Origin of the sequence: Microcoleus sp. N9_A1 (assembly GCF_036701795.1) — a bacterium.
GTDB lineage: Bacteria > Cyanobacteriota > Cyanobacteriia > Cyanobacteriales > Microcoleaceae > Microcoleus.
The window spans coordinates 1-57,671 of record NZ_JAUBRI010000002.1 but is presented as its reverse complement, the minus strand read 5'-3'; the positions used below and the strand labels follow the sequence as shown (position 1 = coordinate 57,671).

Genomic DNA, 57,671 nt, shown 5'->3' with positions numbered 1-57,671 from the left:
TGCAATCCTTGAGAAAACTGACTAATCTTACCCTCAGTCGCAATAAAATCAGCGATATCCAATCATTGCAATCCTGAACCAACTTGACAATAATTTACCTAGATACCAATCAAATCAGTGATATTAAACCATTACAATCCTTGACTAACCTGAAAGAGATTTACCTCAACAACAATCAAATCAGCGATCTTAAACCATTGCAATCCTTGACCAAGGTATTCACCCTTAACCTGGACAACAATCAAATCAGCGATATCCAACCATTACAATCCTTGATTCAGCTAATTAATCTATACATGAGTAACAATAAAATTAGCGATATTAAACCATTACAATCTTTGACTGACCTAACGTCACTCAACCTAGAAAAAAATAAACTCACCGATATCAAACCCCTGCAATCTTTGACTGAGCTTCGTTATGTCTACCTCAGCGGAAATCCGATGTCTTCCCAAACTTGTCCTCTTCAGGAACGGTCTATATGTAATTGGGAACCCTTAAATTATCCTTAAATCCGAAAAGTTGACACTTCTGAAAGTTAGAGGGACAAAAATATGACATTTATAATTGGAGAAAAACACATGAATTTACAAAAATCGACCGCAGTTACTTGTAGTACACTCATCATCCTAGCATTATCTGGAAATGCACTTTCAGTTTTAGCAGCAGAAACGCAACCCGCAAACAAAACATTTGGTGATTGGTGTCGCGAAAAAGCTGCTTTGAGTCCCGAAGCTCAACATACTATTGAGGTGCTGTTGCAGCAAGCTGAAACTACTAATTGTGCTGAAGCTAATGAGACGCTTTCCACTATCGAGGAACTCCAACTAGACGAAAATCAAATCAGCGACATCAAACCATTGCAATCTTTGACTAAACTGACTCAGTTGTCCCTCAACAATAATAAAATTAGCGATATTAAACCCTTGCAATCGTTGACTAAATTGACTGTACTGAATCTCGGCGCGAATCAAATCAGCGATATCACACCATTGCAATCGTTGACTAATCTGACTAATCTCTTCATCAGTGTCAATCAAATCAGCGATATCAAACCATTGCAATCGTTGACTAACCTGACTGAGCTTTTTATCAGCCACAATCAAATCAGCGACATCAAACCATTACAATCTTTGACCAAACTGAATACGCTCTTCCTCATGAACAATACAATCACTGATATCAAACCATTACAATCCTTGACTAAACTGAATTGGCTCGCACTCGAAAACAATCAAATTAGCGACATCAAACCATTGCAATCCTTGACTAACCTGACTGCTCTCGATCTCAGCAACAATCAAATCAGTGACATCAAACCCTTACAATCTTTGACTAACTTGTATCAGGTCAAGCTCAACGGAAATGCAGTTCCCCTCCTAAGATTATCTACAAATGAACCTTCCCCGTCACTCGCAGAAAAGCAACCAGAAAATAGTGGAAAAACATTTGGTGATTGGTGTCGCGAAAAAGCTTCTTTAAGTCCAGAAGTTCAACATACTATTGATGTGCTGTTAAAGGAAGCTGATACTACTGAGTGCGATGCCGCTAATCAGATACTTTCAAGTCTCACGGAACTCGGCCTCGACAGCAATGAAATCAGCGACATTACACCGTTGCAATCTTTAACTAACCTGACTTCGCTCGGTCTCGGCTACAATCAAATTATTGACATCAAACCGCTAGAATCATTAACTAACCTGACTTCGCTCGGTCTCTTCAACAATCAAATCAGCGACATCAAACCCTTGCGATCATTAACTAACCTGACTTCACTCAGCATCACCAACAATAAAATTAGCGACATCAAACCCTTGCAATCCTTGACCAAACTGACCGAACTCGATCTCAGATACAATCAAATTAACGACATTAAACCCTTGGAATCCTTGACTAACTTGACTAAACTCAACCTCGGTACTAATCAAATTACCGACATCCAACCCTTGCAATCTTTAACTAACCTGACTTCACTCGAACTCAACAACAATAAAATCAGCGACATCAAACCATTGCAATCTTTGACTAACCTGAATTCGCTATTGCTCAATAATAATCAAGTCACAGACATCAAGCCCTTACAATCTTTGAGTAAACTGACTTGGATATTCCTCAGTTCCAATCAAATTAGCGACATCAAACCTTTGCAATCTTTGACTAATCTAATTGAACTCAACCTCAACGAAAATCCGATCGAGCCTAAAACTTGCCCTCTCCAGCCAGAATCTATCTGTAGTTGGGGACCAGTATTTGTCTTCTAAAAGTTGACTGTTCAGCAAAACAGCCAATTTTGATGACACTCACGTGGGGGTGGGCATCCTGCTCGCCCAGAACATACAAATATGACTTTTATGAACTTAATTAATGAATTTAATGAATTGACTTTAACCGCAATCTCTTGAATAATGATTGTAACTAACAAGTTTTAAGTAGAAATCATATAAGGATCAAAACTATGTTCCAAGATGACAGAAACAATTCCCCACCCAGATTGTTTATTATTGCTTTAGTCTTAATTGGGTTTGGCGCATTCAAGTTTTTTCCCGGTTTATTCGCATCCAAAAGTTCAGATATATCTACTTCTACACCTACATCGGGTGCGAGTCCAGATGCGATAGCAAATCGCATCAGTTTAGGGAATCAGCTATTGGTGACATCCCAAACCACACCAGATAAACAAGCAGGTATTGAAGCTTTTAAGAGCGGAGATTTCTCAACTGCGATTCAAAAATTTCAGGCTTCGCTAAAACAAACTCGCAACGATCCAGAAACAGTTATTTATTTGAATAATGCCACAGCTCGCATTAGTCCTGCCTTGTTAAAAATTGCTGTCAGCGTCCCCATTGGTAGCAACCCCAATGTCGCTCAAGAAATCCTCCGAGGTGTCGCTCAAGCTCAATCGGAAGTCAATAATAGCGGTGGCATCAATGGCGCAAAACTGCAAGTAGAAATTGTGAACGATGACAACAATCCAGCAATTGTTAAAGAAGTTGCAAACACATTGACAAAAGATCCAACAATATTAGCAGTAATTGGACACAATGCTAGCAACGCCTCTCTTGAAGCAGCTCCGATATATCAGCAAGAAAAACTGGTAATGGTGACACCGACTAGCTTGGCGAACAATCTCTCTGGATTTGGCAGTTACATTTTTCGGACTGTCCCGAATATTAGTATTATGGCGGCTCCCTTAGCAGAATATGCAGTCAAAACAGGCAAAACTAATATTGCTATTTGTTATGACTCCCAAGCACCGGATAATATATCATTTAAAGATGAATTTGTGGCTGCTCTAATTGCTGCTGGAGGCAAGTTAGTTCCGACTGTTTGCGATTTTTCAGTCCCTTCTTTTACTCCCGAAAGTGCGATCGCCGATGCAGTCAGTAAAGGCGCACAAGGATTGATGTTAGCACCCCACATCGATCGCATCGATCGCGCGATTTCTCTGGCTCGCACCAATCAAGGCAAATTGCCACTCTACGGCAGCACGACAATGTACACGTTTCAAACGTTAAAAGATGGGCAAAAGAGCGTTGACGGGCTTGTTTTGCCTGTTCCCTGGCATCCTGAAACCAATCCCGGTAGCACTTTCCCCAAGAATGCTGCTCAGTTGTGGGGAGGAGTAGTAAATTGGCGCACCGCAACGAGTTTTGATGCGACTCAAGCTGTCATCGCGGGATTGAAGCAAAGTAATACGCGGGAAGGGTTACAAGAAGCATTCAAAAGTCCTAGTTTCTCGACACCGGGAGCTAGCGAGAAAGTGAAGTTTTTGCCAACGGGCGATCGGGCTGGGAAGCCGATTTTAGTGCAAGTTAAACAAGGAGGAAGCACTGGCTATAACTTTGTCCCGCTGCGATAAGTTTGTTAAGTGCGATCGGGTTCATTCTTTGTGGAACAGGCAGGAAAGCCTGTTTCTAAGAATAGTGAAAATTGCCACAATTCAATTAATTTTTTGTAAAACAGGCCGGAAATCCTGTTGCTGACAAATTTTTATGATAAGCTGGAATCAGTCGATTAAAGGAGACCGTTGTGTATGATCGCGCAAGTTGAAACGAAAACCTACCAGGCTGAGGAATATCTAGAATTGGAAATCAATTCTGAAGAGCGACATGAATTTATCAATGGGGAGATAATTCTGATGGCGGGTGGCACACCGATTCACAACGAAATTACTAGCATCTTAAATTCTGTTTTGAGGGTAAGTCTCAAGGGTAAACCTTACAGTATTTTTTCATCCGATCAGCGGCTTTGGGTTCCGCAGTTTAACAACTATACTTACCCTGATGTGATGGTAGTAGCGCGCCCGATCGAGTTGCAATCTGGACGGACGGATACAATTACCAATCCTGTGCTGATTGCGGAAGTGCTTTCTAAAAGTACCAAAGCTTATGACCGCGATGAAAAGTTTGCGGCCTACCGTAGTATTCCGAGTTTTCAGGAGTATTTATTGATTGACCAATATCGACTACAAGTGCAGCAATATTCTAAAGCTGAAGCGAATAAGTGGATTTTTTCGGAATATAGCTGTGCGGGCGATCGAGTTTCATTAACTTCTATTTCTGTGGAAGTTGTGCTGGCAGATTTGTATGAAAATATTGACTTTGATGTTATACCTAATCCGGCTTAAATATCTAGGCGGATTAGGCTTGTCTAAGAGCGGTTTTAACCGCCCACTCTTATTAATCGATCGCCCGTGAATTCCTAGCTCTAACCAACAAGCCGTGTTTTGGAGCAAAAATCATCGCCAACACAAACAGCAGCGTTTGCAAAACAACAATACATCCGCCCGTCGCACCATCTATGTGATAGCTGATATAAGTTCCCATCACGCTAGAAAATACCCCAGTCGCCATCGCAATCAACATCATGTGGTCAAAATTATCGCTCAATAAATAGGCGGTTGCTCCCGGAGTCACCAACATTGCTACTACTAAAATAATCCCTACTGTCTGAAGTCCAGCCACTGCGGTGAGCGATAGCAAAGATAGCAGCACGTAATAGAGAAATGTGATATTTAAACCGATCGATCGCGCGTGAGTCGAATCAAAACAAAATAAAATTAAATCTTTGCGTAAAACTGCCAGCGTCACTAAGCTGATGACACTAATAATTACAGTTTGAACAATATCAGCATCGGAAATGCCTAAGACATTGCCAAATAAGATATGCGTCAAGTCGATCGAACTTCTGACTTTAGAAACTAACACTAAACCAAAGGCAAAAAATCCAGTAAACACTAAACCGATTACCGTATCTTCTTTGATGCGAGTTTTCGCTTTGATAAAGCCGATCGCAATTACGGAGCCCACACCAAACACAAACGCCCCCACCGCCAAAGGAATATTCAGCACATAAGCAATCACAACCCCCGGCATCACCGCATGGGAAACCGCGTCACCCATCAATGCCCATCCTTTCAAAGTCATATAGCATGAAAGCGCCGAACAAACAAGCCCGACTAAAGCGCTGATTAAAATCGCTTTTAGCATAAATTCATGCTGCAACGGTGCGGCAAACCACTGAATTAAATCCATTATTTTTTCTCCAAATCGACTTGAGTTAACTGAGATCGGACACCACAATCAATAATCCTATAGGGGCGGGTTCGCGATCGGGCATTAAACGTGCAAACCCACCACATAACACTTTGTTGACATTGCTACAATATCTCAGGTTGACCGACTTTTTGCAGAGGAAAAATCGCCAACGGAACCGCCAAAAGTTCGCGAAAGATTTTCCTCTGTAAACACATCAGAGGTATTGCCATAGGCGAGAATGCTGCGATTAATTAACACTACTTGGTCGCAAAAGGTAGTAATAGACTCTAAATCATGGGTAGAAACGAGAATTGTATGTCCTGTTTGACGCAGTTCCATCAACAAATCAATCATCATTTTCTCTGTTTTGATATCGACTCCGGCAAAGGGTTCATCCAGTAGCAAAACCGTTGCTTGTTGCGCCAGAGCCCGCGCAAAAAAGGTGCGTTTCTTTTGTCCGCCGGATAACTCTCCGATTTGCCGATCGCCCATCTGCCACATTTCCACCCTTTCCAAGCTTTCTCGCACCACTTGTTTGTCGATCGATCCAGGAATCCGCAACAGATTCATGTACCCATAGCGCCCCATCATCACCACATCGCGAACATTCACCGGAAAATTCCAATCTACCTCTTCCGACTGAGGCACATAGGCAACCAAATTGCGTTTTTGCACTTGACGAATCGGCAACCCATTAATTAAAACTCGTCCGGTGTTTGGCTTCACAAACCCCATGATGGCTTTAAACAACGTGGATTTTCCCGCACCATTCATCCCCGCCAAACCGCAAATCGTCCCTGCTTTGAGTTGCAGAGAGGCGCTGTGCAAGGCAACTTTGCCGTGATAGGCAACAGTGACATTTTCAATATCGATACTGATTCCATCCATCTAATTTTCTCCCTATTATCAATTACCTACAGAACTTACGCAGGGGGGTAAAAACCCAGTTTCTTGCGAGATACCTCGTTGCTAAAGCCAAGATTTTTGGAGAAACCGGGTTTTTGGGCTCACTGTTCTCCTTTATTTTCCCTGTAACCCTTTTATCAAAGTATTGACATTGTATTCAAGTAACTTAAGATAGGTTGATGCTGGGCCTTCCGCTGGAGAGAGGGAATCGACATAAAACACCCCGGCAAATTTGGCGCCTGTTTCCTTGGCTACCTGAAGCTGTCCTTCGTTGCTGATGGTGCTCTCGCAGAATACAGCAGGTATTTGGTTTGCTTTGACTGTATTAATCACCCGTTCGACTTGTCTCGGTGTGGATTGTTGTTCGGCGTTGACAGGCCAAATATAAACTTCTTTCAAACCGTAATCGTTGGCAAGGTAAGAAAAAGCGCCTTCACAACTTACTATGTAGCGTTTTTCCGGGGGAATGGCTGAAATAGCTTGTTTGAGTTTTTCGTCGATCGCCCGAATTTGTTCACTGTATTTTGCCGCATTTGCGTTGTATGCTGCAGCATTAGCCGGATCGATATTTCCTAAAGCCTTGCGAATATTATCAACATAAATTAAAGCATTTTTGGGCGACATCCAAGCATGGGGATTTGGTTGACCTTGATAGGCATCTTCAGAAATATTAACGGGTTGGACTCCCTCGCTCAAAGTAATGTGGGGAACCTTGGGAAAACTGTTATAAAATCGAGTTGCCCAGCGTTCTAAGTTCAACCCATTATCTAAAATTAAATCGGCTTTTTGCCCTCGTGTTAAGTCGCTGGGAGTGACTTCATAGCCGTGAATTTCCGCCCCTGGCTTGGTAATGGATTCAACAGTTGCCTTGTCACCGGCGACGTTCTGCGCCATGTCTGCCAGCACCGTGAAGGTGGTGAGAATGACTTTTTTATCTTTTCGGGTCAAATCGGTGGCGGTTGTGCCTGAAGCTGGATTTTGGTTGGTTTGAGGCTGGGTCGTCTGAGTGTTGCACCCGCTGAGACAAACTGCCAGTAGCAGCCCGAATCCTAGGAGATGATGTTTTTTCCTAGGGGGAGAGTCCGGGAGGGGGAGAGGGGGATTTAGGGTAATTTGACGGTTTTTCCGCATATCTTCAAAAATTCCAAGTGAAATTCGCTAGAGTTTGCAGCAGACGGTACGATCGACGATCGCTGATTTTCATAATCTTTTCATTTTTTAAATTTATCACAGAACCCGTAAAAATGAAAGAATTATGAAAAATGGGGTAAATGGGCGATCGCCCAACAGAATCAGTATTTTGTGAAATATCTAAAATAGTGCTAATATCTCGGCAGATCGATCGGCTCTGATGGAGAACAGCCATCAGACGCAAGGGGGAAAGTTCGGTGAAAATCCGGCGCTGTCCCGCAACTGTAATGAGATAATACTAGGATAGTTAAATCTCTGAGTCAGGATGCCCGCCGATTTGTTTACCTGTTGTTTTCATCTGCGAGGTATAGATGATGGTTAGTTTAGTATTTTTACAATTAATCTACTGTTGTTGTCGGTTTGTCGAGCGCGAATGACAAGGGAATTTTGGATTTTGTGGCAAAAGTTGGAAATTTATGCAGATCGCGTGTTATTAACATATATGCAAGCGCTGGGAAGAATTTCAACCCTCCCGGAAATCCTCAAATTTACCCAATTCTCCTCATGTCGAAGCAAACATCAATTTCTATTTCCAAAGTAACTCGCTACCAAAATGCAGCGCTGAATTACTATTTGGGGTTGACAGATTCGCCGTATCTTCATTACGGCTATTGGAAGACTCTGCCTGTGCCTGCTGACGAACTCACCATCGCGCGGCTGCGTTTTGCTCAGCAAGCTTACACAGATAAATTGTTAGATTTTATCCCCAAAGAAGTCAAGACTTTGCTGGATGTAGGATGCGGGATTGGTGGAAATGCGGCTTATTTGCTTGATCGAGGTTTTGCAGTGGAAGGGCTCGCACCCGATCCGTTCCAACAACAGCGTTTTCTTAAGTGTACAGGCGATCGGGCAGTTTTCCACCTCACTAAATTTGAAGACTTCCAAGCCACCCACTCCTACGATTTGGTTCTGTTTAGCGAAAGTAGCCAATATATGTCTGCTGTCGATATAGCTAAAGGTGCGGCGACTGTACTCAATCTTGGAGGCTACGTACTGCTTGCGGATATGATGCGATCTAATCCTAATTATACAGAAGGAATGTTTTCTAATTGTCATGTTGTCAAAGAGCTGGAAACTGCATTAATGCAAGCCGGGTTTAATTTAGTAAAAACTGAGGATATTTCCACTCATATTTTACCAACAATTGACCTATATGTCGATACTTTCCGCAGGTATGGACTGAACACAATGATTTATGTTGCGGATTTAATTTCGATCGCAGTTCCGCCAATTCATAAATTCCTGCGTTGGATATTTCGTCGCTGGTTTAAAAAATTGGTGGTTGAAGGATTGGAGGCGAGTCAACTTTTTGAGCAACATCTTTGTTATGAAATTAAACTTTGGCAGTTGACAGAAAAAGATGGACGTGGCTAATAATTAAGTCCGATCGAACTTTTTATTAAATGCTGTAATTGTCATCGCGCTTCGGGAAAGCAATCGCATAGTCTCGGCGATTGCTTCACTAAGAGTTCGCAATGACATATTAAGCTAAGCTGTTGCGGCATTTAAATTTGATTTTGGGCGGGCTAGAAGCCCACCCCACAAATACCAATTACCAAATACCAAATACCAATTACCAATTACCAATTATCAATTACTAATTATCAATTACTAATATATGTCTCAATCAATTCTCGAATTCGCTCGCACTTTCTACTCCTATCCCTGCGGTTCGCGAGTAGCAATTCAGGACTTAAGCCTCAAAGTCCCCGCCGGGAAGCGCTGCGGGCTGATTGGTCAAAACGGCTGCGGTAAAACCACCTTTTTCCTGCTAGCAAATGGTTTGTACCAACCGCAACAGGGAATTATTCGCTGGGAAGGTGAACCATTCCGCTACGATCGCAAATATCTCACGCAACTGCGCCAACAAATCGGACTCGTCTTTCAAAATCCCGAACATCAATTAGTTGCTTCGACGGTAGAAGAAGATATCTCCTACGGATTGTACAACTTAGGATTGCCCGAATCAGAAATTGGTCAAAAGGTGCAACAGGCGATCGACCAATTCAACTTAAGCGAACTCGCCCGCGAACCAATCCATAACCTCAGTTTAGGACAAAAAAAGCGCGTTTCGATCGCAGATATCATGGTTCTCAAGCCCAAACTGCTACTGTTAGATGAACCTACCGCCTATCTCGATCCGCGCCACACCCGACAACTGATCGGTTTGCTGCAACAAATTCACGCGGCCGGAACCACCATACTTTTAGCAAGTCACGACCTCGATTTCATCTACCGCTGGGCTGATTGGGTGTTTGTGATGGATCGCGGAAAACTGATTCTAGAAGGCACTCCCGAAGCCGTTTTTGCTCAGCGGGATGTCTTGGAACAATTGCAACTTGGTGTACCGCTGGCGATCGAGCTAATCGACCAAATCAAGGCGATGTTTCAAACAGATGATCGCTCAAAAACGCCTAATTTCGAGGAATTGCAACAACAAATTTTACAAGCACGTCGGCTGCTTTAACGGGACTTAGACAATTGATAATTGGCGTTGCTGATTCACGGTATGAATTCCCTTTTCGCTTGAAGTTACAAAATTCACCCTCCGAGGGTTTATAGCAATTGCGAAATCTTGAATTCATACCTGTATCCAGCAACGCCGCCCGTGGGGGTAAGTTCAGATTAGACATTACCAATTACCCAAAATTGATTGAGGAAAAAGCCGATCGCAGCACTGCCGATCGGCACAGTCAGATTGTCAATTCCCAGTTTAGAAACCGACTCCAAAGTAGCAGCAACCAAAGCCACAATTGCTGACACCGCCCAAGTTTGCCAAACATTGCCTTGAACGAAGAGCAAAATCAAACTGCTAACAGCAAAACTCACCAAATACATAGTTGCAGAACCTTCCCAACTCTTCTGGATTCCCCAAACTCGATAAATATATTTGCCGTATTTTTTGCCGATGACAGCGGCCAATCCGTCGCCCCAAGCCATCACTAAAATGCCCAAAGCTGCGTATTCCTGATGTTGTAGCGGCCAAAACCAAGCGACGAGAACGCTAATACTCACAGCATAGAAAAAAGTCCCGAAACTCTTGCGGTTGATACTGTTAAGACTGGGCAAAATCGGCAGTTGGTAGGAAATTAGGGCGATCGCACCTGCTAAAATTCCCGCCGAAATCCCCACCCAACCGGGTATTTCGAGCCACCATGCTAGCAAAATCACATTTCCAGTACCCATGTGCACCACCTTCCGCGATACTTCAGGATCGACAGAAGTAAAGCGATTTAACCCTTCAGCTACCAGTAAAATCAAACCCAGCCAGATACCCACGAGGGAAATTTGCAACCACACAGTCGGAATTTCAGATAATATAGACACGATATTTAGGAAAAACTGCGATCGGGCAATGTTTATAACTTTAGTGGAAATAGGAAACTTGATTATTAGACTTGAGTTGCACTCAATCGCAGACAAGATTAAATTATCTGCGTCTATCGGTGTTTGTAAGCTGTTCCACATTTAAACTGCATTATTTGTGGTCTATACCCCATACTGTAAGGGGTTCAGGCAAGAAATTTAAATGACTAACAGCTTACGCTGGAAATCTGCGGTTAACAGATCGATGGAATATTTATGCAACTCAAGTCTAGTCCTGCACGCATCAATACCAAAGAAACCGGGTTTTTTACCGATATTAAGGGCTAGGATGCACTATTTTGGTAAAAAAACCGGTTTCTGACTGCCCCTGCGTAAGTCCCGTTACACTGGCACTTCCGAGAGGGGACGTTTGCTGTCAGCTACAGCGACGGCTTGTTGCAAGGCTGTGGTGCGATCGGTCAACATCCGTTCGGGCGAGATCAGATCCAACAATCCCAACTTCTGCAAGCGCTGCTGAATTTTGGTGCTGGCACCGACAATGTAAACCTGCAAGCCCTTATCGCAAGCATCGCGAATCGCATTTTCGATCGCCAGCGAAGCCGTCACCCCCAGCATCGGCACCTCAGTCAAATCCATCACCAAAGCATCCGCATCCTTCATAGCATTATGTTCGCGGGCGATCGCCTTCGACAACCCAAAAATCATCGGGCCGCTCAAACAGAACAGCAACACGCGCCCCCTACCCCGATCTAACAGTTGCTTGTCCTCATCGCTGAGGATCGCATCATCATCATCCGTATCGGAAATCAGCTTCACTCCGGCAGATTGCAAATTGCTCAACCGTTCGATCGTTAGAATATTAGCAATAAACACGCCAACACCCACGGCCACAATCAGATCCACAAACACTGTCAAAAACATCACCCCGTACATGATCAGGGAGCCCTTAACAGATACCTTGTGCGATCGCTTCAGGAAACTCCAGTCAAGGATATCAATCCCCACCTTCAGCGCAATCCCCGCCAACACCGCCATCGGAATCGGTTGAGTTAACTTCGCCGCCCCCAAAACCACCACCAGCAACACCAACGCCCGAGTTAAACCCGACAACGCCGAAGTCGCACCTGTTTGGATATTGACCACAGTTCCCATCGTTGCCCCGGCGCCCGGCAAGCCACCACAGATCCCTGACACGATATTGCCAATCCCTTGACCGATCAACTCCTTATCGGACTTGTGCTCGGTTCGCGTTAGACTGTCCGCCACCACCGCCGTCAGCAAGGTATCGATACAGCCCAGCATCCCCAGCATCACCGCATCCACAAACATCACCGTGATTTGACCTGCGGAAAAAGTCGGCAATTGCAAGGGGGGCAGTCCCACCGGAATTTCGCCAATCCGGCGAATATCCGCGCCCTGAAACACAGTCAGGGAAATTACCGTGCCGACAATCAGCGCTATCAATTGCGGCGGCACTAATTTCTTGATTTGTTTGGGCATCAGAAAAATGATCGCCACCGTCAAGGCACCGAGAATTGCTTCCGGCGGATTTACGTTTGCCAGCAACTGCGGAATTGCCATAAAAGTGCCCAAAACACCGCCCTTGGGAGGGGCTTGACCCAGAAACGGTGCAATTTGCAGAATGATCAAAATCACGCCAATTCCCGACATAAAGCCAGAAATCACGCTGTAGGGCATCAGGGTGACGTATTTCCCTAGCTTGAAAATACCAAAGATGATTTGAAACACCCCCGCCAGCATCACCACGGTAAAAGACATCGCCAGTCCTTGTTCGGGATTGCTAGCGGTGAGGGATGCGACGATCGCCGTCATCACCACAGTCATCGGCCCCGTGGGCTCGGAAATCAGTGTTGGGGTGCCACCAAACAGCGCCGCAAAGAAGCCAACGCAGATGGCACCGTACAGTCCCCCGATCGGCCCGATTCCGGAAGCGACCCCGAAGGCCAGGGCCAGGGGCAGCGAGACGATCGCAGCCGTGACACCGCCGAAGATGTCGCCCTTGAGATTATTGAAACGAATCTGATTAGTTATTGACATGAGTGGTGCATTAATAAACTAGACAGAATTTAACAATGCTGACTTTGATCCCTTCACCCTGTCTCAGGGCAAAAGTTTTTCTGACAGGCATGACAGATAGCACAAGCAGGTGAGACTCTAGCAAGAGCCTGCGATCGCTCATCAAAAAGCCTAAGCTGGTAAATAGTTAATTTTTTCCTTATTTTTTAATGTACGGTAAAATTTGCACCTATAAACTTTTTTTTTTAATTTTTTTTTTTTAATCCAGACCTCCAAAAACCTGGTGGGCTGGCAAAAATACTTAGTTGGAGTAATTTATAGTGCTTGCACCTCGATCTAAACACCCGATTTCTGCTGTTATTCAACCGATTCAAGTCAATGATACAATAGTCAGTCGGTTTAGCGAACTGGAAACTGTTAGCCCCATCATTGCACCAAATCTTTACCACTATTTGTTTGCAGCAAATTTTAAAAAATTCTACCCCAAGTATCGTCGAACATCAAAGAAAGCAAAAGTTTCAATAGGGATACGAGCAGTTTTTAGAGCGCTCTGTGAATGTTAAAATTTAGAGGAAAATAGGTTTTATGGCTGTGCAGTATGTCTTAATTATTCATGAAGTGGAAAATTATGCAGCTTGGAAAAAGGTATTCGATAATGCTAAAAACATCCGCAAAGAAGCTGGAGAGCGCTCCTATCAGGTTTTGAAGTATGAAAAGGAACCCAATAAAATTGTTCATTTCTCGGCGTGGACATCAACAACAGATGCCAGGGCGTTCTTTGAGTCGCCTGCATTGGTTAAAATTAGAGATGAAGCGGGAGTCAAAGTTCCTGAATTTATCTATTTAGACCAATTAGAGTCAGGAGTATGGTGAAAGACGAATTTCTAAGTAGTTAAATAAAATTGAGCGCACAAACAACTGATATAATATATAGCGGTTATCTGATAGATGAGGTATGCAGAAACCCTGTATTCTCAAGCTTTCTAGGTAAAAATTCATACCTCACCTTTTTGAGAAAGGCTACATAGGGGTTCTCAGATCATCGAGGAGGTATGTAGAAAGCCTGTACGATCAAGCTTTCTAGGTAAAAATTCATACCTCACCTTTTTGAGAAAGGCTATAGTACCAATAGTTCGGACAGTTTTTTAACAGTTCTGTAAGCCGATGGCGAGGAAGCCCTGCCATTTTTAACGCATTTTAGGCAACGAGTGCGATCGAGTTAAACGAAAGAAAAAATAGTTCACTACTATATAGCCAGTAAGGGTTTCGGACACTCGATAGGATCGAAAGCTGTCCGAATTATTGATAGTACAACAAATCACAAAAAATGGTATATTAATATAAGTGCGTAAACAATTAAGAGAATACTAAAAAAAAATGGTGTTGCACATTCTTTACTCATCCCCTAACACTTTTAAAGGAGACCAAATAAGGAGATGAAGAAATTTTTTCTCAGGTTATTGCTGGGAACGTTATTATCTCTTGGGATTTTGGCGATCGCACCAATGCCAGTTATAGCCGTCGGTACGATGCCCCAAGCGCCATTATCAGCAGAACTCGATATTTTTTTGACTTCTCTTCCTCGCGATTATTACACGATTACAAATACAGAAGCTCTCAAAAGTATTGTCAAAAAGGATAATGCTTTATTAATTGATGTCAGACAGCCTTCTGAATATACCTCTGGTCACATTCCCAATGCCATTAATATTTCCTTGCAAACTTTAACCGCAAATCTTGATAAAATTCCAAAAGATCGCCCTGTAATTCTTTATTGCACAACGGGCTATCGAACGGCAATGGGAGTTATGACTTTGCAAATGTTAGAATATACTAACGTGCGGGCTTTTCCTCCTAGCATTCAAGGTTGGAAAGCAGCAGGAGAACCTTTGGAAAAGTAGAATGTAATTATTTCAGCCCATTCATGAAAAAGAGGAATCTTGATGATCCAATATCGTGTCAAAAAAATGTTTTCCCAGTTCCTATTGCTAGGAGCCTTAGTGTTGACTTTATCTCTGGGCTTAGGAATGTTAACTACTCCCCATGCAGTCGCAGCAATTCGACAACTAGAAGAAGCACCAGGACAAATCGTTTACCAATCCAGGGAAACCCTCAAAGATCAGCACGGAAGTAGCTGGCAGGCGATCGCTTTTCAACGTGTTTCTCCTAATGGCGAAATGAGTTTAGAACTGCGTTTAGTCGGCTTCCCTGGTGGGGTAGAAATTGACCGCACTCAGCCATTATTGTTGACGGATTCACTAGGTCAAACCCTGACTGCTTCTGATACCTCTAGCACTATTTTTACTGATTTATCCGCTCCCGAACCTCATGTAAGTCAGTATGACATTCTGCCGTTGTTACCGGAGTTGCAGGCAGAAATTCCCCTAAAGTTGACGATATCAACGCTCGGCGGTGAAGCGATAGAGCTATCAGTTTCACCATCTTTTGTGCAAGAGTGGAAAACCCTCTTGTCTTCAAGAGAGTAGGTTTGGTTGAGTAGGAGAATTCAAATCAGCGCTGTCAGACTAGGCGGTAATCTCAAATCTTGGCTGTTATAACCGCCCGGTATTCTCTCGAAATCCTCTTTCACAACTGGCGTTTCAACAACTCTCGCACTGCCGCAAAAGCCCTCTCCCGCCACTCCACCGGCAGCAGCGACAATCCCAAACCAGCCCACATTTTCGCCTCAGAAACAGACTTTCCAGCCCTGACCATCTGCCGCCCTTGGGCAGTTTCACCGAGCTCAATCAGCCGCAAACCAAGCGCTAATTGAGTTTCTGCAAGCCTTTTGAGTCTGACTGTTTCGAGGTTCTCTGACTCAAATTCGTAGCCGGTCAAATAGCGCAATTTATCGCTCAAATACGGAATTGCCCGATCGACTCCTTGCTGTTCTGCGTGAAATCGATACTCCATCAACAGCTCTGGCAAGTAATAGCATTTTTTGCCCGCAATTGCAAGTCTCACAAACAAATCGTTATCTTCGCAATTTTGCAAATTCGGCCGCAGAAATCCGACTGATTCCAGCGCGGGGCGGCGAAATAAAGTCGCCCCTATTTGCAAACTCTGTCTCAGAAAAACTGTCGAGAGCAAATCTTCAACAATTCCAGCCGACAACTCGGTGCGGCCCCACCGCTGCGAATTCAGTTTCGTCTGGCTTTCGTCAATATAATTGTTAATGTCGATCGCCCAGTGATCTGTACTGACAAAATCGATGCTGGGGTCTTTATCTAAAATAGCAGATGTCCGCTCTAGAAATTGCGCGCTCAGGCGATCGTCATCGTCAAATTTGATAAAATATTCGCCCCTTGCCGCCGCAAATCCCGATCGCATATTATTACTTTTGCCGATATTCTGCGGGTGGCGAATGTAGCGAATCCCTTGCTCTACAAATTCTGACATTAACAGCGGAGTGCTGTCAGTCGAGCCGTCATCGCAGACAATTAATTCAAAATCTGTATAAGTTTGATCTAGCACGCTGGCGATCGCACTAGCCAGCAAATGCACTCGATTGCAAGTAGGAATGCAAACGCTAATTTTCGGCACAAACAAAGACCTTTTTAGATTTTAGATTTTAGATTTTAGATTTATAAAAATTAAATTTTCACTTCTTCCTTCTTCCTTCTTCTTTATTCCTTCCTTCCTTCCTTGTTCCTTCGATTAACTGTCAACTCTTCCTTCTGTCAACTGTCAACTGTCAACTGTCAACTGTCAACTGTCAACTGTTCCTTGTTGATATTAACTTAAACGAGCCGTACATTCGAGAATTAACTTTTGATTCACCAAAGCAAAAGGTTGAATTTCCAAAGCGCGGCGAAAAGCTCGAATAGCACTTCTGTATTCTCCCAAGGCAGCGTAGCACAAACCCAGACCGTGCAACGCCCCAAAATGCACCGGGTTCAGTTTGAGGACGATTTCGCAGTCGTGGAGCGACTTTTTATAATTTCCTTGGGTATAGTGAAGTACGGCGCGTCGGTTCCAAGCTTCAGCAAAATCCGGCGCTTCCGCAATCAGTTTCGTCAGCAAATCCAAAGCGTGGTGAACATCGCCTGCATCCAGCGAAACTTGCGATCGCCTGAGAATTTGCATCCCGTAATCACCCTTCTGGTTAAACCAAGTGCGCCAGAGTTCTGTAGTTGCCCGATCGCGCACGCTTTCTTCGGAGTTTTTTAAGTCTTGGAGCAGCGCTTTGACAGATAATTCGTCCATAGGTGCGAAGATTGTTAAAAAAGTTTTATCAGTCAATCTTATCGCGACAGCGGCAATTTTATTTATCCAACATCCCATGCAGATTTTGATGCTTTCCTCGACTTTTCCCTACCCACCAAGCCGCGGAGGAACTCAGGTAAGGACGTTTAATTTATTACAATACTTGAGCCGGCGGCATGATGTAATTCTCGGCACTGTACGATCGCCCGATGTCACCGACGCACAAATCGAGGCATTGCGAGGGCAAGTTAAAGAATTAGCAGTTTTTCCCCACCCGCAGATCCCCCCCCAAACCCCCCTTGCTAAGGGGGGGCTAAGACTCCATCAGAAGACTCAGGAGGAGTTATTTCCCCCGCCAAACCAGAAGACTCAGGAAGAATTCTTACCTCCCCCCCTTAACAAGGGGGGGACTGAGGGGGGGTTCTTTCCTCCCGTCAATCAGGGGATTGATGAGAAAATGAACGAAATACTCGGAAAACTGCACAGATTTAGTCAATTTTTGTTATCCGGGACACCTCCGAACGTACTCTCAAGCTACTCCCAAGCAATGCAGAATTGGGCTGACGAATTGGTAACAGCAGGCAAATGCGATGCTGTCACCTGCGAACACAGCGTTAACGAGATTTACGTGCGTCCAGAATGGCGGCAAAAACTGCTGACAGTGGTCAATATTCACAGTTCGGTTTGGGGAACTTGCAGGGAAATGTTAGCAATCGGCACCTCGGAAAAACCCCTGCGCGATCGACTAAATTTACCGCTACTCGCCCGCTACGAAAGACGATACTGTGCCAAATTCTCCCGCATTGTCGCCACCACATCCACAGACAAGCAGCAACTCCTAGAATTGCTGTCGCAGGCGGGAAGACTCCGAGAAAAACCAGATTTTTTTGTGCCTCCGATTGATGTTATTCCTAATGGTGTGGATTTGACAGAATTTCCGTACCGGTCGATCGATCCGGGAGGACACACCTTAATTTTTGCAGGCGCCATGAACAATTTGCCCAATATTGACGCGGCGCGGTTTCTGAGTTTGCAAATACTGCCGCCTTTGCAGCAGCGCTATCCAGATGCCACCCTCACCCTAGTCGGGGCTTCGCCAGTCCCGGAAGTGCTCGCCTTGGGGGAACTTCCGGGAATTCAAGTAGTAGGCCGGGTGCAAAGGGTGGCAGAATATTTGCATCAAGCTGCTGTTTGTGTGGTGCCGATGCGGATTGGTTTTGGGATTAAAAATAAAACTTTGGAGGCGATGGCAGCGGGAACCCCCGTCGTTGCGAGCGATCGAGGTTTGGAGGGTTTAGCCGTCGATGGTGGCCCACAACCGAGAAGGGCCTTGCGGGCGAACAAAGTTCACGAGTATGTTGAGGCGATTACCAGTTTGTTTGAAAATCAGCAGCTAAGACAGGAGATCTCTGTCAACGCTCGATCGCTCGTTGAAAGCCAATACACCTGGGATATCATAGGTCGGCAGTACGATCGGCTATTGCAATTTTAAACTCTAAATTCTAAAATCTAAATTCTAAAATGGGACGATGGAACACAAAATTAACCCCTCAAAAAATCGAGCCAAACCCCCAGAAAATCGCAAAGTTGCTCCTCCTCCGACAAGACGCCGTCGCCAAACCCGACGCGCCAAAAATCTTCAAGAGTCCCAGCTTCCAATACCTACTCCCCGAACTCGCGCCAGATATCCCTGGAAAAGACTGATAGCTAATTTGACAGCCCTCAGCGTCTTGGGTGGCTGTGCAGCTTTGATGGGAGGCGGCGCTTGGCTGAGTTATCAGCTAATTGTCGATCCCAATGGCAACAGGTTGATCTCTCAGTTTGTGCCGGAATGGTCGCGCCTGCCTACAGGTAGCAGAGATTCGATCCAAACTCTCGATCAAATCAAAGCCAGCATCCGCAAATTGGGATTCGTAACCGGAGAACCGCTGCCGCTTCCCGTCGATCGATCCAGCGATAATTCTATTTCCGATTTGCTATTGCCGGTGATGGTAGAAAGAACTGTTAAGGCTTCTACTGTTTGCAAAAATCCTTGCCGTCAAATTGTCGAACTTCGGGTGTACAAGCAGGTGCAGTTTCCCGATCGCAGTTCCGATAAAGAGCAGTATTTTCAGTTAGCAAGTTCTGTGAACGTAGAAGGCCCGGCGGAATCTTTTGTCATTGCTTCTTTAGCTGACTCTACATCTGACAATCAAGCCTCGAATCAGTCCCTACCCCTAACAGAACTGCGCCGCTTTGACGGAAAGCCCCCCGCCTCCGGCATTTGGTTTAATGTCAGCGGTCAACTAAAGCGGGGCGACAAGAAAATTCCCTACGGACAAGTCGTTCGCTACAACCCCAGCCAAAATCATTTAATGCCGCTGTTGGAGTGGGCGAGTGCGGCTGGACAACCGCCGAATTGGCAGCAAATTGTTAAGGGGGAAAATCCGCAGTTGGCGATCGACCAAACAGTTGGTTTAGAGCCGCAATTTACCCTTTATCAAATTGGCCCGCGCAAATTTCTGCCGAACCCAGTTCAGTTAACCGCGATTTCTTTAGAAGAATTTGCCTTCAATGACGAGACTTATAAAAACGGGCTGCGGCTGGCAAAAAGTGGGCTGTGGTCTCCAGCATTAAATGTCATGCGTATTGCTAAGGGGAAAGCCGACAAAAATTGGCCCGCAGTCGCGCAAGCTCAGCTAGAGACGATCGAATTTCACGCTAAAATTACCCGGGCTCAGGCGATCGCATCTTGGGCCAGTCCCGGCCAACAAGTTCTCGCAGAACTGATCGACGGCCGCTGGAGTGAAGCTTTGCAAGTATTTGAAGCCGATCCGAGTAACAGTCACGAAATAGCCACAACCCTCAAAAATGACGGCGGGCGGATCTGGAACCGCATAGACGCCGCCTTGAGAGTGAATGCCGCTGACGCCGATGTCAAGGCTTGGGGCGCCCTGATTGTAGCCTCTCAAGACGGAACTCGTGAGGCGATGAATTGGCTCGACCAGCAATCAGATACTGACAGGGAAACAAGAAGTCGAATTCGGAATTTGGTCAACAAACTTGAGGAAGCAGTTTCTCAGGCTGAAAGTTTAGAAGACCACAAGAGTCAAATTATGGGTTCTGCTACTTTAATTAGCAGTGTCAATCCCGCTGAGTGGCTGGAACCCGAACCGAACAACGAGTTAAAATTGACCGGAGAACAAGTTTGGTATCAGGTGCAGGTAGCGAGTTTTTACGATGGTAGCCGCTGGGTTAATTCGCCCTTTTCTGATGTAGAAGTGCGCTCTTTTCCTGGTACTCAAGTCAAGTGGCTCTGGGGGCGGCTGGGATTACAGGCTGACCCCAAGATTAAGATTGAGGTAGCGATGGCTAACGGTCAACAAAGAGTTGCTGTGGGAACGGTGAAAGCAGTGCAGATTCAAGACGGAAGTCTGCGCTTGCTGGCGGCCGTTGACAAGCGATCTTGACAGTTGACAGTTGACAGTTGACAGTTGACAGTTGACAGTTGACAGCTTGCCCTGAGCGCAGTCGAAGGGATGAGGGCGACCTCTACCTGGAAGTCCGAGGATTCGAGTAATGCAATACTTCGGACAGTTTTATATCTAATCGAGTGTCCGAAACCCTGACTGGCTATATTCTGGACTATTATTTCAAGGTTTAAGTAAGCGCGCTAAGTTTCAGAAAATGCGTTAAAAATGGCAGGGCTTCCTCGCCCTCGGCTTACAGGGTCGTTAAAAAACTGTCCGAAGTATTGGAAATGAATAGTCTTGTTTTAATTTCTCCCTATAAGGAAGAGGCTTTAAACCAATTCTTTCTGGTAATCTGGGATCGAGCATTCGGTAGAGGGAACAGTCCCGGAGGCAATCTTGACACGAAGAAACCCGAGTTTTTTACCATTTCTGCCGATTGCAACAGAAGTATTTTCGTAAAAAAACCCGGCTTCCTTCCACCTGTACGTCCAAAACTAGGAAAAAGGAAAAATCTTTCTTTTGCCCCTCGCGTAACTCCGAAAGCAGCGCAATCTCAACACTCTTCCCCTTACTCCTCTCGAACTCCGACAACAATGCAGACAAAAATGTTGTTAATTTAATTAATTAACACAACGTGTGCACAAAAAACCCAGAGATGTCAAATCGCGCCCTTTTTAGAGAGTGCTGCAATCATCTGGCGTTTCACTGCTTTAGCCCAAAGCTCAAACTCCAAACTGTTGATATTATGAATTTTCACTTCCTCAACAGGCTGAGTTGGGGCTTCTTTCTGTGCTGTAGTCTCCATTGTTTTTTTCCTCGTCAAAAAATGTTAGTAGTTGATCGCAAACGGTTAGCATCATACATCTATTTTAATAACTAATTCTTGCAATTAATTAAACTAAAGGCAGAGAATTTAACCATCAAATGCAGTAAATACATCTAGATCATGCAATTTACGAATTTAATGTAAGAAAACCCTACAACCATTGTTATATATAGGCTTTTCCTGACATTGAAATTTTACAATTTACATTGTATGGCACTATCAAACCAATGCTTATGTTAGTAAACTTATTTTTAAATGAATGTATTGGCATATACAGCAGAAAATAATTTTATTGAATTCACAGAGTGCCATAAAGCCGTAGCGTAGCGGGGTGTAAGCCATCGCCCGCATCTCCGAGTCCGGGTACAATATAGCCGTGTTCGTCCAAACACTCGTCAACTGCCGCCGTATAAATCTGCACGTCAGGGTGTTGTTCGTGAAAGTGCCCCACTCCCTCCGGTGCCGCCAGCAAGCACAAAAATTTAATAGACTTCGGATTAACTTCTTTCAGCCTATCCACTGCCGCCACTGCTGAATTACCAGTAGCCAGCATCGGATCGACAATTAAAACATCTCGCTGTTCGATATCCTGGGGAACTTTGAAATAATATTCGATCACCATCCGAGTTGTCGGATCGCGGTACAAACCAATATGTCCTACCCTCGCAGACGGAATCAGCTCTAAAATACTATCTAACAGTCCCTGACCGGCGCGCATAATCGAAATAATCACAATTTTCTTTTCAGCAGCCAGCACCGGTGCATTCATTTTGGCGATCGGCGTTTCTATTTCTTCATATTTCAGCGGCAAATCTCGCGTAACTTCATAAGCTAGCAGCATCCCAATCTCTTTCAGCAGTTGGCGAAATTTCGCCGTGCTCGTTTGAGTTTGCCGCATGAGAGTTAACTTGTGCTGTATCAAAGGATGGTCGATGACAGTAACTTTAGAACTCATTTTTTTGAATAATTAATCTGCTTATCACGTCAAATATTGCACTTGCCGCTAAGCAGCTTGTGGGGAGTGTAGTGTGAGCAATAGTTTTCAGGTTGGAATTTTGAATTTTAAGTTGGAAGAGGGGATAAATTTCCCTCTTCCTTCTTTTTACCCTGAGCGAAGCCGAAGGGCTTTCTTCCTTCTTCTCTCTTCCCCCTAAAACACAGTGCCGTCACTTTCAATCTGAATTGGTGGCCCTCCACCAGCCCTCAATTCTGCCGCAATTTTCCGCCCCGCCGCCCAAGTTCCTCCTTGCAAAATCTTCACCAGTGGCAATTCTATCGCACTCAAATGCAGCTTTTCTCGCATAGCTGCGGCAATTTTATCTAAAAGATTCACAGTCAGCGATCGCCATTCCACTATAACTTCCGAACCGGGCAAATAACTCTGCTCAAAAACAGCCGCATCTTTTACCCGCAGCAGCCCGACATCCAAACACAAACCGCCGTTTCGGTACTCCGGTAATCCCGTTAACTCATCCAATCCGGCGACTTCTAAACCAAGTTCTTGCAGCGGTTCCAACAGCGAATAAGTCAACCACTGCGATAGTTTGTGAAACGGCACAAATTCATCTCCCAAATTTTCTCCTATTAAAGCTGAATGCTGCCAAACATCCCCTAAATTAACCCCACCAATGGCATATCTTCCCGGCCAAATCTCCTCAAAACCTGTCAAAACAGCATTCAATACTTCAGAAGCATTCACAGTTTTGACTCCAGAAACCCGACTGTCGAGCAAGTATTGTACCAAATTGCCGGGACGCGGGTTTGCGCTGCCAAATAATAATCGATGCTGGCAAATCGCCTTCCCCAAACGCTGCAACAATTCTAATCTGCCTGTTAAACCAACTAGCGGATTGTCTCGACTTACCTGAAATCCCGCAGCTAAGGTTTCTAGTTTTAATTGAGAAAGTCCGCGAGAATCAGCAGAAAAAGGAAAATCGGGATTACTGGAAAAAACACCTTGACAAAACATCCGAAAACTGGCTATTGCTAACCCTTCAGAACGGCGGTAAACCTGTCCGCTTTCTGGTTCACAATACTGCCAATCTGCACCAGCACCGGCATCGAGCAAAACGCTAACAATTGCTAAATCAAATTTGATCTTAGCTTGCTCTATGAGTGAAAATTCTGCTAAAGCTGCATCCAATTCGGCGACTCGCTGCAGGTTGCCAGCTTCAAAATGCCGCCAGCGACTGTGAAAAGGAATGTTAAAATCGGGATACTGTTGGCGCGTTGTGTCAATTACATAATTTGCTGCTTTGTCGAGTTGGGATAAATCGACGCGGAAGTAGCGGAGTTTATCCACGCGGGCTAAATCAAAAAGCCGATCGCACTTTTGGCGAATTGCAGCCGGCGTTCTCAGATATTGTACAGTTTCCAGTTCAAGTTTGCTCAACTTCATACAATCAAACACCGATAAACATCGTTTTCTTGAAAAAAGTCAAACTGACTGTAATCTAAAAGATTATCTAAAATCGCATTTTTATCGATTTTGATCAGCTTGTACTCCCACTTCGAGCCGCTAACTTCGCGTTTTATTTGATCGGAAACTATCACCGAATTTCTTTCTATACCCGGAGATACTATTTTACTTAAATCTTCCAGCCTGTCGGCGATGTTAATATCTTTTCCGTAAGTGCAAGACCGAAAAATATACAAATTTCCTTTAGCAACTCCTACCGACAAGCCGCAAGGTATTTGATTTCCGTGAATAAACAGTTTCCAATTCTCGCACAAACTTTCCATTGCCGCTAAGGCTGAATGAGCTTCCGGGAAAGTTAACAAATGCGAATCGCCAACTATACTCCGAATTGTGCCACCATATTCTTCGCAAATGTTTTTTTCAAAAGTATCGAAGTTAGTCAGCAAATATTCAACATCTTTGATAGAATTAGATTCTTGATAAGCAATAAAACCTCTCAAATCAGCTTTAATTATTGCTTGATTTTCAACTATCCGCGTTTTGTGACTTTGGTCAACTTTGTAAACTTTTTCAGGTTCGCTCATCCCTTTCAAAGAAAACTCGTTAACAAAAGATGTTTGCACTTCTGCCTTGTTGAGCGCCAGCCATGCTGCTTGGGATAAATATATTTCATCCGGCGGAGTTACTGATTCTATCCGCGCTGTTAAATTCACTGTATCGCCAAAAATATCTTTATCTTGGTGCAAGACATCTCCTAACGTAATCGACACGCGAATAGCCAATCGTTCATCATTCGATTTGCTAGATTGTTCAGCTCTCAATTCTTGCTGCATTTCTATGGCTGCCATCGCCGCTGCTGTGACGCTGGGAAAAATCATCCAAAAGGAATCACCTTCCCCTTTAATCATGCTGCCTTCATTTCTGGTACTAATATCTGAAATAAAAATTTTATGCTCGTTTAACAAACTACTTAATTCCGACTGAGATAATTTTTTAACTCTGGCGGTATATCCACAAATATCTGTTTTTACGATAACAGTAGAACGCAAATTAGCCATAACCTACCCTGACCGATCAAAGACCAGCAATATATTTTATTTGGCAAAGACGCGATTGTTCGCGCCCGATTGTTCGCGTCTTTGGCCTGTCAATCTCCTAAATCGCGTCCGATGGCTTCTGCAAGAATTGTAGCATCTGGCACGGGGTCTGGCGTGTAGTAGCCGGCTGCTTTTTTGGCGGCGATTTCGACTTGGGCGTCTGCGGGAATCCAATTTTCGGGAATGGGGATGCGATCGACTACTTGAATGCCAGAATTGATAATTGCATTGTATTTGAGATCGCTCATAGAAACTAAACTGTCAATTCGAGAGATGCCCAACCAGTGCAAAACATCTGGCATGAGTTCTTGAAACCGCATATCTTGAACTCCGGCGACACATTCAGTGCGAGTAAAATAGGCATCAGCCCGATCGCCCCCTTCCTGCCGTTTTCTGGCATTGTACACCAAAAACTTCGTAACTTCCCCCAAAGCTCTGCCTTCCTTGCGGAAATAAACAACTACCCCAGAACCGCCAGATTGTGCCGTTTGGATGCAAATTTCAATCCCGTGTACCAAATAAGGACGGCAAGTGCAGATATCCGAACTAAACACGTCAGAACCGTTGCATTCATCATGTACCCGTACCGCCAACTGCTTCTGTGGGTCAGAAATATTCGCGACATCGCCAATAATATAAACCGTAGTTCCGCCAATTGGGGGCAAGAAAACGTGCAAGTCCGGCCGCGTCACTAAATCCGAGAACATTCCGCCTGTTTCCTCGAACAGGACACGCCGTAGAACACTTTCTTCAGCGCCGATCCGCTGAGCAATTCCCGGCAAATACCACACCGGGTCGATCGCAATTTTAGTTACTGCTAAATTGCCACCTGCTTTGACTATTTTGCCATCAATTTGCACTCGCCCCTTAGCTATGGCATCTTGCAATTCCGGCATATTAATGTGAGCTTTAGTGACAGCAATCGTCGGTCGAATATCATATCCCTGCTGGAGAAATGAAGTATAAACTTCGCTGACCAAACCCCCAAAGGGATCGAGAGAAACAATCAAATTGCGATCGCCCCAACTCGGGTGCGGCCCGATGTGTGCGGCCGGAGAGGTGTTGGTAAAATCGGGGCGGTGATCTGCTTGGAGTGCCCCGGAAGCCACTGCTAGCGCGCGATAAACAGAGTAGGAACCCGAATGAGTGCCGATCGCATTCCGGTGAGACGATTTGGTGAGGCTACCAATCACAGGCCCCCGTTTCAGCGGATCGATTTCTCCCCAGTAAATGGGATGAGGTTTTGTGCCGGATCTGTCGGGATGGGATGTTAAAACTATATGTTTGGGTTTTGACACAGTTGTTTTTGGCTCTTGCTATGGCAATTTTAAACAATTATCGATTGTAACAACACAATTGTGTCTGCGGAAGTATCCGATATATCCAATTTCATCGAAATCTTCTCTAGCAATTATCTTTCATTTGTGAATGATATTTTTTTACTAACCGCAGAGAGCGCAGAGGCCGCAGAGGAGGAAAAAAGAGAGTAAAAGGGAAAGAGAGAAATAAAAAAGTTCCCAAATATGGCAATAATTGCTATATTTAGAACTGGTAGCGATCAATTTTAGATAAAATTCTACCTCACAAAGTTAATGTTGCCAAGTACATCTAATTTATTGCTCAAAAATGCTCGCGTCCCCCTGTCTCTGCTAGAGATGAAATCGATCGCCCCGTCAGCTTCTACTGTGGCGACAACGGGGAGTGAGAACAATTTTTGTTTGGTGGATTTGGAAATTGCAGCGGGTACGATCGCCCAAATCATCCCCACAAATACGCAACCTTTATCGCAACTTCGAGATATCCCAGTTGTAGATTTGCAGGGCGGCTTAGTTTGGCCTTGTTTTGTGGATATGCACACGCATTTAGACAAAGGCCACATTTGGGAACGATCGCCCAATCCCGATGGAACTTTTGCAAGTGCGCTGGAGACTGTGCGTGCTGATGCCGAAAAACACTGGAATGCAGAGGATGTTTACCGGCGGATGCAGTTCGGCCTCAAGTGCAGCTACGCCCACGGCACCAAAGCCATCCGCACTCACATCGACAGCGCAGGCGAACAGGGAACCGTTAGTTTAGCAGTATTTGAAGCTTTGCAAGCCGAATGGAGCGATCGGCTAATTTTGCAAGCAGTTTCCCTAGTTTCCCTCGACTATTACCTGACACCCACAGGCGAAAAATTAGCAGATAGAATTGCCCAAATCGGCGGCATCCTCGGCGGAGTCGCCTACATGAACCCGGATTTAGACAAACAACTCGATCGCGTATTTAGCTTAGCCCAAGAACGCGGTTTAAACCTCGACTTCCACACCGACGAAACCGACGATCCAGAATCAGTAACATTGCGGGAAGTCGCAAAAACCGCCATCAGCCATAAATTTAGCGGTCAAATTATCTGCGGGCACTGCTGCAGTTTAGCCGTACAACCGCCCGATTTAGTAACAGAAACTTTGACATTAGTCAAGCAAGCAAATATTGGCATTGTCAGCTTACCGATGTGCAACCTTTATTTGCAAGATAGACAATCTGGGCGTACACCGCGCTGGCGGGGAGTGACGCTGGTGCACGAACTCAAAGCAGCAGGAATTCCCGTCACAGTTGCTAGCGACAACTGTCGCGATCCGTTTTACGGATTTGGAGATCACGATGTTTTAGAAGTCTTTAATATGTCAGTCCGCATAGCCCATTTAGACAGGCCTTGGGAAGATTGGCCGCGCACAGTCACAACAACACCAGCAGATTTAATGGGATTGCCGAATCTAGGAAAAATTGCCGTTGGTGTACCAGCAGATTTGATTTTGTTTAAGGCGCGAAATTTCAGCGAACTGTTATCGAGGTCACAGCGCGATCGCACAGTTTGGCGGCAAGGTAAAGAAATTGATACAACTTTGCCCGATTACCGCGAACTCGACGATTTGTTAGCAAGTTAAACTTCTAGCAATCATCACATCAACTGTCAACTATTTCTCTTTCCTTCTCTTCCTTCGCGTCTTCGCGGTTCGTTAAAATCCATCGCTGTAAACTTGTCAATTCACAACTAATTTGATATAAATGTAAAAGCTGATTCGATTGAGGATGTTTTAAGTGAAAGCAGTTATTTTATTGTCGGGAGGGCTGGATTCCTCAACAGTTTTGTATCAAGCCAAAGCCGACGGCTGCGAGTGTTACGCTATTTCCTTTGACTACCAGCAAAGGCACCGGCGGGAGTTGGATTCAGCAAGGGCGATCGCACTTTCAGCGGATGTTAAGGCGCATCAGGTGATAAACTTTGATTTGACGCTGTGGGGCGGTTCGGCTTTGACGGACAATCAGATGGAATTGCCGATCGATCGCAACCTGGCAGAAATGTCGCAAAACATCCCCATTACCTACGTTCCAGCTAGAAATACCATTTTTCTTAGTTTTGCCCTCGCCTACGCAGAAACCCTAGAAGCCGATCGTATTTACATTGGCGTCAACGCTTTAGATTATTCCGGCTATCCCGACTGTCGCCTCGATTACATCCAAGCCATGCAGGAAGCATTTCGGTTAGGAACGAAGCAGGGAAGGGAAGGAGAAGCTATTAAGATTGTCACACCTTTAATCGAACTTAAAAAAACTGAAATTATTGAATTGGGTAACAAGTTGGGAGTGCCTTGGGAGCAAACTTGGTCTTGCTATGCAGGTGGGGAAAAAGCCTGCGGCGTTTGCGATTCTTGTCGGCTGCGGCTGGCGGCTTTTGAAGAATTAGGGTTGCAAGATCCGGTGCTTTACGCTTAATATGTAGGGTGCGTCAGACGGCAAACCATAATTATTTCGTACTCGCTTCAAGCCTGACGCACCTTACAAGTTATTTGGTTGGCGTAGTGATTTTGATATTCATGGTTTGATTTGAAAAGGATGCTTCTTAGATGAATTATTCAGATATTGACAGCTTGACCGAATTGGGTAATCGAAGAATGATGCAAACTCGCTTTGCTCAATTCGCTGGCGATCGGGAGCAATTTGGACTCATCTTGATAGATATAGATGGATTTATATATTTCAACGATCGCTACGGTCATAATGTGGGCGATGAAAAACTGAAAGAGATTGCTAAGTTGATTTGCCAAAATTTACCGGATGGTATTGATGTCTTTAGAACAGGTGGAGAGGAATTTTTAATTCTTATAAATAATTTGAAGATGGCAGAAGTTGTCTTACTAGCAATGCGAATTTGTAAGGCAGTTAATCAGAATTATTCTCATCTTCCCCCATTGCGAAGCTTTTTTTGTATGAGCGATTGCAGTTATGTAGAAGTTGCTCTTCCGTTGACAGTATCTTGTGGGGTAGCTTTCTATCCCGAACATGGTGTAGATTATTCCACTCTGTATGGGGCCGCAGAGGAAGCCGCACTAAGAGGTGGCAAACGCTTATATGGTGGTGTTGTGGGTGTAGCGATGAATTTAGACGGTTCTTGTTTTTTGCCTTCGACGGAGAACAAAAATACTGATTTGTAACTCTAACAAAATCCAGGACGAGTGACTTAAACATAGTCCTAGACGCACGGGTAGCTAGAAACCGGGTTTTTTAACCAAAATATTTGCTTAAAACTTTAAATTAAGGTAAAAAACCCGGTTTCTTTACCTTAATGCGTAAGTCATGAAACCGTTCGCAGATAATTTCGGATCTCTAAAAAATTGCCCTATTTCGATCGCCCTTTCCATCCCAATCTTAACTAGAAAATCTCGCCCCTCCTCTCAACCCGCTATTCGATCGCCCTTTCCCCACAAATTCTCCATCCGCTGCTGCAACTTCACCCAAAGTTCGATCGCCCGCAGCCCCTGACAGCAACTGAATTTGAATTTGATCCAAGCGGGGCCCGCACGCAGAAACCACCGTAAGTTCCGCATTGTCGCCGCGCCAAACTTCCCCAACAGCCGGCATTCTTTGCAACTGATAGCTCAGAAAACCTCCGATTGTCTGATATTCGTCTGTCACCTGCAAATCCAAATTCAATATTTGATTCACATCATCTACATTTAACTGCGCTTGCACCAAAAAAGTGCGATCGTCCAATACTTGCAAAGCAATTTCTTTACTGTCGGGCGAGTGGTAAGTGCGGCCGATAATTTCCGCAATCAAATCCCTCAGCGTGACTAACCCGGAAATGCCGCCAAATTCATCGACAACGATCGCAATTTCTTCCGACGAACTCTGCATCAAAGGCAGCAGTTCCCCCAGCAGCATCATCTCCGGCACAAACCTCACCGCACGCATCCAAGTTACAATTTCCGTGTCGGGAGATAGCAAACCTTGAGCTAGAGGTTTTGCAAGTTGCTTGAAACCAATAATGCCAATAATGTCGTCTAAAGAATCTCCCGTCACGGGATAGCGGGAATGGTTAGAAATTGCCATTTCGTCGAGCAAAGTTTGAAAGGTAGCCGTCTTCGGAAGTGCGATAATGTTCGGCCTCTGCACCATCACTTCTTCTACCCAAACTTCGCCAAATTCAAACACGTTGTTAAGTAGTTCTCGCTCTTCTGCTTGCAAGCCGCTTGATTCGCTGGAAGTAGCTATAATTAATTGCAGTTCTTCGGGAGTAACCGGCCGATGTCTTAGGTCGTATTCGATGCCCCCAAACCGCAAGAGCGATCGAGTAGATTGATTAAGAAACGACACAAAGGGATTGAACAGACGGGAAATCAATAAACTCGGAGGCCCTAAACTTCTGGCTAGCTGTTCGGAATAAAGTAACGCTACAGATTTGGGAAAGAGTTCGCCCAGTACGATTTGCAGGTAAGCTAGCAACAAAAAAGTTACTATTGGTATGCTAAAAGAATGGGCGATCGCCGACTTGATGTAAATTGGCAGCGGCAAATAGCCGATCGACATTCGGACTAGCACGGCGATCGTACTTTCCCCAATCCAGCCGAGAGCTAAACTAGAAAGAGTGATTCCCAACTGCATTGTCGAGAGCAATCTCTCAATACTTTTCTGCAAAGATTGCACAGTTAGAGCTGCAATGTCGCCAGCTTCTACTAACTGATTGATGCGCGATCGGCGTACCGTCACCATCGAAAACTCAGCGGCCACAAAAAAAGCATTGATTGCAATCAGCAACAGCACTGACAGCAACCGCGACAGCACCTCTGTCAAACTCATCGCGGGTAAATCAGATATCTCCTGCACTCTCGCCCCTAAAAGTGACACAATGCTCCCTAAAAAAACTTTCTCGATCAAACCTGAGAATCGGTCTACAGGTTTGGTCTTCTTTTATTTTACTTCGCCACTGGAATGCCAGATATTTGCAACTGAAGTTTTTGACCTGGATAATCTGTCAGCGTCAGCGAAACTTCCTTAGCATTTTCCAGTAAAGCTGTGGGAATACTCACCGTACCGTAAAACACCTGCCCGTTGGGGGGGAGTTCCGACGGCAAATCCTCGGCAGTCGCGCTCAGGGCCCGGCCACGATCGTCAGTGACGTTCAAGAAACTGTAGAGAAACCTCACAGCTTGGGAGCCTTCATTTTTCATGCTCACGTCTAGCAGCATGGAATTGTTGCGCTGACTGGCCGCGCTTACCTCCAGAGTTATTCCCCCGTCGCGACTGTTCAGGGGAAACTTGGCGCTGGCATTTTGTGCAGCCGGTTTTTTGGCCGCGGCTGATTTAGAGCTTGCCTTCTCTGTTTTAGTATTTGCCCCGGCCGTTGTTTTTTCGGGATCGCGACCTTCTACCCGTGCTTTGACGGTTGTGAGAATGTCTTTTTCTTTCAAAATGCTCACTTGGTCTTTGCTAGCCTTCGTTCCAGGCTTGCCGCTGCCAGCATTGTTGCTGGGACGAACATCGGGTTGAGTCGTTCCTTGTAAGGCTTCGCGACCTATAGTAAATCCCCAAACAGAACTCGTCACGCCTGCTCCAAACATTAGAGCGAGCAGAATTAGAGTCAGCACTACCGTCGAATTCACTGCCATTGCCTATAAGTTTATGCCGAACCCTAGAAACTGCTTTGTCCGGTCGATTGGCTTGCCTAACATTGGCTAACAGGCGATCGGGACTCAGCAGATCTAAAGATTTTGATTTTTGTTCTCTAGTTCTAGCACGGACTGGGAAATTATGTTATACTTCATTTTGAGTTAAATCAAAGAAATAGATTTAACGGCAGTTGGCCGAGCGGTTTAGGCAGCGAACTCATAATTCGCCCCAGGCAGGTTCAACTCCTGCACTGCCGATTTTTAATAATTTAGGACGCTCAGCGCTCTGGCTAAAAACCAGGTTTCTTCCCAGATACCCGTCCAGGACGGATGGGGGCTAGAAACCCGGTTTTACGAAAAATTTGCGACAAGTAACGAAAAATATCCGAATAAACCTGGTTTGTGAGGTCGCAAGTGCGATCGCCAACTAGAAATTTGGTCGATCGCAATCTGTTAAGCTCGCACTGCACTCGGAAAAATATTATTCTGATCATTGGTCAAGGATATCAAGCCTTAATCAATTCCACATTAGATCCGCTCGCTTCTGAGATGGCGGGCGCTGCGCGGCGACGCTCACACTGCACTCCAAAAATTATTATTCTGATCATTGGTCAAGGATATCAACCCTTAATTAACTCCACTCCGTAGCGCCCGTCGAGCTCTTGAACGTAAACCTTAACTTGTTCTTCCTTTGCAGTCGGCAACTTTTTACCCGTAAAATCCGGCTGAATCGGTACTTCTCGGTGGCCACGATCAACTAATACCGCCAACCAAATTTTCTCCGGCCGCCCGTAATCATTTACCGCATTCAAAGCCGCTCGACTCGTTCTGCCTTTATATATAACGTCATCTACCAACACCACAGTTTTGCCCGTCAAATCGAAAGGAATTTCTGTTTTAGCCGGTGTCCGCATCGCAACTCGATCCAAGTCATCTCGGTAAAAGGTAATATCCAAAGCGCCCACGGGTACTTTGACTTGTTCGAGAACTTCAATTTGATCTGCCAAAATTTGAGCTAAAGGCACTCCTCTACTATGAATGCCCAACAGCACTAACTCCGAGGGATTCCCTGATTTTTCGACAATCTGGGAAGCGACGCGGGTGAGAGTGCGTCTCACTTCATCAGGGGATAAAATTTTGATAATTTTAGTCATGGGTTGCTGCGAGCTAATTGTTGGCTGTTGGCATATCTAACAATTTGAGATTTGAGATTTGAGATTTGAGATTGACTTTACAGATTAATTTGGGGGTTTGAACAAAGGTCAAAACTTTTTTTTGCTTTTGTCGGTGGTTGATGTCTGTGTTCTGCAGGACTGACCCCGAACGGATGAAAAGCAGATGCTGCGATTGCTTGGCTGAGGGCGAACAATCACATAAATACGTTATTTATGCCTCCTGGACTGTTCGAGTGAGGTCATAAGCTAGCGGCTCAAACATAATAAGGTATAAAAAAGCAATGATAGTCCCAACCAAATCAGAAAGCAATACCGAGTTAATTCCAATGCTTGGCAAATTAGCTGCGCTGTGATAGGGTAAACCGGCTCGCCTAACAGGGGTTTGTCTTTGAGAACTCCGCGATAGGAATTAATACCTCCTAGTTGCACTCCCAAGATGGCGGCGTAAACGCACTCACTCCAACCGGAATTGGGACTGGCATCTTTAACTGCATCTCTCTGACAAATCTGCCAAATGTACATCGGTTTGCCAGATATTAAGGCTAAAGTAATCACTGTTAGTCGGCAAGGAATCCATGTCAACACGTCATCTAGTTTGGCACTAAACCATCCTAAATCAGTGTATGGCGCTTCTTTGTAGCCGATCGTAGAATCTAATGTGCTGGCTGCTTTGTAAGCGATCGCCAAGGGGACTATAGCACTCGCCCACATCGAGTTAGGATCGATCGGGCGATCGGTAACACTTAATAATAGATGTGGCAGAGCGAACCCAAGTAATGCATAAAATAGCGGTGCTGTCACACCATCGACTGCATTCTCTGTTACAGTTTCTAACAATGCTCGTAGAATTTCTGGCTCGGATAAGTTTTCGGTATCCCGGCCGACGTAAAGGCTCAACCTTTCTCGCGCCTTGACTAAATCTCCAACATTTAAAGGTGCTAGCACATCCTCCGCTGCCGCCCTCAAACTGCGACCTGCAAAACAGCTTGCCAGCAAAATGGTCTGTATGGCAATACCTAAAAGAGGATGTACCCAACTAGCAGCTTGGACGATCCACCAACTGACAGTATAACTGCCTACAATCAGCCCGATCGCTAGTATTGTACCAGCACATCGTAGCAGCAGTTTGTGCTGCTCGCCAGCGGGACGATCCTCTGCTTCAGGCATTTTGCCTGCGGGATTATTCCATATATTAAAGACAAGTCGAGTATAACGGTCGATCGCCCAACCCATCGCTTGCACGGGATGTGGCCAACCCCAAGGATCGCCGATCGAATAATCCAACACCGCAGCTAAAATCAAAACAGGAAATTCATCCGGCATCATTATATATTGTGTCAAACTTGATAGTCTGTCCGAGCAAGAGCGCTCGCAGGATAGCCACGGTTTTAAATGCTGCCACCCTTGCTGACTTGGATTTTTGATCCCTAATTTTAACTGCTGAGATTACTTTCGTCGCCCAGCAAGTGTACGTTCTCCTCCCAATTAACACCATCAAAGGGTAGGATCTGAAAGTGCGAAATGGCATCAGAGTCAAGACAGCGGACGTTGACATCAAAATGATCGGGATGCGATCGGGGGCGATAGAACGAGTGAATGCCGCAAATTCGGCAGAAAGTATGTTGAGCAGTTCCTGTATTAAATGTATAGGTTGTCAAAACATCTTGGCCACTGAGCAAGGTAAAACGTTCTGGCGGCACAATGAGGTGCAAAAATCCCTTCTTTTTACAGATAGAGCAGTTGCAATCAGATGCTTCGTGTTTGCCAACGGCGACACGGAAGCGGACAGCTCCGCAGTGACAGCCGCCAAAGTAGGTAACAAGTGTTGTGTCCATGTGTGCTAGAAGAGCGATCGAATAAATGAACTTACCATTTAAATGATAAAGCTGGTTTCTTCCCCAAGAGCCGCTTGCCAACTGCGGACATCATAGTATAAGTCTTCGAGGGAAATACTGTACAGCGCTTCGGCAAGTTTTTTGTGCAATCGGTTCCATAAACTGAATGTTACCCAGTCCTCTGCTTGCGTCGCGTCGGGAAAATGTCGAGGTAAAGGTTCAATAGTTTCACCTACAGCCTCTAAGATTTGTCCTAAAGAGATTTGAGCTGGCTGGCGGGCTAATTGATATCCTCCTTGGGAGCCCCGAACAGATTGGACTAAACCGGCTCGTCGCATTTCAATCAGCAATTTTTCTAGATACGGAGCCGGTAACTCCTGTCGCTTCGCTATCGATTTCACCGATGTCGGGCCAAAGCGAGGTTGCAAACTTAGATCCAGTAATGCTTTGACACTGTAGTGTCCGCGTGTGGTTAACTTCATAGGATTTTAAGAGCGGGGCAAATATTCAGCTAGCTGATAGCTGATAGCTTATGCTACCGAGTTTAGAGATTGCTCGCACCGGCTGCAGCTACTCCTCAAGAAAGACTGCAGGTTGTTAAAAATATTTAGATAATAGTGGTTAACAATTGAGCCGATCGGTGTAATATGGTTTTACGACCAGCTATAAAGCTAAAGTTTCTTGGTTAAACCAAAAACCAACCGAGAAAAAATCCGTACACCAGTTGAATATTTCAGGACTCAGTAAATGGCTAAAAAGAAAAATATCGAACCCCTTGAAGGCGAAGATCTGATCAAAAAGGTCAAAGAGCTAGAGAACCTTACCAAGGAAGAAAAAGCTAGAGCCTGTGGCTACTACACCATTACCAAGAACGGCGTAGAACGGGTCAACATGATGAAATTCCTGAATGCGCTGATTGATGCAGAAGGCATTCAGCTAGACGGGAAGCAAAACGGCAATGGACGCGGCGGACGTTCTGCCAGCTATCGGATTAGCGTTCAATCTAACGGCAACTTACTGATTGGAGCTGCCTACACCAAACAGATGGAACTCCAGCCAGGAGATGAATTTGAAATCTCTCTGGGACGCAAGCACATTCACCTGCGCCAAATTGATCGAGAAGAAGAAGTAGCCTAGGCCTTTACCACTTGCTTTGACTTCTTGCTTGAACTGGTTGGTTTGACTTCAAGCATTGACTGCAAGCAGAGAATTGGCTCTGAAATCTTTCTGTGAGCCTAAAACAGTATGGCTTCTATAGATGGCAATGGCTCGACAAAAGCCACTGCCACTACTTTATATTTTCCGAGAATACCTATTCTCGCCCCTCGCTATATCCGTTTGGAGAAGCGGGGGATTTTCTGCGTAGCTGTTAAAGAGATGTTCTGCAGCCAATTGTGTACGGGATTTAACGGATGTAATTGATGGAGGTTCGATGGATGGATGTTCGGCAGCCAATTGTGTACGGGATTTAACGGATGTAATTGATGAACCGAAGAGGTTTGAAGGAAAAATTAGGTTTGGTTGAGCTAGGAAACCCACCAAAGCAAGAAAATGGCAGAGGTATTCTCAGCTAACAGTGCGTCATACCAGTTGAAAAAAAGAATGCAACTGTAGCGAAGCTCGAAAGCACGAGCTTGATCATTCATTCCCAATTATTTAACCTAAAATCTAAAATCTAAAATCTAAAATTTTATGTGTCTGTGTGGGATGTGTTTTGAGGGCAAGGAAGCAGCCTCGATCGCCCATAAGTGAAATTAAGAGCTGGAACAGTTAAAGTGTTAGGGAGCAATTAGTCATCAGCCTATGCCGTTGCCCCGATTCGCGAGCAAAACTTCTCAACACCAAACAAAAATCTCCCTGCGTCACCTTCTAGTGGCCTCTTTTGTGCTGCAAATCGTCGCAGCAGTCGGGATTGTCGGGTATCTGTCATTTCGCAACGGAGACAAAGCAGTCGAAGAGCTCGCCGAGAAATTGATCGCGGAGACGGGGAAGAGAGTTGAAGAAAAGCTGATTTCTTTTCTCGAACATACCCAGTGGGTAAATCAACTTAACGCTGAAGCGATCGAGCGCGGTGAATTAAACTTACAGTTAGAAAAGCCACATCCTCGGGGAGAGAAGTTCCTCTGGCAGCAAATGCGATCGTTTAAAAGCATTCAATGGATATCCTTCGGTGCTCAAAAATCAGGAGAATATCTCGGCATTTGGCGCCACCCCACGGATAACAGCTTGCAAATTGTCGAGGCGAACAAGTCTACCAACTTTCAGAGCATATACTACGCTACAGACGGCAGAGGCACTCGCACCGCTAAATTAAAGGCAGAACCCGGAACCTACGATGCCCGTCTCCGCCCCTGGTACAAAGAAGCTGTTGCAGCTAACAAACCCATTTGGACGAGTATTTATCCAGGTTTTACTTCGGGGACTGTTTTTATTGCTGCCAGCCAACCGATTCGCGATCGAAATGGTAAATTGCTGGGAGTTAGTGCCGTAGACTTTTCGCTCTCGGATCTTCAGCAATATCTCCATCGCATCAAGCTTAGCAAAACCGGCCAAATTTTCGCGATCGAACGATCGGGCTTGCTGGTTGCCAGTTCGAGTCAAGAATCACCCTTTAGAAAGATGCTGAGAAAGCAGGAACCTGAACGGCTGAATGTTTTAGAGAGCCAAACTCCTGTCATTCGCACCGCAGCTAAATATTTGTACGATCGCTTCGGGGGCTTTGGCAACATTAAGCAGCGACAGCAACTGAAATTTAGCCGAGACGGGCAGGAATATTTTGTGGAAGTGCTGCCCTTTTCTGATGGTTACGGTTTGAACTGGCTGATTGCGATCGCAGTTCCCAAATCCGATTTCCTGGGGCAAATTAACAAAAATACGCGCACTACAATTTTACTTTGTTGGGGGGCGCTACTGCTATCGACAATTGCCGGAGTGCTGACAGCTAGGTGGGTAACGCTGCCGCTGCGACGACTTAACGAAGCAGCTAAAGATATCGCCGCCAGAAAGTTCGATCACGCTGTTAGTGTCAGTAGGCTTGATGAAGTCGGCGAATTAGCCGAGTCTTTCAACGAGATGGCAGCTCAACTGAAAAAGTCTTTTCAAGCTTTGGCAGCAAGTGAAGAAAAATTTGCCCAACTGGTAGAAAATTTGCCTGTTGGAGTCTCGGCGATGACTCCGGGCGGCGCAGTTATGTTCATGAATTCGGCGGGAGAGCAAATATTGGGCAGGGGAGAAATGCCCGATGCTACCGCAACAGAGCTAGCAGAAGCTTATCAAATTTATATAACAGGTACTAATCAACTGTACCCGGTTGAGCAAATGCCGTTTGTGCGGGCGTTGAGTGGCTTGGAGGTGATTGCTGAAGATATGGATATTCGCCGAGACGGGAAAAATATTCGTTTGGAAGTGCGAGCGCTGCCGGTGTTTGACGGTGCAGGGAATATCCTTTATGTTCTTACTGTTTTTAAAGATATTACGGCTCGCAAACACGCAGAGCAAATATTGGCTGACTACAACCGTACTCTGGAAATTGAAGTAGTCGATCGCACGATCGAGCTAGCCTCGATCAATGCCCGCTTGCAGCTCGAAATTGAGGAGCGCAAGCAAGCTGAAAAAATTATCCGTCAAGAGCGCGACTTTAACTTAAAGATTATCGAAAATTCTCCGATTTTTTTTGTAGCGATCGACTCTGAGGGTAAAATCCTGCTGGCGAATAACAGTATGCTGGAAGCTGTGGGCTATACTGCCACAGAAGTTGCAGGCAAAGATTACTTAGCTACATTTGTACCCCCAAGCGATCGAGCCGGATTACATTCGATTTTTACGGGTGTAACAGCGCGGGAGCAAACCGTTAACGAACATCCCATTCTCACAAAGTGCGAGCGCACTTTGTTAGTCGAGTGGTACGGTACGCCCGTTTTGGATGAAAATGGCAATTTTGACTTTCTTTTTGGATTTGGGATTGATATTGGCGATCGTAAACAAGCACAATTAGCCTTGCAAAAAAGCGAAGCTCTGTTTCACAAATTAGCCAACACTGTTCCCGGAGAACTTTACATATTTGTGCAGCATTCCGACGGCTCAGTCAAGATGGAATATATGAGTCCGCTGTGCCGAGAAATTCAAGAATTAGAGCCGGAGGAAATCCAGAACAACTTTGCTTTATTCTACGAACAAATACACCCGGACGATCGATCCAGTCACTTCGAGGCAATTGTCAAAAGTGCCACTGATCTAGAACTATTTTCCCACGAGTGGCGGATTGTGACAGCATCGGGAAAACTCAAATGGCTGCAAGGTTATTCTCGACCAGAATTGCGCGAAAATGGAGATATTGTCTGGCACGGCATAATCATTGATACGAGCGATCGCAAACAAGCAGAACAAGAACTCAAACAAGCCAAAGAAGCCGCAGAAGTTGCCAACAAAACTAAAAGCATCTTTCTCGCCAACATGAGCCACGAATTGCGAACCCCCCTCAACGCCATTCTCGGCTTCGCTCAATTAATGGAACCTAGCGCTAATTTAACTTTGCCGGAAAAAGAAAATATCACAATTATTCGCCGCAGCGGAGAGCACCTGCTTCAGGTGATCAATCAAATCTTAGACTTATCTAAAATTGAAGCTGGGCGCATGACACTCAACGCCAAAATTTTTGACTTGTACCGCTTGCTGGTGGACGTGCAAAATATGTTTCAGATTCCGGTGAAAAATAAAAAACTGCAATTAATTATTGACTGCTATTCCGATGTTCCCCAATACGTGCAAACTGATGATGTTAAGTTGCGACAAGTGCTAATTAATCTATTAGATAATGCGGTTAAATTTACCCAATCTGGTTCAGTTTTAGTCACAGTAAGGCAAAAGCAATCAGGAATAATTAAGCCTACAACAAACAATTTTTTTAATAGTGGGGAACCTGAAAAAACAGTTTTTGTTGGCTTTGAAATAGCCGATACAGGAGTTGGTATTTCCCCGGAAAAATTAGAAAGCATATTTGAATTATTGGTGCAAACTTCATCAGAAAAAAAAGTTCAAACAGGTACGGGCTTAGGATTAAACATCAGCCGCGAGTTCATAAAATTAATGGGCGGCGACATTACTGTAGAGAGCGAAGTGGGACAGGGTACAGTCTTCAAGTTTGACATTCAAGTTGTTACCGCAGCGGGTGCTGGTGAAGTCATCAATAAATATGTTGAAGTCTATGATTTATCGCAAAGTTCAAGTATGGTACAAGAAAAAATATCTGATAGTGCTGCAATATTTACGCTGGACTCCAAGCCGAAAGTTTCCCCAGAATGGACGAGCAATCTAAAACAGGCAGTCCGTGAGGCTGACTTCGACTTGATTGCCACAACTATTGAGGAAATCGGCAGCGATAATGATGTTTTTGCGGAAGTTCTGATGAATCATCTATATAATTTTGATTATCAAAAAATACTAGATTTGATTGATGAAATTGAGCGGTAGGGGGCGCCGAAGATTAACTTGTACAGCCTTTCTCAGTAACAGTGCGGTACGGTTGAGAATTGTCAGGTAATCAGTAGACAAGAGTGCCTAATTTTTTGATTGATAGACAAACCGCAGATTAAGGCAGATGAACACAGATTAACGCAGATAATTTTAATATCTGCAGGCTATTGGCAATCTTATATGGAATTGCTTGCCCGCGTACCTCACGAAAGTTGAGAAAGGCTATATAATAATTATCATTCTTGATTGGCAGCTAATAATTTAGGAATGAGAATTAAATAACTTCCACAAGTTTGTGGGATGGGCGGGACGCCCATCCCACAATAACAATTAAAATTGTAAGTTATTTAATTCGCGCTCCTTAGTCAGTCCTGGACGCAACAACATACCTCAAAAAATCTTTAACTATTGTGACAGTTGCGTCCACGACTATTTGTGTTTAACTGTGATTTTTGTGAAGCTATTGTTAACCCCCCCGATCGCCCTTTTGGTAAGGGGAAATCGAGGGGGTTAATTGTTATTTGTCAAGTATCTGAGGGTATCAAGCGGGGTCTGCTTGAGCTCGTTTTTGTAGCAAGCGGGCAATTTCAGCTTTTTCTACAAGTCCCACGAGGACGCCGTTTTCGCGAATCACGGGGAGCTCTTGGACTTTGAGTGTTTCCAGAAGGGTGACGACTTCGAGGAGGGATAATTCTGGTTTGACTGTGGTGGTAAATTCGATCGGCTTCAGGAGTTCTTTCACCAAAACTTGGGGCCAGGTTCCGGTAGGAATGGTTTTGAGGTCGTCAAGGTCGATCGCACCTACCAATTGTCCCGCATCATCGGTAACTAAGAACCGACGCCAGGTATGAGCGCTACCGATAACGTAGTTGTTGGCAAATTCTCTGAGGGACAAGTCTTGGGAGACGATCGGGCTTTCGGTAGTCAAAGCATCGGCGGCTGTCAGCCCTGCGAGTTCATTTTGGACTGTGGCATATTGTGCAGATTGACCAGCATTTTGCAGCAAGAACCAACCGATTACTAAATTCCAAATATTGCCGAAGATGCCTGTAGCAATAGCGATCCAACCAATTATTTGACCGACACGGCTAGCAAAGATTACGCCTTTATAAGGGTTGCCGGTAATCTTCCAGACGATCGCTTTGAGGATGTTGCCGCCGTCGAGGGGCAAACCGGGAATTAAGTTAAATAAGGCTAAAACTAAGTTGATGGAAGCTAAAAGTCCGACGATGGCCGCTGCGGGGCCTGTGAGACCGGCGCCGATGCCGATCGCAGTTAACAAACCGGACAAAAATAAGCTGACCAACGGGCCTGCAATGGCTACCCAAAATGCTTCGGCTGGCGTTTTCGATTCTCTTTCCAAATTAGCCAGCCCGCCAAACAGAAATAGCGAAATTGATTTCACGCCAATTCCCTGTTTGATGGCCACCCAACTGTGTCCTAATTCGTGGGCTAAGACGGAAGCAAATAACAGCAGCGCTGTGAATAATCCTAGCAGCCAGGGCGCTACGGGGCCTAATGCGGGAAACAAGCCAGCTAGTGCGCCGCCGTATTGCCAAGTTACTAAACCCAGAACTAGAAACCAAGATACGTTGACATAAAAGGGAATTCCAAACAGGTTGCCGACGCGAAATGTACCGTTCATAATTGGCTACCTCTGATATTATGGTCGAGAAGTTTTTTTCTCTGTTTCCTTATAGTAACGAAACGTAACGGCGATGTTAATGCTTCAATTAGGGTGTTATCCGTCTGTGGAGGTTCGGTTTGCGGAATAATCACCGCCAACTGCGGTTGGGCCCGCCAGGGGTTAAAAATCCTTATCTCAAAACGGAAGTTCTCGCTATGAGGCTTGAGGAGGATATTTATTTTAGTTTTCTGTTTTAGTTTTCAATGGGTTTTAACTCACATCTTGCACCTCTGTCATGAACAGGCTTTCCGGCCTGTTCCACAACAGATGAATTTTCTTTCTTGTGGGGAGTAGGGGTTGGGCATCCTGCCCGTCATGAACAGGCTTTCCGGCCTGTTCCACAACAGATGAATTTTCTTTCTTGTGGGGTGGGCTTCTAGCCCGCCCATAAAAGCCTGATTGAGAATGGTGCAACCTATGAGTTTCAAGCAGATTTAGCTATAATTACTTACCATAAGAATAGTTTTGGTGCTAATAATTATGTCAGAATCCTTTTTGCTCGGTCGCCTGCTGCTGCAATTCAACAGCGAAGCGAGCGATATTATTACAGACTTATCGGCTGTGGCTTTCACTCCCGACGGTCATTTGTGGCTGGGTTCCGATGAAACGACTTCGCTCGAATGTTTGTCGCCTGTATCGCCTCATGTTTTTGGAGAACATCAAAAATTTGCGATCGCGGATTTTATCGATTTATCGGGAGACGACGAAATCGATATTGAAGGAATTGATTTCAGCAGCAATTACCTTTGGTTGGTCGGTTCTCACAGCACAAAACGTAAAAAACCTAAAGGTAAAGACTCCGAAGACGATCTCGAAAGATTAGCAACAATTAAGACAGAGGTCAACCGCTATTTGCTAGCAAAAGTCCCTGTGAAAGACGGGATTTTGTACAAGTCAATTTCCCATCCTGAAAATCCCCAAATTCAATTGACAGCGGGATGCCTTCAGCGGACAGAAACGGGCAATCTTCTCACAGATGCGCTCCAAGATGACCGCCATCTCGGCTTGTATTTTTCTGTGCCAATTCCGAGCAAAGAAAATGGCTTCGATATTGAGGGTTTTGCGGTGCGGGGGGAGAGCATTTTTCTCGGTTTGCGGGGGCCGGTGCTGCGCGGTTGGGCAATAATTTTAGAAATAGAAGTTGAAGAGACAGAACCTGGAGTTTTAAGGCTTAAGGAAATTGGGGAAGCAGGGAAATTGTACAAAAAACATTTTGTCGATTTGAACGGTTTGGGTGTGCGAGAATTGTGTTTTAATGGGGAAGATTTAATTGTTTTAGCCGGGCCGACGATGACTTTATCTGGGGCGATGAGGGTTTTTCGGTTAAGGGGAATTTTAGGGCGAGCGGGCGACAGTATTACTGGGCAAGGTGGGGGAGATTTGGAGGTATTGTTTGACTTGCCTTTTCAGGTTGGTACGGACAATGCTGAGGGGTTGAGTTTGTTTCCCTATTTGGGGGAGGAGAATTCGTTGTTAGTGGTTTACGATTCGCCGGCTGCGAGTAGAATGGTTGGAGAAAATGCGATTTTTGCGGATATTTTTAGATTAGGTTCGTAGTGAGAAATTCAGTCCTCAGAACTAGGGACTTGCATTCCTGACTGCGAACCGAAATTTGGTTAATTGTCGATCGCATCTTCACCCAGCGGCCTGCTGTAGCGCTTTAATTCATCAATCAATCGAGTATCGTTAGAAGCGGTTCTCGCCCCTGCTTCGGCCGCCCAGCGCTTCAAATCTTCAATTTGCGATCGCGCGATCGCAGCTAATGGTACTGTATCCTCGATCGACCTCAAAACATCCTCCGTCGTCAAATCTCGGCGCTGCCCGTTCACAAAAGTGCCAAACGCCCGGTACAATCCATCAATTACAACTTGCTCAATTTCCGCACCGCTAAAATCCTTAGCAGACTTCGCCAAAACCTCCAAATCAAACTCGCGCAATCTAGTTGGCCGCAAACGCTGCAAATGCACCTTAAAAATATCTTGCCGTTCCGATTCTGAGGGCAAATTCAAAAAGAAAATCTCATCAAACCTGCCCTTTCTCAGCAACTCCGCCGGCAAAATCCGCACGTTATTTGCAGTTGCGACAATAAACACCGGGCTGGTTTTTTCCTGCATCCAAGTAATCAAACTGCCGAATACCCGCCGCGAAGTTCCCGAATCGCCGTCGCCACCACTGATAATGTTGCCGAAGGCTTTATCTATTTCATCTATCCACAAAACGCAAGGGGCGATCGCCTCTGCTAATTGTATCATTTGCCTGACGCGGCTTTCGCTTTCCCCGACCACGCCGCCGAACAATCTGCCAGTATCCAAACGCAACAGTGGCAAACGCCATTCGCAAGCAATAGTTTTGGCAGATAAAGATTTGCCTGTTCCTTGAATTCCTACTAACAAAACGCCTTTAGGATTGGGTATACCGTAGCGGCGCGCCTCGTCAGTAAAAGCATCTTGCCGCATCTTTACCCACTGTTTCAAATTCTCCAATCCTCCCACATTTTTTAGGGATTCTTTGGAGTTAAAAAACTCCAAAATTCCTGTTTGCCGAATTGCTTGCTGTTTTTCCTCCAAAACTCCGTCAATATCCGACTCGTTAATTTGCTGTTTGGCGGCCAAAGCTTTAGCCAAAACCCGCCCGATTCTAGCGCGGCTCAAACCCTGACAAGCTTTAACCAACTGTTCCCTTGCTAAACCGCTAACTTGCAACTGTTGCGGCTTTTCCACAACGTGGGAAATTAAACTGTCGATTTCTTGGACGTTGGGCAAAGGAAAATCAATTACTGTTACTTCTTCTTTCAATTCTTCGGGCAGTTCTAGGGCGTGAGAAGTGAGGACGATTGTTTTTTTGCTGCGCTTCAATTCTCGCGTTAAATTCCGCAATTCTCGCACTACCGCCGCGCTTTTTTCGCTGTATGGATATTTCAAAATAGGGTGCAAATCCCGCAGTACAAATATGGTATATTCTTCGACAGCGGTCTTGCCGATGCGATCGAGCGCTGCCATTACCGAACCTTTCCCAGAACCGTTATCCTCCCAGCCGCGCACGAGATCCCAGAACAATACTCGGCGCGCGGGTGTTACTTGCAGCGCTACTTGGGCGATTACAGCTTCGACTGGTTCCTCTTCTGCGCCGACAATGTACAGCAGCGAATAGCGGGCGCGAATCATCAAATCTAGTCGCTTAATGAGTGCCTCGAAAGGGTTATTTTGACTGCCCTTGACGGCATCAAATTCTTGGAATTTGGGGTAATTTTCGGTCATTTTATTTGATATTTTAGAGTGAAATTAAACTTTATTATTATTTTTTCAGTACGGACTTTAGTCTTTAAAAAAAAATTTTAACCTAACTAAAGGTTTTCACTAAGGACTTGAGTCCTTAACAACTATTTAACCTGACTAAAGTCCGTACTGCAAACGTTAAAATTATAACAGAATAGTACGCAATTGACTACTTAGCAACTTTTTGAGCTTGTTTCACCATGTCAATAAGAGTGTGGTGAGCATCTTCGGCGTCTGTTAAAGTGCGATCGAACTCAACTCTGACTGGCACTGTTTCGTCATTGACTTGAGCCGTTAAATCCATGCCGTTGGCATCAATCGCGAGCATTTGAGCCGATGTCGCCTCCGGTTTGTTGCCGTAGGCTTGAGCGTACAAGACTACGGCGCTAGCGTGGTCTTCGTTCATGTGAGTGCAGATGCGATCGCTGATTTCAGTGGAAAACTGGTCTGACATGGGGATTCCTTATATGCAATACTGCGATCGATTGTACTGCGATTTGTCGCAACGGAGAGCTTCGTGGCGAATAGAATTCGCGTCTACACAAACAAAGTCCGCCTTCGCGGACTCAAAGAAAAGCAAATTCGGTGTAGGGTGTGTACTGCGCACCAAAAAAATCAGGTGTAGTGCGCATAATAATCAGGTATAATGTGCGCATTATGCACCTACAAATTAATATATTTTTTGTTAAAAAAATATATTATGCCATGAAAAACTCTATTGCCTATATCGAATTGCTCAAAGCATTTCCTCCGCGACCCGTAACTGCGGAGTCAGAATTAATCGCAACTCAAAAAACCATTGACTCTCCATTAGACAAAGGCGAACTAACTCCTGACGAACGCGACTACTTAAACGTACTCGGAACCCTGGTTTATGAATACGAGCAAACTTTAGAACCTATTCCTGACATTTACGGGATAGAACTGTTAAAAGCTTTGATAGAAGAATTCAACCTCAGACAAAAAGACCTCGTTCCTATTTTCAAAACAGAGTCTATTATCTCTGATATTCTGCACGAAAAGCGTCAACTTACAACTGAACACATACAAAAACTTGCTGAATTTTTCTGTGTCTCACCGGCTGCATTTTTTCCACTGCATCCAGCATCCAAGGATTCCCAACGAATAGAATTAGCGTCTACACAAACATAGAATTCCCAGATAATACGGCGGTTGAAACCGCGTCTATGCAAACGAATTATGCCTCCGCAGAATGAAGAAAATAACGTCATTTTAGCCTCTAACTCTTCAACCCGCTCTTCTAGGGTTTTGTTTGTATAGACGCGAATTATATTCGCCCAGTTCTAAAGGTGCGCATTGCGCACCCTACGAATGATTAAATACGAATCATTCAAATTACAAAAACCATCTAACTAAAAAATTTGTCGTCAAATGGCAATTCATCAAACAGCGAATCAATCTCAGTCTCATGGAAAGTCTCAGACTTCGCTACTTGCAGCTTGCTTGAATGCAGCTTAGCTACTGGTAAATTAGGAGAATTTTCTACAGCAGCAGGGGGCGATTTTTCCAACTTAATTATCGGCAATTCCCCGCCATTTTCGCCATTTTTGCTCGTTTGATTCCACATCATCATTCCCAGCAAACCGTCAACCAAACCGCCGCCGCTACCGTTACCGCTAACCGCAACATCCGGCACAACTCGCACGTTGCGATCGCCTATAATTTGCATTAACTGCAAAGCCGTATAACCCGAACCTCCCAAAGCCACAACACCCGCGCGGTAAGCTTCAGCTTGAGCATTTCCCTTCACCCGAATCGACTCAGCTTCGCCTTGAGCTTGTTTCACCTGAGAATTGGCTTTCAACTCAGAAATCTTCACGCCTTGTTCGGATTTCACCATCTCTTGCTGAATCTCAGCCAAAGCAGTTTCCCGCACCAATTGTTGCCGCTGAGTTTGTGCTAATTGCTGCACCTCATAAGTCTTGCACTGTTCCTCAGCAATTTTGCGATCTGTTTGAGTTTGCATCAACTCTGCAGGCGGCAAAATATCCCCGATCAAAGTATCAATTGCCTGCACGTCGTAGGTACGCAAAGCTGCTTTGATATACTCGGCGGCTTCGGCTTGCCTGCCGCTTCTTGCGGAGAGAAAATCTAATACAGAATAAGCTTGAGCCGAATTGCGGAAATAATTCCCAATTGTCGGCTGCAAAACGTGGTCTACTAAATTCTGCATCGAACCGACGCGGGAGATAACTTTCGGAGCATCCAAAGCGCCGACGTGAATAATCTGAGCTACTTCTAAATCAAAGGCGAAACCGTCTTGAGAACGCACGGTTAAAGACGAAAGTTTAGAATCGTAACTGTGCCTTTCTGTTTTGCCAGACCAATTCAATACTATATTAGTAGTCGGCACTAACTCTACTTTCAAAATGCGAGTATTCAGCGGATGTTTCCCCGGATAAAGAGGAGTTACCCACACGCCTTTATTGCCGACATTTACTAAATTTCCGTGAGTGAAAGCAGCGCCACTAACATCTTCTGAGGTTTTGCCGACATAGGAAATAACCGCGCCGACATAGCCGATCGGGATTTCGGTCATCGCCACTTGGTCAACCCCGACAAACCAAGGATTTAAGTTCCAGGAACCGGAAAGCAAAACCTGTTCCTGCAAACCGCGCCGCCCGCCGGCGGTGATAAATTTTTGCGCGTTTTGGAAGTTGTCGTGATTGGGAATAATCGGGCCGGCAATTTCGCCATCTTGAATGGGAACGCCGTCATAAGTTGTGACAATTCCCACTTTATCGGGAGCAATTTTGTACAGCTTCAACTGTTCGGCTGTCATCCCGTGTTTGGTAGCGTTTGCTGCTGTGATTACTGTAAATAATGCCGTATTAATTCGATAGCTACCGCCCGTCAATATGCCGAGTTGCCTGCCTTTTTCGCCGCCTTCTTTGAGAAATTTGCGAGCATCTTGAAAATTGTCGCATTCTGTGATTTTTCCGAGGATGCGCTGTGGCGGATTCGACTCGCCGCCTGCTGCGATAACTAAGCCTATTTCGCCTTGGGGAACGATTGTTAAAGATTCTTTGCGGACGTTGTATTGCAAAGGCCAATAACCCCAGTGCCAACCGGGGGGCAAAGTATCAGCTTGGTATCCAGCTTCACCGTTTAAGGCAATTAAATCTCCTGGGGGCAAAGATTTGCCGTTGAAGCTAAACTTTTTACTGACAATGCCAACTTCCCGATCGCCAATTACGACTAATCCACCAAAAAATAATGGCAGGACTAGAATGATTATCATACTGCCGATCGCGATCGGGATAAATCCACCCGGCCCTAGCTGCATTGTCTGCACAGGAACAGTGCTGCGTAACTGCCCTAGCTGCAAGCTAGAATCAGGTTTTGCGACTAGCTGAGTCGAAGTTTGATTGGCGGGGGGGATATTGCTAGTAGCTAATACCGGCGAGGGTTTCAAACTGGTTGTTACACTAAGGGCTAAAGATGCCGAAATGGCGGCTGCTAACTGTTTTAAAACGCGGGCTTTGACTTGAGATTTGGGCAAAAGTGAATAAAGCATTTTTTTCATAGGGATAATTTGTCCTATTAGCTCTACCTTAGCTCTGCTTTCAAGTTTTGACGTAAAACTTAAGGTCTTATTTTTCATTATTTGCAGTCATAATAGTCATATCAATCAGTAAAAATACTTACGGTCGAACTACAGGCTGACAATCCCCCGTTTTAATGCGGCAATCGCGGCCTGCGTGCGATCGCTAACTCCCATTTTGCTCAAAATATTGTTGATGTGAAACTTGACGGTGCTTTCGCTGATGTGGAGAACTTTACTAATCTCGCTGTTGCTTTTACCTGCGACGATCAGGCGAATGACTTCTAATTCGCGATCGCTCAATTCAGGGCCACTCAGGCGATCGGCTAGTTTAGCGCCAACGGCGCTGGGAATGTACTTTTTACCGCTAACAACCGTGCGAATTGCCAAAAAAAGTTCGTCAGGTTCGGTATTTTTGAGCAGATAACTTTTGGCACCAGCCCGCAGCCCGCGATAAATATCTTCATCACCATCATAAGCAGTGAACACGACGATGCGGGCAGCTTCAAATTCAGTACAAAGGGCGGTAATAGCCTCGACTCCATCCATTTGTGGCATTCGCACATCCATGAGTGTCACGTCTGGCTGATATTGACGGAACATTGTTAATGCTTCCTGTCCGTTGCTAGCTTTTGCAACAACTGTTAGATCTGGTTCTTGTTCCAGCAAGGCGGCTAAACCCTGTCGCATGATCGCATGATCGTCGGCAATTAAAACGCGAATCATATTTGATTGTTGAATCATCTTTTTTCCATGATAATTTTATGAAAGAAGACGGTCGTCCTCACTACAAACTTTAGGCCTGGACGCAGAAACCGGGTTGGACGAAAATACTGCATTCGAGCCTTTAATAAGGAGTTAAAAACCTGGTTTATTTGGTATTTATTCGTAAGTCCTAAGAAGCTTAATCTGCCTCCCCAATCAACGTGAACGCTGCCCAATCTCGCGGATTAGAATGCGCTTTCATTGTGGTTAACATAGCTTGTCGCAATGCCTGTGCTTTATTCGGGTTTTTCTGAAGGTTTTGATAAAATGCCTGCATTAATTCGGATGTAGGCGCATCGGGAACCGCCCATAAAGAAACAATTACACTCGGCACGCCCGCCGAAATCAAAGCGCGCGATAAGCCAATCACGCCATCCCCGGTAATCCTGCCTTCTCCAGTGTTGCAAGCACTCAAAACGACTAAGTTTGCTTGCAGTTTCATGTCAAAAATCTCTTCTGCGGTCAATAAGCCGTCATCGCTACCAGAAGGAGCCATAGCGATCGCACTTGCCAATCCGCGCACATTATCCAGCAATCCATGCGTTGCCAAGTGAATGATTGATGCTTGGGGCATTTTTTGAACGATCGCAGCTTTTGTACCTTGTGCGCCTGTGATGGCTTGGGTTTTGAGCATAGGGGCGATCGCGATCGCTTCGGCTTCGGCTCCAGGTAGAGGAGACAATTGCTGTTTGGGTTCTCCCGGAGAGAGAGACACACTCGGCATCGTGGGATTGCCCAATACTAGAGCTTTTCCGCTGTTGGATGGCTGACTCGCTAACTTCTGTCGTTGTTGTCGGGTTAATGCCAGAACTTGAATCGAGGGGGCGGTGAGAATGGTGTGTTTTTGGATTAAGTAATTGTCGTTGGCATCCTGGAGAGCGGGGAATGGCACTTGGAACAGGGAACCTTGGGGAATGAAAATGACATGGGCGTTGGGGTCTTTTGGGAGCAGATTGGCAATGGGATCGATCAGCAGTTGATGCAGCATCCCTAAGTTGAAGTTGGGTTCGGGTTTTGTGGAGCCAAGACTGCTGCGACTACGAACCTGAAGAGATTCTTGATTGACAATGATTAATTTGGCTAGAGAGTCGTTGTGCTGTTGCCAAAGGGGTTTGAGGTCAACTTGGCGGAAGGTAATTTCGCCTGTCGGTTGAATCACCCAGATGTAGAGCGCGGATTCCCTCCCTACTTGTTTGCCTTGGATCTCGAAAGTATCGTAGATGATGGAATACTGCACCAAAGTGGCGTTCTGTGCTTTGGCGATTTGGCGAATTTGCTCGCCATCGGGAGCAGTGGCGATGACCGAACTGGCATCACTTGACGATAGCCGCTGTGTCAGGAGATCGACAAAGGCACGAGCACGTCCCCGTTCGGCAATTTCTAAAGCGGCGATCGGATTATTCTGAGCCACCCGGACTTGTTGTAAAGCCTGATAAGTGCGGGCTTGTCCTTCAAAGATAGAGACTTTATTCGCATCGTTGGAGCCGAGCAATTGCCGCATTGATTCCCACACTTGAATCCCCTGCACGAGCATTTTTCCAGCTTCTGCGAGGTTGCCAGCTTTCAAGAACGTCAACCCGAGATCGTTGAGTGCCTCACCTTCGCTCCGGCGGTCTTTAATGGCGCGGGCGATCGCTAAACTCTGCTGGTTGCACTCGATCGCTTTGGCGTAGTTGCCTAGATAGAAGTAAGCGGCTCCCAAACTGCCCAGTGCCTCACCTTCCCCCTCGCGGTCTTCAATGGCGCGGGCGATCGCTAAACTCTGCTGGTCGTACTCGATCGCTTTGGCATAGTCGTCCAGGTTGAGGTAAGTGGCTCCCAAACTGCCCAGTGCCTCACCTTCCCCCGGGCGGTCTTTAATGGCGCGGGCGATCGCTAAACTCTGCTGGATGTACTCGATCGCTTTGGTATAGTTGCCCAGGTTGAGGTAAGCGAGTCCCAAATGCCCCAATGTCGCACCTTCTCCCTTGCGGTCTTTAATTTCGCGGACGATGGTTAAACTCTGCTGTGTGTACTCGATCGCTTTGGCATCATTGCCTAGAAAGCGGTAAGCGAGTCCCAAATTGACCAGTGCCACATATTCTCCCTGGCGATATTCAATTTTGCGGGCGACCGCTAAACTCTGGTGTCCAAACTCAATCGCTTTGGCGTAGTTGCCTAGATGGAAGTAAGCGAGTCCCAAACGGACCAGTGCCAGACATTCACTTGGGTGGTCTTTAATAGCGCGGGCGTTGGCTAAACTCTGCTGGGTATACTCGATCGCTTTGGCGTAATTGTTTAAGAAGAGATAAGCGACTCCCAAATTGCCCAGTGCTGCCCCTTCCCCCTCGCGGTCTTTAATTTCGCGGGCGATGATTAAGTGTTGCTGTCCATACTCAATTGCTTTGGCATAGCTGCCCAAATCGCCGTAAGCGACTCCCAAATTGCCCAGTGCCCAACCCTCTTTGTGGCGATTTTTAAGGGCGCGATAAATTTGCAGCGCCTGTTGCCAGGAGTTCAATGCAGCTTGAAATTGACGATTCTGATATTGTTGAATTCCCTGCTGCAATAGCCGATCGGCCTCTGCTTGACGAGCATCCGTAGTTTGAGCGATCGCTGGGAATAGAGAGTCAGGAGTTAATAGGGGAGCAGTGGTAAATAGAAGCAGGGAAATGGAAGCTAGGAAAACAGAAGTGAACCTAGAGTGAGTCGATTTGAGTCGCTGAAAAGGAGAATACAGCATAGGATTCTGGGGTTGGGATTTAGAGAGTTAGCCCGATCGCTCTTTCTGCCATCGCGCGATCGCCTCAATCTGCTTAAATCGATATTTAAATCTTAAGCAACCCAGATGGTAAATTCATTCGTTCTACCCACAGATCCGATCTTCGGAGTGCTGCAATGTTGATTGCGGGAAAGTGCAATGTATCTCAATACCCATAGCACTTCTCACTACAGCTTGTTAAATAATGTCAGCAGCTTTCTTGACTCTCGGGCGATCGTACAATTGCCTCTTGGAGTGCGATCGCCCTTTTTTTGTACTACTCTTAGGGCTCTCTTAATTGCCGATCGCACTTTGGTAACGCTCAATAGGAGGCAGGCTTGACTCATCACAGGGGAGTGTTACCAGTTTATCGTTGTAGGCGATCGGCGATACCTACCCAAAAGTTCAGGTTGTTACCCGATTTTATAGCTAGTTCTTAGCTAGCTTTTTTATCGGTTCAAAACTCAACTTTGAGCTAGCTACTGCGGCGGGGAAATTCAATAAACTAAAAACAGTTACCAGACACAAACAATTCAATCAGGAGCAAATCTTATGTCTTTTGAATTTGAAAGCGTCAATCATGGTCAGTCAGATACTTCAGGTCTAAATATTGCTGTTTCTCATTTATTAGAGGATGAAGAGGGCCTTTCAGGTGAGTTAGGTGATGATGAACTGGAGCAAGTTAGTGGTGGACCATTACCTCTGTTGGTACGGTTGGGAGCCGTAGCTATTGGCGGCATTCTAGGTTTGGGTGTTGCTAAAGGTGCGATGGATGCTCACAATGGGCTTGACAAACAGTGTATCAGAAAATGAGAATAACCATCTTGTTACTCTGCAACACAATCACAATTTTGCTGAAATATAACCAATGTAAAGTCAAGATTTCACTCCATTAAATAAACCAAACAAGCAACATCATGGAAAACATCGAAGTCAACGCAATTAAGCCTGAATTTTCTTCAGAACAAAAAAGTCAAGTCACCGAGTTAGGTGGTGATGGGCTGCTGAACGATCGGGAATTGGAAGCAGTTTGTGGTGGTCGTGCAGCAGGTGGTGGTGGTGCTATCAATATTGATTTGGCTCCAGTGATAACAGCTACAACAGATTCTTTAGCTAGAGTATGGAGAGGATCGCAAAGCTTAGGTCGTTCGATTTATGATTTTTTTGCTCCAGATTGCTAGCTAATACCAAATCCCGCCTTTAATCATTCTATTCTTAAGTCCGCAAAGGCGGGATTTGCTTGTGCAGTCACGAATTCCAGTCGTTTGGCAAAAATTAATTTTATCCAGAACCTTGACTTCTTTAAGAAGTCAGGGTTTTAGCTTCCCTTATCTACAGAAAAGATGAATGCAATACAGCCCGTATACCTCATGCAGCAAGCCGCCGATATGGGTAACGCTACAATATTCAGCGTTGGCTTAGTTATCGCCTGCTTGTTATTGCTAATTTTGTTGTGGTTGCCCGATTTGCTGACCAAAGAATAAGCAGTTCGGCAGCGGATTATGTAACGGATGTAAATGATATCAAATCCGGTAGCATCGGAATTATTAGTAGCCAAAATTAGGAGACGGCAGTGCCGTCTCCTCTATATCATTCGGGTTACACCGGAATTGATATGAGATGTTACACCATTTTTAATAAGGCTTTTATGAACGGGCAAGATGCCCGTTCCACAAGAAATTTACTCTTTGTGGAACGGGCATCTTGCCCGTTCTTGAGAATGGTTTTATGTTTAATCTCTACTCTAACTGTCGCTCAACTAATCTCGCAAATAATCCTCCCTGTTCGATCAATTCTTCAAAGGAACCGACTTCCACCAAACGGCCTGCTTCAATCACATAAATTCGATCGGCATTGCGAATCGTACTCAGGCGGTGGGCGATGACAATTCGGGTAACATTTAACTTGTCCAAACTCTCAGTAACGATCGCCTGCGTGTGATTGTCCAAAGCACTCGTAGCTTCATCCATCAGGATAACCTTTGGTTTGACAACCATCGCGCGGGCAATTAACAATCTTTGCCGCTGTCCTCCCGAAAGATTCGTGCCGCCTTCGCTGACAACCGTGTGCATTCCCATCGGCATTTGTTCGATATCGGCGGCTAAACCGGCCATTTGCGCGGCTTCCCAAGCTTCCTCCTGCGTTACCATCGCCCCGCAGGTAATATTGTCAAACATCGAACCAGCATTAATTCTGCCGTTTTGCAGCACTACTCCTAACTGCCGCCGCACAGCTTGAACGTCGAGGCCTGCTAAATCTTGATTGTCATAATAAACAGTCCCACTTTGTGCTATTTCAAATCCCAATAACAGCCGAAATAATGTTGATTTGCCACTTCCCGAAGTCCCGACGATCGCGATAAATTCCCCCGGTTGAATATTGATGCTGACATCATCTAAAATTGGGGGGCCATCCTCACGGTAGCGGAAAGTCGCGCGATCGATCGTAATTTGACCTTTCAAGCGGCCGGGATCGGCTTTTGTCGGGTCAGATTCCGGGATTCCCTGGACGATCGGTTTGGCTCGCTCCCACAGCGGTACAATTCCTAAAATATCAGTTACGGTATTGCTCAAGTCTGTGATGCCAGAAAGAAAGGTTCCGAAGGCGGAATTAAAAGCGAGAAATGTGCCCATGTTCAGTACGTCGCCTCCTGTTTTAGGGTTTTCCATGAACTGAATTGCAAACCAAAACATCAGGATAGAACTGACTAATGGCAGGGCTTCGTTAAATACTGAAACGCTGTCGTCAATTCGTTTAATTCCTGTTCTTAGCTTGATTTGCTGGCTATACTTTTTCGCCCAAGCTGCAAACGCTCGCCCTTCGGCGGCCGCTACCCGCAGCTTTGATACTCCGTTAATCAGTTCTACTGTCAGCCCATTAATGTCGCCCTCTCCTGTTTCCATTTTCCGCTCTTTTGGGATTAAGAGTAAGCTCGATGTGACTGTTACTATAACTGCGAGCAAGGTTAAACCAATTCCGACTAAAGCCAGCGGCAGGCTGTAAATAAACATCAGCCCCAAATTCAGCAGGGAAAATATCGCGTTCAAAAGTGTCCGCTGCGTCGCGCCGCTGAGTTGGGCGCGAATTTGATTAACTGCTAATAAACGAGTCAGCAAATCCCCTGAAGAATAGCTGCGAAAAAACGCCGGTTTTAATCTCAGCAATCGATCCCAAACTGCCGGCTGGAGAGTGCCGCTGGCAGCATTTTCGATCCGCAGCGTCATAATTGTTTGGGCCATGCTAAATACAGCCCGTCCGATCGCCGCAACTAACAGTACCAGCCCTAACTGCCACAGTAACAAACGATCGCTGTCAGGAATAGCATCATTGACCAAAATCGAGGTAGCTTGCGGCGTCACCATCCCCAGCAGCGTTCCCAATATCCCCAGCCCGAAAGCAACGATGATGTCTTTTTCGTAGCCCTTCGTTCCGAAGCGAAACAGTTCCGCAGCGTTGTGAAGCAATAGCGGCAGGGGCCGGTAAAACATGAGAGTTTCTGACGACAACTCTTGGGCGATTGCTTTAGTTACCCGTTTGCGAGTGCGATCGATCGGATCGAACAAAGTATAGCGAGATCCCTTACCGGGCAACAAAGCTACAGGTCGATTGTCGGACTTTGTATAAGCCAACAGCGGGCCGCAGTTCTGCCGCCACCAATCTCCAGCCAGCAGCACGCGGCGGGTGCGAAATTGGGACGATCGCGCGATCGCCTCCATCGGATCTTTCACTCGGCTGAAATCTTCCGAACCCGCCGGGGGATTGACGGTTATACTTTGTGCCTTACCTACAGCCCCAGCAGCGATTAACAGCGGTGTTCCTTCCTCAGACAAGGCAGTTTTCCGGGGATGCAAAACCTCGGTTAAATCTCCCAAAGCTGTCTGAGTTACTTGGCGGTTTAGCTGTTCGCGTTCCTGAAACCGCCGAAATTCCTCTGCTTTTTGCTGGGAAACCAGCAAGTTCAAGCAGCAGCAAAAATACTCGTGCAGCAAAGCGAAACTCGCGGGCAGCCAGTCGGCATTTTCCACCTCTGCTGTTGAGAAAATTTGCACATCAACTTCCCCGGATGCCACCAGCAGCATATTCCCAGCCAAAGGAAACGCTGGGGAAGTGGAATTTAACTGCAATTCCCCGACACTCGCATCGCCCGACGAGACGCGCACCCAGACAACTGTTCCCGGCGGCGATCGCAGCATTTGACCTTTTTGCAGCGATATCTGCTGCGAGGCTGCTACAACCTCAGTTTCTGGGGCAACTTTTTCCTCCGGGGCGTGAAGCGGATCTATGCCGTAGGGAATCACTCGTTCTCCCAAATGCTTTATCCACCCTTGCACCAGCGATCTCGTTTTGCTCTCACCAGCAGCAACTAAAGCGGCACAATCTGCGATCGCGATCGGTTCCAGTTCCGTTTCGGCGATCGCGATCGCCAGAATTCCCCACCCATCCCCCAGGGCGGCGCCGAACAAAGCCTCGCCTGCAGCGACGCCGAACAGATAATGGCGGTTGCCCGCAGGCTTCTCACTTTGTATCTTGGCTGCAAAAACTGCGATCGCCCCCGATCGAACAATCCATACCTGATGCGGGTCATTCAGCAGCAGCGGTTCATTTCCTTTAATTCGATGCAGTTTCTTAACAGGATTTAGATCGAGCATAGCTAGTAATTGGTAATTAGTAATATCAAGTTGGGCAGGGGTTTAAAGCCTTGCCTCAAAGAAGACAGTGCGATCGAATCGATCGGGCTAATCCACAGATCCGCCGGGGATTAAAATCCCCGTCTCATAGCTAAAGTCGGTTAAAACTGAGATCTTGCACCATTCTCAATTAGCCCTTGCATTGTGTACCAAAATGTGAAATAAAGGGCGTATAAACAATGTAATAAGTTAATGTTAACCATCCTTAATTACGCCCAAGCATTAGTCTATACCTTGATGGATTTAATGCCAAGCAAATATCAACAAAAAAGTCTGCGAGCCTTGCTAGGTCTATTTCTGGAAGCAACAGGACAAAGTTTACCTCAGCATTCTCAAACAGTAAGTGCCAGCGCGATTAGTCGCTTCCTCAATCATTATCAATGGTCAGTCCGGGCAGTAATTAGAGTTGTGCGGGCAGAGATCATCAGGCAAGTCAAAGCCGAAAGAGGGCTTGGGAGGCGACCAATTTTAACTGTAATTTTGGATATGACCACCCTCGAAAAAATTGGTAAGTTCTCAGGGTTAGGGAAACTAATTAGAGT

48 protein-coding genes, 1 tRNA gene, 1 pseudogene and 1 riboswitch (1 of these 51 running past the window's edge) are annotated in these 57,671 nt (G+C 45.5%); of the genes and pseudogenes, 25 read left to right on the top strand and 25 right to left on the bottom strand.

The genetic code is table 11. The features are described from left to right. The 5 genes from QUA58_RS01140 to QUA58_RS01120 form a co-directional block, all read left to right on the top strand. Window positions 1–77 carry the 3' end of a leucine-rich repeat domain-containing protein gene (locus QUA58_RS01140; protein ID WP_333392709.1) on the top strand. It extends 709 nt beyond the left edge of the window, so the window shows 77 of its 786 coding nt (coding positions 710–786); the start codon falls outside the window, past its left edge; the stop codon is at window positions 75–77. Window positions 78–83: 6 nt separating this feature from the next. After that, complete coding sequence (locus QUA58_RS01135) at window positions 84–512, top strand: leucine-rich repeat domain-containing protein (protein WP_333392707.1); 429 nt, start codon at window positions 84–86, stop codon at window positions 510–512. A 42-nt stretch (window positions 513–554) separates the two neighbouring features. Then, window positions 555–2,261 (top strand): leucine-rich repeat domain-containing protein, encoded by a 1,707-nt coding sequence (locus tag QUA58_RS01130; protein ID WP_333392705.1) that lies wholly within the window; start codon window positions 555–557, stop codon window positions 2,259–2,261. A gap of 194 nt (window positions 2,262–2,455) precedes the next feature. Then, entirely contained in the window at window positions 2,456–3,859 is a 1,404-nt protein-coding gene (locus QUA58_RS01125; RefSeq protein WP_333392703.1) for an ABC transporter substrate-binding protein, read from the top strand. A gap of 174 nt (window positions 3,860–4,033) precedes the next feature. Beyond that, window positions 4,034–4,627 carry a Uma2 family endonuclease gene (locus tag QUA58_RS01120; protein WP_333392701.1) on the top strand — a complete coding sequence of 198 codons (594 nt, stop codon included), beginning with the start codon at window positions 4,034–4,036 and terminating at the stop codon, window positions 4,625–4,627. 52 nt (window positions 4,628–4,679) lie between these two features. Here QUA58_RS01120 and QUA58_RS01115 read toward each other — a convergent pair whose 3' ends face one another. From QUA58_RS01115 to QUA58_RS01105, 3 genes are all read right to left on the bottom strand, one after another. Next, entirely contained in the window at window positions 4,680–5,534 is an 855-nt protein-coding gene (locus QUA58_RS01115; protein ID WP_333247306.1) for a metal ABC transporter permease, read from the bottom strand. Window positions 5,535–5,669: 135 nt separating this feature from the next. Further along, on the bottom strand, window positions 5,670–6,425 hold the full coding sequence (locus tag QUA58_RS01110; RefSeq protein ID WP_333392700.1) for a metal ABC transporter ATP-binding protein: 756 nt from the start codon (window positions 6,423–6,425) through the stop codon (window positions 5,670–5,672). Window positions 6,426–6,557: 132 nt separating this feature from the next. Beyond that, on the bottom strand, window positions 6,558–7,574 hold the full coding sequence (locus tag QUA58_RS01105) for a metal ABC transporter substrate-binding protein (RefSeq protein ID WP_333392698.1): 1,017 nt from the start codon (window positions 7,572–7,574) through the stop codon (window positions 6,558–6,560). Window positions 7,575–7,769: 195 nt separating this feature from the next. Further along, a riboswitch (cobalamin riboswitch) is annotated at window positions 7,770–7,925 on the top strand. Between the two features lie 213 nt (window positions 7,926–8,138). Here QUA58_RS01105 and QUA58_RS01100 point away from each other — a divergent pair. Further along, window positions 8,139–9,008 (top strand): methyltransferase domain-containing protein, encoded by an 870-nt coding sequence (locus QUA58_RS01100; RefSeq protein WP_333247298.1) that lies wholly within the window; start codon window positions 8,139–8,141, stop codon window positions 9,006–9,008. 244 nt (window positions 9,009–9,252) lie between these two features. Further along, on the top strand, window positions 9,253–10,101 hold the full coding sequence (locus tag QUA58_RS01095) for an ABC transporter ATP-binding protein (protein WP_333247296.1): 849 nt from the start codon (window positions 9,253–9,255) through the stop codon (window positions 10,099–10,101). Window positions 10,102–10,259: 158 nt separating this feature from the next. Here the strand turns inward: QUA58_RS01095 and QUA58_RS01090 are convergent, their stop codons facing one another. Further along, the gene (locus QUA58_RS01090; protein ID WP_333392696.1) at window positions 10,260–10,961 is read right to left on the bottom strand and encodes a diacylglycerol/polyprenol kinase family protein; all 702 of its coding nucleotides are present in this window, start codon (window positions 10,959–10,961) and stop codon (window positions 10,260–10,262) included. 381 nt (window positions 10,962–11,342) lie between these two features. Further along, window positions 11,343–13,019, bottom strand: coding sequence for a bicarbonate transporter BicA (bicA, locus tag QUA58_RS01085; RefSeq protein ID WP_333247292.1), 1,677 nt, complete (start codon window positions 13,017–13,019; stop codon window positions 11,343–11,345). Window positions 13,020–13,583: 564 nt separating this feature from the next. Between bicA and QUA58_RS01080 the strand changes: the two genes are divergently transcribed. The 3 genes from QUA58_RS01080 (at window position 13,584) to QUA58_RS01070 (ending at window position 15,484) form a co-directional block, all read left to right on the top strand. Then, entirely contained in the window at window positions 13,584–13,871 is a 288-nt protein-coding gene (locus tag QUA58_RS01080; protein WP_333392694.1) for an antibiotic biosynthesis monooxygenase, read from the top strand. Window positions 13,872–14,434: 563 nt separating this feature from the next. Next, a complete protein-coding gene (locus tag QUA58_RS01075) occupies window positions 14,435–14,899 on the top strand; it encodes a rhodanese-like domain-containing protein (protein WP_333392693.1) in 465 nt (154 codons plus the stop codon). Window positions 14,900–14,941: 42 nt separating this feature from the next. Continuing rightward, window positions 14,942–15,484 carry a DUF3122 domain-containing protein gene (locus QUA58_RS01070; protein ID WP_333392691.1) on the top strand — a complete coding sequence of 181 codons (543 nt, stop codon included), beginning with the start codon at window positions 14,942–14,944 and terminating at the stop codon, window positions 15,482–15,484. Between the two features lie 100 nt (window positions 15,485–15,584). Here QUA58_RS01070 and QUA58_RS01065 read toward each other — a convergent pair whose 3' ends face one another. Both QUA58_RS01065 and QUA58_RS01060 read right to left on the bottom strand, forming a co-directional pair. Further along, complete coding sequence (locus QUA58_RS01065; protein ID WP_333392689.1) at window positions 15,585–16,541, bottom strand: glycosyltransferase family 2 protein; 957 nt, start codon at window positions 16,539–16,541, stop codon at window positions 15,585–15,587. A 192-nt stretch (window positions 16,542–16,733) separates the two neighbouring features. Next, entirely contained in the window at window positions 16,734–17,204 is a 471-nt protein-coding gene (locus QUA58_RS01060; protein ID WP_333392687.1) for a tetratricopeptide repeat protein, read from the bottom strand. Window positions 17,205–17,280: 76 nt separating this feature from the next. Here QUA58_RS01060 and QUA58_RS01055 point away from each other — a divergent pair, with 76 nt between their 5' ends. Beyond that, on the top strand, window positions 17,281–18,696 hold the full coding sequence (locus QUA58_RS01055) for a glycosyltransferase family 4 protein (RefSeq protein WP_333247527.1): 1,416 nt from the start codon (window positions 17,281–17,283) through the stop codon (window positions 18,694–18,696). Between the two features lie 37 nt (window positions 18,697–18,733). After that, on the top strand, window positions 18,734–20,653 hold the full coding sequence (locus QUA58_RS01050) for a hypothetical protein (protein WP_333392685.1): 1,920 nt from the start codon (window positions 18,734–18,736) through the stop codon (window positions 20,651–20,653). Between the two features lie 661 nt (window positions 20,654–21,314). Here the strand turns inward: QUA58_RS01050 and QUA58_RS01045 are convergent. The 5 genes from QUA58_RS01045 to QUA58_RS01025 all read right to left on the bottom strand — a co-directional run bounded on the left by QUA58_RS01045 (window position 21,315) and on the right by QUA58_RS01025 (window position 26,296). Then, window positions 21,315–21,461, bottom strand: a complete 147-nt coding sequence (locus tag QUA58_RS01045) for a hypothetical protein (protein WP_333247283.1) — start codon at window positions 21,459–21,461, stop codon at window positions 21,315–21,317. A gap of 319 nt (window positions 21,462–21,780) precedes the next feature. Continuing rightward, the gene (upp, locus tag QUA58_RS01040) at window positions 21,781–22,437 is read right to left on the bottom strand and encodes a uracil phosphoribosyltransferase (protein ID WP_333392683.1); all 657 of its coding nucleotides are present in this window, start codon (window positions 22,435–22,437) and stop codon (window positions 21,781–21,783) included. Between the two features lie 195 nt (window positions 22,438–22,632). Next, a complete protein-coding gene (locus tag QUA58_RS01035; protein ID WP_333392682.1) occupies window positions 22,633–23,880 on the bottom strand; it encodes a URC4/urg3 family protein in 1,248 nt (415 codons plus the stop codon). Beyond that, the gene (locus tag QUA58_RS01030) at window positions 23,877–24,959 is read right to left on the bottom strand and encodes an adenylate/guanylate cyclase domain-containing protein (protein WP_333392681.1); all 1,083 of its coding nucleotides are present in this window, start codon (window positions 24,957–24,959) and stop codon (window positions 23,877–23,879) included. Before QUA58_RS01030 ends, QUA58_RS01035 begins: the two co-directional genes overlap by 4 nt. Window positions 24,960–25,048: 89 nt before the next feature. After that, on the bottom strand, window positions 25,049–26,296 hold the full coding sequence (locus QUA58_RS01025) for a GTP cyclohydrolase II (protein WP_333247276.1): 1,248 nt from the start codon (window positions 26,294–26,296) through the stop codon (window positions 25,049–25,051). 294 nt (window positions 26,297–26,590) lie between these two features. On the opposite strand from QUA58_RS01025, the gene QUA58_RS01020 reads away from it, so the two are divergent. From QUA58_RS01020 to QUA58_RS01010, 3 genes are all read left to right on the top strand, one after another. Beyond that, window positions 26,591–27,925 (top strand): cytosine deaminase, encoded by a 1,335-nt coding sequence (locus QUA58_RS01020; protein WP_333392680.1) that lies wholly within the window; start codon window positions 26,591–26,593, stop codon window positions 27,923–27,925. 154 nt (window positions 27,926–28,079) lie between these two features. After that, window positions 28,080–28,754, top strand: a complete 675-nt coding sequence (queC, locus tag QUA58_RS01015; protein ID WP_333392679.1) for a 7-cyano-7-deazaguanine synthase QueC — start codon at window positions 28,080–28,082, stop codon at window positions 28,752–28,754. Between the two features lie 131 nt (window positions 28,755–28,885). After that, window positions 28,886–29,473, top strand: a complete 588-nt coding sequence (locus QUA58_RS01010; RefSeq protein WP_333392678.1) for a GGDEF domain-containing protein — start codon at window positions 28,886–28,888, stop codon at window positions 29,471–29,473. 214 nt (window positions 29,474–29,687) lie between these two features. On the opposite strand, the gene QUA58_RS01005 is transcribed toward QUA58_RS01010, so the two are convergent. After that, complete coding sequence (locus QUA58_RS01005) at window positions 29,688–31,166, bottom strand: hemolysin family protein (protein ID WP_333247268.1); 1,479 nt, start codon at window positions 31,164–31,166, stop codon at window positions 29,688–29,690. Between the two features lie 68 nt (window positions 31,167–31,234). Beyond that, a complete protein-coding gene (locus QUA58_RS01000; protein WP_333247266.1) occupies window positions 31,235–31,927 on the bottom strand; it encodes a hypothetical protein in 693 nt (230 codons plus the stop codon). 185 nt (window positions 31,928–32,112) lie between these two features. Between QUA58_RS01000 and QUA58_RS00995 the strand changes: the two genes are divergently transcribed. Beyond that, window positions 32,113–32,185 (top strand) — tRNA-Ile (locus tag QUA58_RS00995). Window positions 32,186–32,547: 362 nt separating this feature from the next. Here QUA58_RS00995 and pyrR read toward each other — a convergent pair. The 4 genes from pyrR to QUA58_RS00975 all read right to left on the bottom strand — a co-directional run bounded on the left by pyrR (window position 32,548) and on the right by QUA58_RS00975 (window position 35,419). Then, window positions 32,548–33,081 carry a bifunctional pyr operon transcriptional regulator/uracil phosphoribosyltransferase PyrR gene (gene pyrR / locus QUA58_RS00990; RefSeq protein ID WP_333247264.1) on the bottom strand — a complete coding sequence of 178 codons (534 nt, stop codon included), beginning with the start codon at window positions 33,079–33,081 and terminating at the stop codon, window positions 32,548–32,550. A gap of 267 nt (window positions 33,082–33,348) precedes the next feature. Then, the gene (cbiB, locus tag QUA58_RS00985; protein ID WP_333392817.1) at window positions 33,349–34,428 is read right to left on the bottom strand and encodes an adenosylcobinamide-phosphate synthase CbiB; all 1,080 of its coding nucleotides are present in this window, start codon (window positions 34,426–34,428) and stop codon (window positions 33,349–33,351) included. Window positions 34,429–34,535: 107 nt separating this feature from the next. Then, window positions 34,536–34,937 carry a GFA family protein gene (locus QUA58_RS00980; RefSeq protein WP_333392677.1) on the bottom strand — a complete coding sequence of 134 codons (402 nt, stop codon included), beginning with the start codon at window positions 34,935–34,937 and terminating at the stop codon, window positions 34,536–34,538. A gap of 38 nt (window positions 34,938–34,975) precedes the next feature. Further along, complete coding sequence (locus QUA58_RS00975) at window positions 34,976–35,419, bottom strand: Rrf2 family transcriptional regulator (RefSeq protein WP_006635345.1); 444 nt, start codon at window positions 35,417–35,419, stop codon at window positions 34,976–34,978. A gap of 265 nt (window positions 35,420–35,684) precedes the next feature. On the opposite strand from QUA58_RS00975, the gene QUA58_RS00970 reads away from it, so the two are divergent. Together QUA58_RS00970 and QUA58_RS00965 are read left to right on the top strand one after the other, a co-directional pair. Further along, window positions 35,685–36,074 carry an AbrB family transcriptional regulator gene (locus tag QUA58_RS00970; protein WP_333247260.1) on the top strand — a complete coding sequence of 130 codons (390 nt, stop codon included), beginning with the start codon at window positions 35,685–35,687 and terminating at the stop codon, window positions 36,072–36,074. A 747-nt stretch (window positions 36,075–36,821) separates the two neighbouring features. Then, window positions 36,822–40,406, top strand: coding sequence for a PAS domain S-box protein (locus QUA58_RS00965; protein WP_333392676.1), 3,585 nt, complete (start codon window positions 36,822–36,824; stop codon window positions 40,404–40,406). 544 nt (window positions 40,407–40,950) lie between these two features. Here the strand turns inward: QUA58_RS00965 and QUA58_RS00960 are convergent. Beyond that, complete coding sequence (locus QUA58_RS00960) at window positions 40,951–42,054, bottom strand: site-2 protease family protein (RefSeq protein WP_333247256.1); 1,104 nt, start codon at window positions 42,052–42,054, stop codon at window positions 40,951–40,953. Between the two features lie 522 nt (window positions 42,055–42,576). On the opposite strand from QUA58_RS00960, the gene QUA58_RS00955 reads away from it, so the two are divergent. Further along, complete coding sequence (locus tag QUA58_RS00955; protein WP_333247254.1) at window positions 42,577–43,653, top strand: DUF3616 domain-containing protein; 1,077 nt, start codon at window positions 42,577–42,579, stop codon at window positions 43,651–43,653. Between the two features lie 59 nt (window positions 43,654–43,712). Here the strand turns inward: QUA58_RS00955 and QUA58_RS00950 are convergent, their stop codons facing one another. Both QUA58_RS00950 and QUA58_RS00945 read right to left on the bottom strand, forming a co-directional pair. Further along, window positions 43,713–45,353 (bottom strand): AAA family ATPase, encoded by a 1,641-nt coding sequence (locus QUA58_RS00950; RefSeq protein ID WP_333247252.1) that lies wholly within the window; start codon window positions 45,351–45,353, stop codon window positions 43,713–43,715. A 187-nt stretch (window positions 45,354–45,540) separates the two neighbouring features. Further along, window positions 45,541–45,825, bottom strand: coding sequence for a DUF2470 domain-containing protein (locus QUA58_RS00945; RefSeq protein ID WP_333392675.1), 285 nt, complete (start codon window positions 45,823–45,825; stop codon window positions 45,541–45,543). Window positions 45,826–46,076: 251 nt separating this feature from the next. On the opposite strand from QUA58_RS00945, the gene QUA58_RS00940 reads away from it, so the two are divergent. Beyond that, window positions 46,077–46,523 carry a transcriptional regulator gene (locus QUA58_RS00940; RefSeq protein WP_333247248.1) on the top strand — a complete coding sequence of 149 codons (447 nt, stop codon included), beginning with the start codon at window positions 46,077–46,079 and terminating at the stop codon, window positions 46,521–46,523. 217 nt (window positions 46,524–46,740) lie between these two features. Here QUA58_RS00940 and QUA58_RS00935 read toward each other — a convergent pair whose 3' ends face one another. From QUA58_RS00935 to QUA58_RS00925, 3 genes are all read right to left on the bottom strand, one after another. Beyond that, the gene (locus tag QUA58_RS00935; protein ID WP_333392674.1) at window positions 46,741–48,918 is read right to left on the bottom strand and encodes a flotillin family protein; all 2,178 of its coding nucleotides are present in this window, start codon (window positions 48,916–48,918) and stop codon (window positions 46,741–46,743) included. A 129-nt stretch (window positions 48,919–49,047) separates the two neighbouring features. Further along, window positions 49,048–49,680, bottom strand: a complete 633-nt coding sequence (locus QUA58_RS00930; protein ID WP_445301857.1) for a response regulator — start codon at window positions 49,678–49,680, stop codon at window positions 49,048–49,050. 160 nt (window positions 49,681–49,840) lie between these two features. Beyond that, complete coding sequence (locus tag QUA58_RS00925; RefSeq protein ID WP_333392673.1) at window positions 49,841–52,423, bottom strand: CHAT domain-containing tetratricopeptide repeat protein; 2,583 nt, start codon at window positions 52,421–52,423, stop codon at window positions 49,841–49,843. Window positions 52,424–52,600: 177 nt separating this feature from the next. Here QUA58_RS00925 and QUA58_RS00920 point away from each other — a divergent pair, with 177 nt between their 5' ends. The 4 genes from QUA58_RS00920 (at window position 52,601) to QUA58_RS00905 (ending at window position 53,925) form a co-directional block, all read left to right on the top strand. Next, window positions 52,601–52,783, top strand: a complete 183-nt coding sequence (locus QUA58_RS00920) for a hypothetical protein (RefSeq protein ID WP_333392672.1) — start codon at window positions 52,601–52,603, stop codon at window positions 52,781–52,783. Window positions 52,784–52,993: 210 nt separating this feature from the next. Then, the gene (locus QUA58_RS00915) at window positions 52,994–53,254 is read left to right on the top strand and encodes a class IIb bacteriocin, lactobin A/cerein 7B family (protein ID WP_333392671.1); all 261 of its coding nucleotides are present in this window, start codon (window positions 52,994–52,996) and stop codon (window positions 53,252–53,254) included. A 104-nt stretch (window positions 53,255–53,358) separates the two neighbouring features. After that, on the top strand, window positions 53,359–53,622 hold the full coding sequence (locus tag QUA58_RS00910) for a hypothetical protein (RefSeq protein ID WP_333392670.1): 264 nt from the start codon (window positions 53,359–53,361) through the stop codon (window positions 53,620–53,622). A 162-nt stretch (window positions 53,623–53,784) separates the two neighbouring features. Continuing rightward, window positions 53,785–53,925 (top strand): hypothetical protein, encoded by a 141-nt coding sequence (locus QUA58_RS00905; protein ID WP_333392669.1) that lies wholly within the window; start codon window positions 53,785–53,787, stop codon window positions 53,923–53,925. A 255-nt stretch (window positions 53,926–54,180) separates the two neighbouring features. Here QUA58_RS00905 and QUA58_RS00900 read toward each other — a convergent pair whose 3' ends face one another. Then, on the bottom strand, window positions 54,181–57,090 hold the full coding sequence (locus tag QUA58_RS00900; RefSeq protein ID WP_333392668.1) for an NHLP bacteriocin export ABC transporter permease/ATPase subunit: 2,910 nt from the start codon (window positions 57,088–57,090) through the stop codon (window positions 54,181–54,183). A 231-nt stretch (window positions 57,091–57,321) separates the two neighbouring features. On the opposite strand from QUA58_RS00900, the pseudogene QUA58_RS00895 reads away from it, so the two are divergent. Further along, a pseudogene (locus QUA58_RS00895) lies at window positions 57,322–57,671 on the top strand (IS701 family transposase); the annotation flags it as partial.

What these genes read in the sequence shown, in the direction of transcription:
- QUA58_RS01130 (WP_333392705.1), top strand. Translation starts at nt 555, where the DNA reads ATGACATTTATAATTGGAGAAAAACACATGAATTTACAAAAATCGACC.
- QUA58_RS01125 (WP_333392703.1), top strand. Translation starts at nt 2,456, where the DNA reads ATGTTCCAAGATGACAGAAACAATTCCCCACCCAGATTGTTTATTATT.
- QUA58_RS01120 (WP_333392701.1), top strand. Translation starts at nt 4,034, where the DNA reads ATGATCGCGCAAGTTGAAACGAAAACCTACCAGGCTGAGGAATATCTA.
- QUA58_RS01115 (WP_333247306.1), bottom strand. Translation starts at nt 5,534, where the DNA reads ATGGATTTAATTCAGTGGTTTGCCGCACCGTTGCAGCATGAATTTATG.
- QUA58_RS01110 (WP_333392700.1), bottom strand. Translation starts at nt 6,425, where the DNA reads ATGGATGGAATCAGTATCGATATTGAAAATGTCACTGTTGCCTATCAC.
- QUA58_RS01105 (WP_333392698.1), bottom strand. Translation starts at nt 7,574, where the DNA reads ATGCGGAAAAACCGTCAAATTACCCTAAATCCCCCTCTCCCCCTCCCG.
- QUA58_RS01100 (WP_333247298.1), top strand. Translation starts at nt 8,139, where the DNA reads ATGTCGAAGCAAACATCAATTTCTATTTCCAAAGTAACTCGCTACCAA.
- QUA58_RS01095 (WP_333247296.1), top strand. Translation starts at nt 9,253, where the DNA reads ATGTCTCAATCAATTCTCGAATTCGCTCGCACTTTCTACTCCTATCCC.
- bicA (WP_333247292.1), bottom strand. Translation starts at nt 13,019, where the DNA reads ATGTCAATAACTAATCAGATTCGTTTCAATAATCTCAAGGGCGACATC.
- QUA58_RS01080 (WP_333392694.1), top strand. Translation starts at nt 13,584, where the DNA reads ATGGCTGTGCAGTATGTCTTAATTATTCATGAAGTGGAAAATTATGCA.
- QUA58_RS01075 (WP_333392693.1), top strand. Translation starts at nt 14,435, where the DNA reads ATGAAGAAATTTTTTCTCAGGTTATTGCTGGGAACGTTATTATCTCTT.
- QUA58_RS01070 (WP_333392691.1), top strand. Translation starts at nt 14,942, where the DNA reads ATGATCCAATATCGTGTCAAAAAAATGTTTTCCCAGTTCCTATTGCTA.
- QUA58_RS01060 (WP_333392687.1), bottom strand. Translation starts at nt 17,204, where the DNA reads ATGGACGAATTATCTGTCAAAGCGCTGCTCCAAGACTTAAAAAACTCC.
- QUA58_RS01055 (WP_333247527.1), top strand. Translation starts at nt 17,281, where the DNA reads ATGCAGATTTTGATGCTTTCCTCGACTTTTCCCTACCCACCAAGCCGC.
- QUA58_RS01050 (WP_333392685.1), top strand. Translation starts at nt 18,734, where the DNA reads ATGGAACACAAAATTAACCCCTCAAAAAATCGAGCCAAACCCCCAGAA.
- QUA58_RS01045 (WP_333247283.1), bottom strand. Translation starts at nt 21,461, where the DNA reads ATGGAGACTACAGCACAGAAAGAAGCCCCAACTCAGCCTGTTGAGGAA.
- upp (WP_333392683.1), bottom strand. Translation starts at nt 22,437, where the DNA reads ATGAGTTCTAAAGTTACTGTCATCGACCATCCTTTGATACAGCACAAG.
- QUA58_RS01035 (WP_333392682.1), bottom strand. Translation starts at nt 23,880, where the DNA reads ATGAAGTTGAGCAAACTTGAACTGGAAACTGTACAATATCTGAGAACG.
- QUA58_RS01030 (WP_333392681.1), bottom strand. Translation starts at nt 24,959, where the DNA reads ATGGCTAATTTGCGTTCTACTGTTATCGTAAAAACAGATATTTGTGGA.
- QUA58_RS01020 (WP_333392680.1), top strand. Translation starts at nt 26,591, where the DNA reads ATGTTGCCAAGTACATCTAATTTATTGCTCAAAAATGCTCGCGTCCCC.
- QUA58_RS01010 (WP_333392678.1), top strand. Translation starts at nt 28,886, where the DNA reads ATGAATTATTCAGATATTGACAGCTTGACCGAATTGGGTAATCGAAGA.
- QUA58_RS01000 (WP_333247266.1), bottom strand. Translation starts at nt 31,927, where the DNA reads ATGGCAGTGAATTCGACGGTAGTGCTGACTCTAATTCTGCTCGCTCTA.
- pyrR (WP_333247264.1), bottom strand. Translation starts at nt 33,081, where the DNA reads ATGACTAAAATTATCAAAATTTTATCCCCTGATGAAGTGAGACGCACT.
- cbiB (WP_333392817.1), bottom strand. Translation starts at nt 34,428, where the DNA reads ATGATGCCGGATGAATTTCCTGTTTTGATTTTAGCTGCGGTGTTGGAT.
- QUA58_RS00980 (WP_333392677.1), bottom strand. Translation starts at nt 34,937, where the DNA reads ATGGACACAACACTTGTTACCTACTTTGGCGGCTGTCACTGCGGAGCT.
- QUA58_RS00975 (WP_006635345.1), bottom strand. Translation starts at nt 35,419, where the DNA reads ATGAAGTTAACCACACGCGGACACTACAGTGTCAAAGCATTACTGGAT.
- QUA58_RS00970 (WP_333247260.1), top strand. Translation starts at nt 35,685, where the DNA reads ATGGCTAAAAAGAAAAATATCGAACCCCTTGAAGGCGAAGATCTGATC.
- QUA58_RS00960 (WP_333247256.1), bottom strand. Translation starts at nt 42,054, where the DNA reads ATGAACGGTACATTTCGCGTCGGCAACCTGTTTGGAATTCCCTTTTAT.
- QUA58_RS00955 (WP_333247254.1), top strand. Translation starts at nt 42,577, where the DNA reads ATGTCAGAATCCTTTTTGCTCGGTCGCCTGCTGCTGCAATTCAACAGC.
- QUA58_RS00950 (WP_333247252.1), bottom strand. Translation starts at nt 45,353, where the DNA reads ATGACCGAAAATTACCCCAAATTCCAAGAATTTGATGCCGTCAAGGGC.
- QUA58_RS00945 (WP_333392675.1), bottom strand. Translation starts at nt 45,825, where the DNA reads ATGTCAGACCAGTTTTCCACTGAAATCAGCGATCGCATCTGCACTCAC.
- QUA58_RS00940 (WP_333247248.1), top strand. Translation starts at nt 46,077, where the DNA reads ATGAAAAACTCTATTGCCTATATCGAATTGCTCAAAGCATTTCCTCCG.
- QUA58_RS00935 (WP_333392674.1), bottom strand. Translation starts at nt 48,918, where the DNA reads ATGAAAAAAATGCTTTATTCACTTTTGCCCAAATCTCAAGTCAAAGCC.
- QUA58_RS00930 (WP_445301857.1), bottom strand. Translation starts at nt 49,680, where the DNA reads ATGATTCAACAATCAAATATGATTCGCGTTTTAATTGCCGACGATCAT.
- QUA58_RS00925 (WP_333392673.1), bottom strand. Translation starts at nt 52,423, where the DNA reads ATGCTGTATTCTCCTTTTCAGCGACTCAAATCGACTCACTCTAGGTTC.
- QUA58_RS00920 (WP_333392672.1), top strand. Translation starts at nt 52,601, where the DNA reads ATGTATCTCAATACCCATAGCACTTCTCACTACAGCTTGTTAAATAAT.
- QUA58_RS00915 (WP_333392671.1), top strand. Translation starts at nt 52,994, where the DNA reads ATGTCTTTTGAATTTGAAAGCGTCAATCATGGTCAGTCAGATACTTCA.
- QUA58_RS00910 (WP_333392670.1), top strand. Translation starts at nt 53,359, where the DNA reads ATGGAAAACATCGAAGTCAACGCAATTAAGCCTGAATTTTCTTCAGAA.
- QUA58_RS00905 (WP_333392669.1), top strand. Translation starts at nt 53,785, where the DNA reads ATGAATGCAATACAGCCCGTATACCTCATGCAGCAAGCCGCCGATATG.
- QUA58_RS00900 (WP_333392668.1), bottom strand. Translation starts at nt 57,090, where the DNA reads ATGCTCGATCTAAATCCTGTTAAGAAACTGCATCGAATTAAAGGAAAT.